This is a genomic window from Flavobacterium sp. GNP001, from assembly GCF_054343775.1.
The window spans coordinates 576,716-634,386 of the sequence record NZ_JBTGUX010000001.1 but is presented as its reverse complement, the minus strand read 5'-3'; the positions used below and the strand labels follow the sequence as shown (position 1 = coordinate 634,386).

Here is a 57,671-nt window from a genome sequence, read left to right as displayed (position 1 = left end):
CCATGATGAGCAAGATCAAGTAGTGCTCATTCACGAAGGAAAAAAAATAGCAACCTCTTGGAAAAACGCTACTTTTATCACCACAACTGGCCTCGGCCACAGCATGCACGATCACAATTTATACGAAAAAATTAGTCACTTCATTCAAAATTAGGGCGTGCCGCCGCGGCGACCAGGCTATTCGCTGCAATCTTTTTTGGGCGAAAAAGCCCTAAAAAAGGATTTCCGCTGCTATCCTTCACGCAAATCCGTCGCTAAATTGATAAGTTCGTTCTACAACCAATCTCAAAATCAATAGCTATTATAAATTGCAAATTCATTACTTTTGCAGCATGGAAGATCAATTAAAACGCCTCAATAAATTCATAGGAGAAACTGGTTATTGCAGCCGTCGCGAAGCAGATAAAATCATCGAAGAAGGTCGCGTAACCATTAATGGAGTTGTACCTGAATTAGGGACCAAAGTAGGCCCTCATGACGAAGTACGTATTGACGGAAAATTAATTCGTGAAAAAACAGAAAAACCTGTTTATCTAGCCTTCAACAAACCAGTAGGAATCGAGTGTACCACAAATCTTGATGTGCGCAATAACATTGTAGATTATATTAATTATCCAAAGCGCATCTTCCCAATTGGGCGTTTAGACAAAGCCAGTGAAGGATTGATTTTCATGACAAACGATGGCGACATTGTCAATAAAATATTGCGTGCGCGTAACAATCACGAAAAAGAGTACACCGTAACCGTAAACAAACCCATTACCGATCGTTTTATTGAAAGAATGGGAAATGGAGTCCCAATTTTAGACACTGTTACCAGAAAATGTAAGGTAGAACAAATAAGTAAATTTACTTTCAAAATTATTCTAACCCAGGGCTTAAACCGCCAAATCCGAAGAATGACCGAATATCTTGGTTATGACGTGACCGCCTTAAAACGAATCCGAATTATCAATATTTCGCTCGATGTTCCTGTGGGGCGCTACCGTGATTTGACTGATGCAGAAATAAAAGAACTCAACGCCCTTATCGAACCATCCAGCAAAACAGAAGAAGCTAGTTTACCAAAAGTAGAAACGCCGAGAAAACGTACAGAATTTATAAAAAGAGATGATCCTAGGTTTAAGAAACGTGGGGATTATTAAAAAACTTTTTTTCAAAAAACCTCAATTGATTACCCGTAACAAAAAATTGATTTTAAACATATCATTTTTTAAAACCAAAAAGCCAAATCCTGTTTGAACAAGATTTGGCTTTTTTTGTTACTTAGACTGCAATGTTTCGTAATACAACACTTTCGACAGAAATGACTGCCCTTGATATTCTTTAATTACATCTTCACGGTACATTTCAGGATGCTGACCATCTAGTTGATTTTCTAACAAATAGTCTCTCCTACTACAGTCATTAAACTCCAAACTACTTATAAAAACGGGATCTACTCCTTTATTTACGGCTAAATTATAGCTAGTTATCAATTGTCCCCAGTTCACAAAACTGCACAATAAAAGTACTCCATACATATACCACACCATGTGGTTAAATAAGTACGCATTGGTTTTTTGCAAGTTAATTTTCAACCACGTATATAACAAACTTATGAATACTAAAATAAGAAAGGCAAAAACGCCCAATCGCTTATAGGTTAAGCCAAACTGATGTACATATTCCATATTTTTTAAAGCGGCAGACAAAACAAGTACCGCATTCAATACTATCCAAATTTTAGCTAGAATTTTCAGTCTATTCGTTGTTTCATCAAAAGTAAACCTAGCTCGAAAGTACAGTAGAATAAGTCCCACAGCCATTAAAACTGAAACAATAACGGCGTTAACACGCTCGTGAGTTGCAGCACTTAATTGTGCACGATTTTGAATTTCAAAAAACTGTTCGTAATTGTAGGTTACTATAAAAAACAGCAATAAAGTATTCAACAACACAAAAGTAATTTCACCGCTTTTCCTTTGAAAGTCAAAATCAAGCCATGATAGCTTACTCTCATTTTCACCGTACGAGTTGCTTTCAAATTCATTTTCTAACTGCGAATTAAAACTGATGCAAAAATCAGGCACCCAAAAATTCCAAAAACTAAACGACACATAAAGCCCGAGCACAGCAATAACAATCAATTGAAATACATTCACATCAAGTGTATAGTCACTAAACACAGAAGAAAATAAATCACTACCAAAAGCATATACTCCAAAAAACAATCCTATAAAAAGAAGTGGAATTAAAACAAATGCAACCAATTTCTTTGCAGAATCACCTTGTACCTCCTGTTTAGGAAGCCATTGACTAAACATCAAAATACGTCCTAGCGATGCAAAACTATTGATAATAATAACTACAAAAACTTGAATGATTTTAAGTTTTGCATGTTGCGTTTTATACTGCAAAGACAATAATGAAAGTGAAAGTGCCAAAAAAGAAGGAAAATCACCGTACCAAGCAAATGCCAAACACGATAATATTGACGTAATTAGTAAAGCCTTAGTAGTCAATGAATTCAGAGACTCCCGATAATTATACACTAATAAAGAGATAAGCAAAAGCCCAAAAAGTGCCAAATTAAGACCCAAATTTTGGTCATAAAAAAGGATTGTAAAAATAGTAGCACTCGCAAAAATTAAATGGTGTTTTTTCATAGTATTAAATTATAAAGTACTTTGTATTTCAAAGTAATTGGTTAAAAAAAAGTTTATTTAGGATTCCATAATTTTTCTAAACTACTCAGGTGCGCCGCAAAAGCTGAACGCCCAATGTTGGTCACTCGGTATGAGGTTTTTGGTTTTTTGCCCACAAATTCTTTCTTGATTTCGATATAACCTACTTTTTCTAGTGCAGCCGAATGGCTGGCTAGATTGCCATCAGTAGTGTTTAGTAATGCTTTCATCTCAGTAAAATCGATCCAATCGTTTACCATCAATACAGACATTAACCCTAATCGGATTCTACTTTCGAAATTTTTATTCAATTGATCGATTATACCCATGATTAGTCGTACTTTTTAAACATAATCGTACCGTAAACTATATGCAAAATTCCAAAACCAAGAGTCCAAAAAATCAATCCATATCCTAGAAAAAATAAAGAAACACTGCCCAGAAAAAGTTGAAAGTAACCTAAATACTGAATATCTGAGTACGTATACTTACCCGCATTGACCAATGCTAATCCGTAAAAAAGTAATGTAGCTGGCGCTAAAAAGACAAAAAGATCATGATAGACTAATGCCAAACAAAACACGCCACCCACTACTAAAGGAATTGCTAATTGCAAAAGCATCATTTTTGTGGTAGAAGTCCAAATTGGTAAATTGTTTTTCTTACTCTTTTTATAAGTGAATAGAAATCCTGAAAAAAGAGCTAGTACTAAAACTACAATCGCCAATACAATAAGTTTGTAAATAAACTCATCATTATACACTTTCTCTAAACTATCAAAATAAGACATCCCATTTGACTCAAATAAAAAAGCAGCATAACCCGCACCAAGTAGCGCAAAAATTCCTGCAAAAACACCTGATAATCCGCTAAGGGAAATAAACCTTGACGAACGCTCCATCATGGAACGAATATGAACTAAATCTTCTTGTATTTTTTGACTCATGATAAAAGTACTTTGAATTACAAAGTTAAAAATAAAAATGACTAATTAAACATTTTATAAAAAATAATTTCTACGTTACTTTTTTCAACCTTGAAGATGAAAACAAATATCATATTAACCAATGAAGTTCTGAAGGAGAGTTATTAGCAGACGTAACTTTGATAAATCCGATTTTAGCTTTGCTTAAGACAAAAAAAAGCCTCAAAAATAAATTTGAGGCTTCTAATAATTAAAAAATATTTATTTATTTCTTTTCATCTCTCTCGCCAAAAGCGTGTTTTTTAACAACATGGCAATAGTCATAGGTCCTACTCCACCAGGAACTGGGGTGATGAATGAGGCTTTTTTACTTACTTGATCAAAATCGACATCACCAGTAATAACATAACCTTTTTCGTGGCTTTCATCAGGAACACGCGTAATACCTACATCAATAACTACAGCGCCCGGTTTTACCATATCCGCTTTTAAATAATTAGGAACCCCCAAGGCTGTGATTATGATATCTGCCTGAATGGTAATTTCCTCTATGTTTTTGGTGTAACTATGTGTAAGTGTCACTGTTGAGTTACCTGGAAAACCTTTGCGTCCCATCAAAATACTCATTGGTCTGCCTACAATATGGCTACGCCCAATCACTACCGTGTGTTTTCCTTTTGTTTCAACTCCGTAGCGATCTAGTAATTCAAGAATACCAAATGGAGTGGCAGGAATAAAAGTGGTCATATCCAATGCCATTTTCCCAAAATTCTCCGGATGAAAACCATCAACATCTTTACTTGGATCAACCGCCATTAAAACTTTTTGCTCGTCAATTTGTTTAGGAAGTGGCAATTGCACAATAAAACCGTCAATTTGCTCATTCTCATTTAATTCCTTAATCTTTTTAAGCAATTCAATTTCTGTAGTGGTGTTGGGCATTTTTACCAAAGTAGACTCAAATCCTACTCTTTCGCAGGCTTTTACCTTACTTCCTACGTAGGTTAAGCTTGCGCCATCGTTCCCTACGATAAGTGCTGCCAAATGAGGTACTTTCTCGCCATTGGCTCTCATTTTTTGTACTTCAACAGCAATTTCGCTTTTGATATCCTCTGCTGTTTTTTTTCCGTCTAGTAGTTGCATTGTTGTGTTGTTTAATATAGTAAAGACAAAAGTCTTAAAATCATTGCGACTTTAAGACTTTCTAAATTTTATTTCATTCCCGGCATTCCTGGCATTCCGCCTTTCATTCCGCCCATCATTTTCATTAGGTTTTTTCCGCCCGGACCTTGCATCATTTTCATCATTTTGCTCATTTGGTCGAACTGTTTCATCAACTGATTGACTTGCTCGATTTTAGTCCCAGATCCTTTTGCAATTCGCGCTTTTCTTTTTACGTCAATTACAGCCGGCTTACTTCTTTCTAATGGAGTCATCGAGTGGATGATGGCCTCAATATGTTTGAAGGCATCGTCTTCAATTTGAACATCTTTCATGGCTTTTGAGGCACCTGGTATCATTCCTACCAAATCCTTCATATTACCCATTTTCTTTACTTGCTGAATTTGAGATAAGAAATCATCAAAACCAAATTCATTTTTGGCAATTTTCTTTTGGATTTTACGCGCTTCTTCTTCGTCAAACTGCTCTTGTGCACGCTCAACAAGGGAAACTACGTCACCCATACCCAAGATTCTCTCGGCCATACGCACAGGATAGAAAACATCAATTGCTTCCATTTTTTCACCTGTACCTACAAATTTGATTGGCTTGTTTACAATTGTCTTGATAGAAAGCGCTGCTCCACCACGAGTATCACCATCTAATTTTGTTAAAATAACACCATCAAAATTCAATCTGTCGTTGAAGGCTTTCGCAGTATTTACGGCATCTTGACCCGTCATCGCATCAACAACAAACAAAGTTTCTTGTGGTTGAATGGCTTTGTGCACACGCTCAATTTCGTTCATCATTTCTTCATCCACAGCCAAACGACCAGCGGTATCGACAATGACAACATTAAACCCATTTGCTTTAGCATGTTTAATTGCGTTTTGAGCAATTTCAACTGGATTTTTATTTTCTGGTTCTGAATATACCTCAACGCCAATAGAATCTCCAACAACGTACAATTGCTGAATCGCCGCAGGACGGTAAATATCACAGGCAACCAAAAGAGGTTTTTTGTTCTTTTTGGTTAAAAGATAATTGGCTAATTTTCCAGAAAAAGTAGTTTTTCCAGATCCTTGCAAACCTGACATCAAAATAACAGACGGATTACCTGATAAATTAATACCGGCTACATCGCCACCCATTAATTCGGTTAATTCATCTTTAACCAATTTCACCAATAATTGACCTGGCTGAAGCGTAGTTAATACATCTTGACCAATAGCTTTTTCTTTTACTTTGGTGGTAAAATCCTTTGCAATTTTAAAATTGACATCGGCATCAAGTAACGCACGGCGCACTTCTTTCAAAGTGTCGGCTACGTTTACCTCGGTAATTTTTCCGTGACCTTTAAGTATATGAAAGGCTTTATCTAGTTTATCGCTTAAATTATCGAACATAGTATTGATTTATTTTGAAATGCAAAGATAAACTAATTAGGAAATTAGACAATTAGAACTTTACATAATTGGTAAGGCTTTTTACGCTTTTTGAAAACAAAAAAACGACCGCAAAAAGCAGTCGTTTTGGATTTTTATTTTACATTCTCTCAGGCACATTAATCCCGAGTAATTTAAAGGATGCCGCAATAGTATCGGCCACTTTTTTAGAGAGTTGTACTCTAAATTTTTTCTTTTCTAGATCCTCTTCACCTAAAATAGGTACTGCTTGGTAGAATGAATTGTACTCGCGAACTAAGTCATAAGTATAATTAGCTAACAATGCCGGACTGTGATGCTGAGCTGCATTTTGTATCACTTCTGGAAATAACTCCAATTGTTTTACCAATTCTTTTTCTTTTTCATGCATCTCGACTACGCTCGATGTCAAACTATAATCAAAAGTGGCTTTACGAATGATTGATTGAATACGAGCATAAGTATATTGAATAAACGGTCCTGTGTTTCCAGCAAAATCAACAGACTCTTCTGGATTAAAAAGAATTCGTTTCTTAGGATCTACTTTTAAAATATAGTATTTCAAGGCACCTAAACCAATGGTGCTATATAGTTTAGCTTTTTCCTCGTCAGAATACGCTTCTAATTTTCCTAAATCTTCAGCAATTTTTTGAGCGGTGTTTGTCATTTCTTGCATCAAATCATCAGCATCAACTACAGTTCCCTCACGAGATTTCATCTTTCCTGATGGTAAATCTACCATTCCGTATGACAAATGATATAAATTTTTAGCCCATTCAAAGCCTAATTTTTTCAAAATCAGGAACAGCACTTTAAAATGGTAATCTTGCTCATTTCCCACTGTGTAAACCATTCCGCCAACATCCGGCATGTCTTTCACACGTTGAATTGCCGTTCCAATATCTTGTGTCATGTACACTGCTGTACCGTCTGAACGCAATACAATTTTACGATCAAGACCTTCATCAGTTAAGTCAATCCAAACAGAGCCGTCAGGATCTTTTTCGAAAATTCCTTTTTCAAGTCCAATTTGAACTACATCTTTCCCTAATAAATAGGTATCACTCTCATAGTAATAACGATCAAAATCAACACCAAGATTTTTGTATGTAATAGCAAAACCATCATAAACCCATTGATTCATTTTAGCCCATAATGCTTTCACCTCAGCATCACCAGCTTCCCATTTTTGAAGCATTTCTTGAGCTTCGAGCATAATTGTCGCTTGCTTTTTAGCTTCTTCTTCGGTTTTACCCGCATTCATTAGTTGTGTAATTTCTTCTTTGTACGCTTTATCAAAAGCTACGTAATAATTTCCAACTAATTTATCTCCTTTTAAACCAGTTGATTCAGGAGTTTGATCATTACCAAATTTTTGCCAAGCAATCATCGACTTACAGATATGAATTCCTCGATCGTTAATGATTTGAGTTTTATAAACTTTTTTACCAGAAGCTTTGATAATTTCGGCAACAGAATATCCTAACAAATTGTTACGAACATGACCTAAATGCAATGGCTTGTTTGTGTTTGGCGATGAATATTCAACCATTACCGCAGTATCATCAGCAGCTGGAGTTACAAAACCATAAGATGAATTATCTTTGATACTACTGAAAAAATCGAGGTAGTATTTATCTGAAATTACAATATTTAAGAAGCCCGACACTACATTAAAACGACTTACTTCTGGCAAATTTTCTACAAGATAATCACCTATTTTGGTTCCTAGTTCTACCGGATTAGAAGCGCCTGGAGCACCTTTTAAAACTTTTAGCAACGGAAAAATAACCATTGTAATATCGCCTTCAAATTCTTTCCGAGTACTTTGAAATTCAACTTTTTCGATTGTAACTTCAAATAAAGCTTGGACAGCTTTTTGTATAGATGGCGTAAGAATTTGTTGTAATGACATTTTAAGTATTTATTTAAGTGTGCAAAGATAGGTATAATGCCGGAAACTCGAAATTGCTTAATGAGATATTTATAGGGATTATAAGTCTAAAAAGTAATTTATGAAAATCATTATTAGAATAAAACCCCTTCAGAAAAGGTTAAGTCAGCTAATTTGATTATTTTTGAGTAACAAATATAACAAACTCGGATATGAAAAAATTACTTATTTTCATTTCGCTCCTATCAACCTACCAATTTTATTGTCAATCTGTTAGCATTAACACCACGACCTATAATACTGAACAACTGGTCAACCAAGTGCTTATTAACTCTCCTTGTGTTTTTGGTACCAATATACAATTTCGAACGGGAACTTCATTTGGATCGAGCAATGGTATTGGTTATTTCGAAAACAGCAATCCAAATTTCCCATTTGCTAGAGGCATGGTTTTATCAACTGGAGATGTCAACAGAATTCCCGGTCCTAATAACACTATTTTGAGTGATGGTACGACCGCATGGACCGGTGATAATAGCCTTGAAGCAGTTCTGCTTTCACAATCAGGAGTAACCATTAATTCAATCAATGCGAGTTTTATTCAATTCGATTTTCAACCAAAAACCAGTAATTTCAACTTTTCATTTTTATTTGCCTCTGAAGAATATGGAACCTCGCAATGCAACTTCTCGGATGCATTTGCATTTTTGCTTGAGGATATAACTGCTGGTGGCGCTGCGCAAAACTTGGCCGTAATTCCAAATACCAGTATTCCTGTATCTGTAGAAACTATCAGAGACATGACATATAACTCCAATTGTTCTTCAGAAAACGCTAGCTATTTTGGTGCATTTAACGGTAGCGGTTTTGGAACTGCAATAAACTTTAACGGTCAAACCATCCCTATGCTTGCCTCTGCAACAGCACTGGATATTAATCACGTTTACCGTATTAAAATTGTCATTGCAGATGGCGGGGCCAATACGGGTTACGACTCGGCTATCTTTTTACAAGCCAATAGTTTTAATATTGGTCAAGATGTTTTAGGGTTAGATTACACAGTTGCCAACAATAGGGCATTTTGTCCAGGGAGTACTTTGCCTATTTTGTCTGCAGCAGGTTTGGCAGTTGGCACCACATTTTCGTGGAGCAAAGAAGGTATAACAATTTCACCTGCGCAAACGGGAGAGACACTAGACCTCAACAATTTAAATCCGCTTATCGGGCCAGGAATACATCGGTATACTGTAACCTACCAAGAGCCGGGCTGCGTGGCTGTCACCGATGATATTCTAGTAGAAATCTATCCACAAATTGGAATTTTGTCTGTTTTGCCAAATCTATATCGCTGTGATACTGCTGTAAGCAATTATATCTTTGACTTGACACAAATGACTAACATAATCCTAGCAGGAATTAATCAACAGAGTAGCGCAGCTGGCACTTTAGATGACTTACCAGCTTCAACCATAATCTCTTATCATTCTTCACAAACTGAAGCGGAGGCCAACACAGGAGGACTTACTACCAGTCAAACTATTTCAACCTCACAAAATGGAATAACACTTTATGTTCGTGTGCAAAACCCAACAACTTTGTGTTCTGAAGTGCGATCATTTCAACTTCAAATTGTAGATTCACCTCAAATTGCTACTCAACCTAGTACTATGACTTTATGTGCACGAAATAGCACTGAAACTCCTTTGAGAGCCAACTTTAATCTTTCAACTGCCATTGCTGAAATTATAGGTACGCAAAACACAACGTATAATCGAATCAGTTTTCATTCCTCATCAGTAGGAGCCAACAACAATTCAAATAGAATTACAATTGGCCCAGGTAATCAACTTTTGAGTGCATCAACTACTATTTGGGTTAGATTACAAAACATTTCCGAAAATAATTGCTTCGTGACAACCAGCTTTCAACTTGTTGTAGATCCTTTGCCACCAATTGACATTTTTCCTGATGTTTTTGTTTGTACTTCGTACATTTTACCCAACTTGAATAGTTTAGGCGCACAATATTGGACAGGACCCAACGGAACCGGTACTCAACTTTTTCCAGGAAACACTATTACCACCACAACGAGAAATTTATACGTTTACAATCAGTCAGCACTTTGCACAAATCAAGACCCTTTTAATGTTACAATAGCCAATTTGGATGATATTACTCCTCCTTCAGGCACTTATTGCACACAATACCAATTGCCTGAATTACCTTATGCTAGTTATTACACGCAAAGTGGAGGACCAACCACCGCTGGAAACGTAAATTTACCTGGAGGAACTATAATCAATACCGGAGGAAACAATACAATTTACGTTTGGTTCGAAGATACGATCAGTACCCCTAATTGCACTGTTGAACGACAATTCACAATAACAATTATTCCTTTTACACCACTGCCAACTTATGCCAATCAATTTGCCTGCTCAAGCTATACCATGCCTATTGATACTAATGGAGCCACTTATTATACCGGAAGCAACAAAACAGGTTTGGTAGTTTTGCCGGGTACAATTATCACAGGTACTACTCAGATATACGCATACAAAGAAAGTCTAACCCTACCTGTAAACTGCGTCTCAGAAGAATCGTTTGAAATTTTTATTGGCCTTCCGAGTATTAACCCTCCTGCAGATGTTGACTCGTGTTCTTCCTACCCTCTTCCAGCATTAACGGTAGGCGAATACAGAACAGCCGCCGCAGGAAATGGATCTGTAATCCCTGCAGGAACTCTAATTAATACAACAACTACTTTATGGTTCTATGTTCCTGGACAAAATTGTACCGATAACTTAAATTTCACTATCACAGTTAATATCGAACCATTACCAAATTTCCCTGATACCGCTCCACAATGCGATGTCTATTTTTTACCTGCCGTGCCACATGCAGGAAATTATTTCACTGGAACACAAGGGACTGGTCGCAGACTCGCTTTTGGAACACCAATTACATCATCACAACGAATTTATTTTTACGATAGAGCTCCAAGTGGAACTTGTTTTGTAGAAGAGGATTTTTTTGTTACAATAAACAGGTCGCCTCTTGTTGATGCTAAACCAACTGAAGTAATTCGATGTGGACAACCTTACATTCTAGACGATCTAACAAACGGGGAATACTATGCCTTTTCTGGCGGACCATCAAGCACTAATCCCGTGTTGCCAGCTGGTACAGTTATCGATTCTTCTCGTAAAATTTATGTTTATGCATCAGCAATCAGTCCTAATACTTGCGTTTCTGAATACACCATTGATATTTTAGTGACTTTTGTTAACGAAATTGACGATCAATTTGCATGTAACAGTTATAATTTGCCACCAATAGTAGGTATGGGAAGTTATTACACAGCACCCAACGGTCCGAATGGTACAGGCGTTCTACTGACACCTCCTTACAATCCTGTCACCACCACAAGTACATTTTATGTTTTTGTTGAAAATAACAATCGAGTAAATTGTACAGACGAAGATGCTTTTACAGTTACAATTTACAACACACCGGCAATTGCCCCGATTTCTCCAGTTACCCGCTGCGAATCGTATGCATTACCCGCGTATCCTGCTCAGGTGACGCGATATTTTCGCAATCCAGGTGGACCAAATACAACCAATACTGAATTTTTTCCAGGAGATGTAATTACTAACTCAACAACAATTTATACCTATGGCGAATCAGGCACCTTAGCCACTGTACTCTGCCCTGCTGAACAACCATTTGCAATTACAATAACCGATAGCCCGCGACCTAATTTAACAGTACCATCAATATGCATCGATACTGCAAACGGAACCACTACCAATGCCGTAATAGAAAGTGGCTTTTCGGCACCTCAATACGGCTTTGAATGGCGCGACGAAACTGGAACCCTAGTAGGTACAGCTTCCAGCTTTAGCACAAACCGCCCAGGAAATTACACTTTAAATGTATTCAATCTTGCTATTTTTGGGTGTTCGTCAGGACCTGTACCTTTTGAAGTTGTTACCTCTGCACTACCAACGGCTATCACCTACACAACTAGTGGTTGGTTTAATGATAATCAAACAATAACAATTATCGCAAGCTTATTTGTTGGAAGTGAAAGTGTTTTTTCATATTCGCTTGACGGCGGACCTTATCAAGATAGCCCTGTTTTTACAAATGTACCAAGTGGCCGACATGAAGTTACCATTTTAGAAAACAATTGTGGATTGGTCACTGCTCCTATTTTTATCCGATTAATTTCTAGTCCAAAGTTTTTTACGCCGAATAACGACGGTTACAATGACACTTGGAACATCAGCGGAATACCGCGGGAAGGAACTCTAAATCTTTATATTTTTGATCGCTACGGAAAACTTTTAAAAACACTCGACCCTAATGGCAACGGTTGGGACGGTACTTACCACGGAAATCCAATGCCAGCGGATGACTATTGGTTTACAATTTCTTATATCGAAGATAACGTCCAGAAAGAATACAAATCTCATTTTTCACTGAAAAGGTAGATTCTAATTTTAAAGAAGCGAAAAATAAAAATTGAAAAAAAATGAAATTCTGTGTAACAAACCCATCAACAAGTAGTCTTATTTATCATATGTAATTATAAAGTTACGTCTACATTATTAAATAAACTGGCTTTACAATTATAATAAATGCAGTTTCATAACAAATTAGCATTGATTTTAGTAGTTAATTATCAAAAGAAAACCCGGAGTTTGCCAACTTCGGGTTTTTGATTTTTGTAATATTATCATAAGAATCAAACGAATTTCGAGCTAACTCTCGTTGTACCTTTTTTGATTACTTTAAAAAATAAGGCGGATCGATCAAACGGTTTCCAGTAGCGTCATGCACTGCGTAATTAAAACCGCCTTGCAAACAATAACTACCAAATTCTCCTTTTTTATTTAGAGCAATAAAACCTACTTGAATATCTTTTAAATCCTTGTTGCGCTTTTTACTCAAATTTACAATGCGAGCTACTGCCTCTTCACAAGCTTTTTGCGGAGATTTCCCTTGACGCATCAACTCAACCACCAAGTGAGAACCTGTTATACGAATCACCTCTTCCCCATGACCTGTAGCTGTAGCCGCTCCAATTTCATTGTCAACATATAAACCAGCTCCAATAATTGGCGAATCTCCCAAACGACCGTGCATTTTAAAAGCCATTCCGCTAGTTGTGCAAGCACCGGACAAATCGCCATTTGCGTCAAGCGCTATCATCCCAATCGTATCGTGATTTTCAATATTGGCAATAGGTTTGTACTCGCTTGTTTTAAGCCATTCTTTCCATTCTCGCTCTGAATCGGCAACCAATAAATTTTCTTTTTTGAATCCTTGCGATAAGGCAAATTGAAGTGCGCCTTCGCCAACGAGCATCACATGAGGTGATTTTTCCATTACGGCACGTGCTACAGAAATTGGATGCTTGATGTGTTCGAGGCAACCAACAGCACCAATATTCGAATTCTCATCCATAATACAAGCATCAAGCGTCACACGACCATCACGATCGGGTCTTCCACCATAACCTACACTACGTTCGGTAGGATCGCCCTCTGGGATTTTTACACCTGCTTCAACCGCATCAAGCGCTTTGCCATTATTTTTTAGCACTTCCCAAGCAGCAACATTGGCTTGCAAACCGAAATTCCAGGTAGAAAGTACAATAGGTTTTGTTCCTTTTGTTGAAAACGACTCTTTTTGAGATACAATTTCATCTGCCAGAGAAGGTAATGCAGCTGCGGCAGTGGCCATAGCAGCCGTTTTCAAAAAGTCTCGACGATTAGCCATAAAATGCTTTTTTGATGTTAGATCTAAAAGTAAAGATATAGTATCGGATGGATATAAAAAAACCTACACAATAAAAGTGTAGGTTCCTTATTATTTTGCTTTTATCGGTAAGACCAAAAAGCTATTGAAAATCAAAATATTACCATTTAATAATAGCACTTGCCCAAGTAAAACCACTGCCAAATGCTGCTAAAACTACCGTATCACCTGATTTTATTTTTCCTTTTTCCCATGCTTCGGTTAAAGCAATCGGAATAGAAGCTGCAGTAGTATTTCCGTATTTTTGAATGTTGTTGTACACTTGATCATCCGTTAAGTTAAATTTCTTTTGGATAAATTGACTAATTCTCAAATTAGCTTGGTGTGGAATCAACATATCAATATCAGAAACTTGCAAATTATTTGCTTGCAATCCTTCATTAATCACTTCGCTAAAACGAACTACAGCATTTTTAAATACAAATTGTCCGTTCATGTATGGGAAATAACTTTCGTCATCTGCATCACTATCGGCTAGAATATCAGTTACCCAACGGCCACCCATACCTGGCGCTTTTACAATTAATTCTTCGGCGTGTTGCCCTTCTGAGTGTAAGTGGGTTGATAAAATTCCTTTGGTAACATCTTCCTCTCTGCTCAAAACAGCAGCTCCTGCTCCATCACCAAAAATTACCGAAACGCCACGTCCACGCGTAGTCATGTCTAAACCTGTAGAATGTACCTCTGAACCAATAACCAGAATGTTTTTGTACATACCCGTTTTGATGTATTGGTCAGCTACTGACAAAGCGTAAACAAAACCAGAACATTGGTTGCGCACATCTAATGCACCAACTGTTTTTAAACCTAAATCTCTTTGTACCAAAACTCCAGGTCCTGGAAAATAGTAATCAGGGCTTAGCGTAGCAAATACTACGAAGTCAATATCTTCTTTGGCAACACCCGCGCGTTCAATTGCAATTTCGGCTGCTTTTACACCCATTGAGGTTGTTGTATCTTCTCCTCTGATGATATGGCGGCGTTCTTGAATTCCAGTTCGCTCTTGAATCCACTCATCATTGGTATCCATGATCTTGGATAAATCGTCATTTGTTACTACATTTTCAGGAACGTAATAACCCAATCCTGCTATTTTTGAATGATACATATAATTGTTATTTTATTAAAATCAGTTTGCAAATTTAAAACATACCTTAAAATTAGGGCTACTAAATTACTACTTTTTTACCAAATTACCAGTTTCTAGCTATTTACGGGGCTTTACAAGTCCAAATTAAATAAAAAAAAGGGTGCTGTAATCCAATTTGGAGCTAAAATGGGTATCCTGAGTAGGTTGGCAAAAGTTAAAAGTATTTTATTTTTTTCAAATGTAACAAGTTTGCGGTATTTTAGACTTGTATTACAACAAGACTAACTCTAATTTAAAATGATTATCAAGTATGAAATTTAAAATTTCGCTATTTATTGCGCTTGGACTGAGCATTTCGGCTTTTGCGCAAGAAAATCTTAGCTATCAAAAACCATCGGCATCGATACTCGAATTGGCCGATTACGAACGCGCTCCATCCGTATCGATGGATACCAAAAAAGAATACCTACTTCTTTCGTACCGCAGCACCTACAAAACGCTAGATGATTTGAATCAAGATGAACTGCGTTTGGGTGGTTTGCGTATCAATCCGGTGACGAATATTTCGAGCTCGGTAACTTACGTGAACAACCTAAAACTACGAAAAGTAAAAGACAGCAATGAAATGCAAGTAACCGGTCTACCTGCAAATGCTAAAATCAGCAACATTGCTTGGTCGCCAAACGACAGTAAAATTTCGTTTTCAAATACTACCGCAACGGGTGTTGAACTTTGGGTTATTGATGTTGCTACGGCAAAAGCGACGCGACTAACTGAAGCTCGTGTTAATGCCAATTTAGGCAATCCGTTTAGCTGGTTGAAAGACAATGCCACTATTTTGGTTAAAATGTTACCTCAAAACAGACCGGCACTTTTGGATGCAAAGAAAGACTTGCCTGCTGGACCAATTATTTCGAATGCCGATGGATCGAAATCGCAAAACAGAACGTATCCTGACATGTTGAAAAACGCCAATGATGAGATCAATTTTGAGAACATCATGACCTCTGAATTATACAAAGTTAGTTTAGATGGAACAGCAACTTTGTTCAAAAAAGCAGCTATGTACGCCGGAGAAAGCTTTTCGCCTGATGGCAATTACTTAATGCTTACCACCATTCAAAAACCGTTTTCCTATATTGTTCCGTTAAGTCGTTTCCCATCTAAATCGGTGGTGTATGATAAAGACGGTAACGAGGTAAAAACAGTAAACGAAGTTCCGTTGACCGAAATTATTCCGAAAGGTTTTATGGCCGTGCGCAAAGGCAAACGCAACATGACTTGGAGAGCCGATCAACCTGCTACATTGATGTATGTTGAAGCCCTTGACGCTGGTGATCCTGCCAACAAAGTGGAATTTAGAGATGAGGTATTTACGTGGAGTGCACCTTTTACAGCTCCTGCAAAATCACTTGTGAAAACACCTCAACGTTTTAGCGGCATCATGTGGGGTAATGAAAATGTTGCTGTTTTGATGGACGAATGGTACGATACGCGTAATACAAAGACCTATCTTTTTAATCCATCGCAACCAGAACAAGCGCCAAAAGTAATTTTCGACCGTAATTCGCAAGACGTTTATGCTGATCCAGGAAATTTTGAAACGCGCAAGAATGAATTCAACAGGTATGTACTTGCTTTAGAAAACAACAAAGCGTTCTTAATTGGTGCTGGTTTTACGAAGAACGGACAATTTCCTTTTATCAGTGAGTTCGATTTAAAAACATTGCAAAGCAAGCGCTTGTACACATCGACTTACACGGATAAAAAAGAAGATGTTATCGAAATTGAAGATTTCAAGAAAGGAACCGTTTTGGTTCAAATTCAGTCTAAAAACGAGTATCCAAACTATTACTTGCGAAACATTTACCAAAAAAACAAACTGACACCGATTACATCATTCAAAAATCCGTTTGAAAGTATCAAAAACGTGAGTAAAGAAGTGATTAAATACAAACGCAAAGATGGTGTTGAATTATCAGGAACTTTGTACTTGCCAGTAGGTTATGACAAGTCTAAAAAAGAAAAAATGCCATTGTTGATTTGGGCATATCCAGCAGAATACAAAGACAAAAATTCAGCCGGACAAAGCACCCAAAACCCAAATGAATTCACTTTCCCAAGTTATGGTTCGTTTGTGTATTGGGTAACCAAAGGTTATGTGGTACTTGATGATGCGGCCTTCCCTATTATTGGTGAAGGAACTACAGAACCAAACGATAATTTTATCACCCAATTGGTTGACAATGCTGAGGCAGCTATCAATGCTGTTGATGCTTTAGGATACATTGACCGTAAAAAAGTAGGCGTTGGCGGACACTCGTACGGAGCGTTTATGACAGCCAATTTACTTACACATTCTAATTTATTTGCGTGTGGAATTGCCCGCAGTGGTGCTTACAACAGAACTTTAACTCCGTTTGGATTCCAAAGTGAGCAACGCAATTACTGGGAAAGTCCAGAAGTGTACACAGCGATGTCTCCGTTTATGAATGCAGGAAAAATGAAAACGCCTATGTTATTGGTACACGGTGAAGCAGATAACAATCCGGGAACGTTTACCTTACAAACAGAGCGTTACTTTCAAGCCTTAAAAGGATTAGGTGGCCCAGCTCGTATGGTGATTTTACCAAAAGAAAGTCATGGTTATGCAGCCAAAGAGAATATTTTGCACTTGCTTTGGGAACAAGATCAGTTTTTAGAGAAACATTTGAAAAACTAAAAGCTTTTCTGTTGTAGAGCTAACAACAATAAACCAGCCCGGAATCACTCTGATTTCGGGCTGGTTTTTTTTATGAAGACACAAGTAACGTCACTTCGAGTGATTTTAAATCGTAATGCGACAGCTTTACGATTTAAAATTGTGTCGAGAAATATTTGGTTTTAAAGAGTTCTCGATACTTCGCCGCAATTTTATAGCGAAAATCTAATCAAGGATTTACAAATAATTTCACAAAAGTAATATTATTGGGTACTTCAAAAACAAAAAACTATCAATAACAAGGACCGCCACAATCTGTTGCATTTTGAAAATCTTCAGGAGTAATGGTATAAACTTCAGTTTGTTCGTCGTTGTATTCTTTTCTGAAAATATTTCTCACATCGTCACAAGTAGCTAATTCTCCATTAATTTTAAAACCACATCTTCCGAAAATATATTTTTTTGAATTTGCAAAAACAAACTCAACTTTGGTCAAATATTCGTCTGTTGGTATTGCTCTAGCAATGTTTGGAGTACCTCCACCTGGAGTTGCATCAAAATCTTTTTTACTTAAGCTTTCACCATTTAACAAAATAACTTTTTTACCTAAAAGTAGTACTCCTTGTTGAGAGTAAGGTATAATTTCGACAGTTACACCTGAATTATTTGTGATCGTATAGTAGTAAGTTTTTCCGTCCTCAGTACATCCGTATATTACTAGAAGGATGAGAATTGATATAAGTTTTTTCATCATTTTGCGATTTAATCTTGCCAATTATTAAATAATTCATCTAAGAACATTGAACTGCAAAGTCCTTCTGCTACACAATAACTCAAATTGATTATAAGAGCTTTGATAAATGAGTATATAATTCATTTTTTATAAAAGTATCTATTTTTTTTACAAAATAAAAAATAAAAATAAGATTTTTACTAATTTAAGAAATGCCTAGATACTATTTATTATTTAATTAATGTGTTGAATTAAAACATATTATTAATCTAGTGAACACTTTGTTAGAATTGTGATGCAAACGTCACGTCGAGTGATTTTTAATCGTAATGCGATAGCTTTACGATTAAAAATTGTATCGAGAAGTTTTGGTTTAAAAGTGTTCTCGATACTTCGCAGCAATTTTCTAATGCAAATTGCTACTCAACACGAACAGATGAATATCATAACTTGACGATTCGAACTGAACCGTTTATTTGCTTGGTGTTGCAAACGTCACTTCGAATGATTTTGAATTGTAATGCGATAGCTTTACGTTTCAAAATTGTATCGAGAAGTTTTTGGTTGTCAAGTTCTGAAAACAAAACGCGCTCTCGAGCCCCGATGGAAGTGGCATCCTTGCTGGCTAATCCCGACACCTCGGGATTGCCAGCAAGATATAACGGACAGCGGGACCAGTCGTGTGCGAGGCAATAAACTACTGCTCCCTAAAAAAAGCAGTAACGAACATATTTCTTTCCTTCAAAGAATCCGTCTGGCTTTTCTACATAAAAAATGCCCCAAATAGCACTTGACTTTTTGGGGCATATTTTTTTATTTCTATTTTAATTTTTTAGGCTAACATCAAGCGGACTTCTTGATTAAAGTCTAACTCGGTGTCGTGCTCAAAGAAAATAGCTCTTCGATCAAAGGCTGCTTTTACTAAAAAATGGCCGCCTCGGTAATAACATTGTTTGACGATGGCTGTCATTTTTGAATTATCAACCACTTTTAATTGGTGCGGATAGAGCAGTAAGTACTCGTCGTCAGCGGGGTCAATATCGATAATTTGCGAGAGCATGAACTCATTGACTTCACCAAAAAGCGAAGCTACATATTTGGTTGGCGGCACTTCATAAACTGCTCTTGAAGGTCCTTTTACCACTACTTCGCCTTTTTGCAACACGATGGTTTCATCAGCAAATGACAAAGCATCTACGCTATCGTGCGTGGCAATGATACAGGTGATCTTTTTTTTCTTTAAGTAGGCAAACAAGTTACGGCGTAGTGCATTTTTCCTAAAATTATCAATGTGACTGAAGGGTTCGTCAAGCAATAAAATTTCAGGCTCGAGGGCCAACGCTTTGGCTAATGCCACACGTTGTTGCTGACCACCACTTAGGTCTTTGGCTTTTACTTTGGCAAATTCGGTCATTTCGACCATTTCGAGTAGTTCTTGAATACGAAGTCTTTTTAGGGGCAAAAAAGCGCTCGACAAAAACTTACCCACATTTTCCTCAACGGTGGTGTACGGCATTAAATCGAAATCTTGCGCCAAGTATTTAATGTAATCGACTCCCGGAATGAGGTTGTATTTGGGGCCAAGAATAGGTTTTTCATCATTGCTAATACTTCCTTCGTTGAGGTCAAGTAAGCCGTAAATGAGTTTTAGCAACGTACTTTTTCCGCAACCGCTTTCGCCAATAATGGCTATATTTTGTCCCTTCTCTACCGTGAAACTGATGTCCTTAATCACCGGAGTGTCACTATAGGAAAAGTGTATGTTTTTTATTTCTAGCATCATCAAAAATTAAAGCGCAAATTTACAATCTTTAAAACAATTTTAAACACAAAAAAAGCTGCTTCTAAAAAGAAACAGCTCTTGTTATTACCGTAGTTTTAGCTTATTGCTTAACTTCAGCTTCAGCGTCTTTAATCATTTTTTCGTTGGCTGTGATTGCAAACTCAACACGACGGTTTTGGCTTCTGCCCTCTGCTGTTTCGTTAGAAGCAATTGGATCAGCAATACCCAAACCAGTTACTTGAAAACGAGAAGAAGATACTCCTTTGCTTACCAAATAATTACGCACAGCCGCTGCTCTATCCCCTGAAAGTTTCAAGTTATAATCTGCTGGACCTGTACTGTCTGTGTAACCATAAATTGTAATGTTAGTGTCTGGATATTCTCCAAAAACAGGAACTAATTTGTTAAGGTTTGCTTTTGCAGCAGCAGTCAAAGTAGATTTGTTGGTATCAAAACGTACTGCATTTTCATTCAATACTAATTTGATTCCTTCTCCTACACGCACAACCTCAGCACCCGGAAGCACAGCATCAATTTCGCGGGCTTGTTTGTCCATTTTGTTACCAATAGCACCACCGGCAACTCCACCAATAACACCACCTAAAACAGCACCCATTGCACCTTTACCACCTTTACCAAGATTGTTCCCAAGAACACCACCTAGAACGGCTCCTGCTACGGCACCAATACCAGCTCCACGTTGTTTTTGATTAGTGTTTTTTACAGCCTCACAGCTTGTAAATATTGAACCTATAACCATTATTGTTGCCATTGCAACTACTGAAATCTTTTTCATATTTTTATTTTTTTAGTTCGCTTTTTGAAATTGGTACACAACATCGGTCATTTTTCCGGCTACATCAATTCGGTCTACCAATTGAAATGAAGTTTCTGTTTGGTTAGCAAGCTTTAAAACATAACCGTCTCTAACTTTTTTTGCTTTAATACCTGCGTCTAAAACTTTTAAAACAAACTGACCTTCGTTATTTACAAACCAAGTAATTGGGGAGCTAAACGAAACACAATTCGCTTTAGTCAACGCCATAGATCCTTTGTTATTATTTGAAACAAATTTCCAAGTACTGCCTACAAAACAATCTGAGTCAGCTAACTGAAAACTATTTACTTTTACATATTGAGATCCTGGATATGTTACTGCACTGATTACCCAGTCACCCTTAATGGCTACTTGTGATTTTCTATCGGTCTTGGTACTTGTAGCTGATGATGATTTGCAAGCAAACATCAAAACAGCCAATGCGCACACTAAAATAATTTTTTTCATATTCAAAAGTTTTAATGAATTAATACTTACACAAAGATATTGCGAAATGTGACAAATTTGTTTCAGAATTTCAATTTTTTATATCATAATTCCCAAGTCCGACATTTTGTCACTCTCTTTACAATTGGTATTCTATTTGAAAGCTACGTTGATACCAATTTAATTTTAAACTTTAAAAAATATGACAACAGGTAAAATTAATGTTTCAGTAGAAAACATCTTTCCCTTAATCAAGAAATTTTTATACAGCGACCACGAGATTTTCTTGAGAGAATTAATTTCGAACGGTACCGATGCCACTTTAAAATTAAAGCATCTGATCAGTATTGGCGAGGCCAAAGTAGAATATGGCAACCCAATGATCGAGGTAAAAATTGACAAAGAAGGAAAGAAAATACACATCATCGATCAAGGTTTAGGAATGACTGCTGATGAGGTTGAAAAATACATCAATCAAGTGGCTTTTTCAGGAGCCGAAGAGTTCTTAGACAAATACAAAGATTCTGCTAAAGATTCTGGAATTATAGGACATTTTGGTCTTGGTTTTTACTCTGCTTTTATGGTAGCTGAGAAAGTAGAAATCATTACCAAATCATTCAAAGACGAGCCAGCTGCACATTGGACTTGTGATGGTAGCCCAGAATTTACTTTGGAACCAGCTGATAAAACTACACGTGGTACTGAAATTATTTTGCACGTTGCTGAGGATTCTTTAGAATTTTTAGAAGACGCCAAAATAAGAGAATTGTTGAATAAATACAACAAATTCATGCCTATTCCAATTAAATTTGGAACCAAAACACAAACTCTTCCAAAAGCAGAAGACGCTCCAGAAGATGCCGTTGCCGAAACCATCACTGTAGACAACATCATCAACAACCCAAATCCAGCTTGGACCAAACAACCAACAGAATTGGCTGCTGAGGATTACAAAACTTTCTACCACGAGTTGTACCCAATGCAGTTTGACGAACCGTTATTCCACATTCATTTAAATGTAGATTATCCGTTCAACTTAACTGGTATTTTGTATTTCCCAAAATTAGGATCTGATTTGCAAATCCAAAAAGACAAAATTCAGTTGTACCAAAACCAAGTGTATGTTACCGATAACGTAGAAGGAATTGTACCTGAATTTTTAATGATGTTAAAAGGTGTGGTAGACTCGCCAGACATTCCGTTGAACGTGTCTCGTTCAGGATTGCAAGCTGATGCTGCCGTTAAAAAAATCTCTAATTACATCACGCGTAAAGTTGCCGATAAATTAAAATCATTGTTCACAGAAAACCGTGAAGATTTTGAGCAAAAATGGAACGACATTAAAATTGTCTTGGAATACGGAATGTTATCCGAAGACAAGTTTTATGAAAAAGCAGGTGCCTTTGTACTTTACCCAACCGTAGATGGCAAATTCCACACGCTCGAAGAATTAAAAGAAAAACTAGCTGCCACACAAACCGATAAAGATGGTAAACTAGTAATCTTGTACGCAGGAAACAAGGATGCGCAGCACTCTTACATTGCAACAGCCAAAGACAAAGGATACGAAGTATTGTTGCTAGACTCTCCAATTATCTCGCACTTAATCCAGAAAATTGAAGGCGACAACAGCAACCTGACTTTTGTACGTGTAGACTCGGATCATATTGACAATTTGATCAAGAAAGACGAAACTACCATTTCAAAACTTTCAGATGAAGAACAAACCAGCCTAAAAACCATTCTAGAAACCATTGTGCCAAAACAAACGTACAGCGTACAACTAGAAGCGCTAGACAGCAACTCGGCACCATTTATCATCACACAGCCAGAATTCATGCGCCGTATGAAAGAAATGAGCCAAACCGGTGGCGGCGGAATGTTTGGTATGGGCAACATGCCAGAAATGTACAATTTAGTAGTAAACACCAACTCTGAATTGGCCACCAGCATCCTAAACAACAAAGACAAAGACGCTCAAGAAAACCTAGTAAAACAAGCGCTAGACTTAGCCAAACTATCTCAAAACTTGTTAAAAGGCGAAGCCTTAACCGCATTCGTAAAAAGAAGTTTCGAGTTGATTAAATAAGCAGCCAACCCATTTTATATCCTAAAATGACGTGAATCGCTTAGTCCGAACTTACTTCGGAATCTTACCAGATAAAAGCTGTCCCAATTGGGGCGGCTTTTTTTTGGAGCAGATCAACCGTTTTCAGCAGCCGTGTACTCCCGCTATACGCTGTAATCTTTGCTTTTGGCTGTCGCCACCGCAAAGGATTTTCGCTGCTATCGGGGCTATTTGAGACGGATAATATTTACAAAGACGTTTTTGAAAACACAATTTGTAAGATAATTTTAATATATTTGAGGAGTGAATCTTCAATTATCTGGGTGCGAAGTCAGAGACATTCGCACAGCGGTTTGGGAGGATTTCGTTGCGACAATAAATAAATTATGACTTTACGAAAAATATTCATTCTAATTTTCACATTTTTCATTTCGATTTGCTACGGTCAAATGCGTGAAAGACAAAACATGAATGATTTAAAAAAATACAAGTTAAAAGGAAACGTAAAAGACTTAAAGTATGTCGAATATGAGCCTTATTACTTTAATGATTCAACCTACATCCTCAAAATAGATGATTTCTTGGGTATGACCAATTATATTTCAACTTTTAATAAACTTGGATATTTAGAAAAGAAAATCGAATTAAGAGCTGATTTTGGTGACTCACTATCTACTTCTGCAATTTGGACTTATAATTATGATAAGGAAAATAAAATCATTAGAGAGTTTCGAGAGTCTAAAGAAAATAGTGATACTATTTCTTGGAATTATACATACCCACAAAAAAACACCACATTGATTAAGCAGTATGATAAAACGTATCATGTTTTGTATTACAAATATGCTCAAGAAAACAATGTTGAATTACTTACAACCGCAAATTCTGATAGTTCATATCAAAGAAAAATGAAGTTTATTTATGATGATGATAACAGATTAATTCAATACGAAAACTATGAGGATACGGACTCAATAGTAAACTTAAGAGTTCTAAATTATAAAGATAAATCCAGAAATTTTAGTGATGAGAGCACGCAAGACAAAAAGTATAAATTCAAAAACAAACAATCGTATGAATACGATGATAATGGAAATATGATAAGAGTTTTTGATGAAGAGTCAAAACTCAGTAGATTTTTTGAATATGTTTATGATAATAGAAAAAACTGGATTGAGTTAAAAAGTTATAACTCAAATGGAAAACTTTACAGCGTTTACAAAAGAGAAATAAGTTATTATTAGCCCCAGCTGCTCGAAATGTTTAAGAAAACGTTCTTAAATTTTTTTTTGCTGCTTTGCGAATGCACTTAGATATAAGACCATAATGATAAAACATCTGCAAAACAGATAAACGAAGTATAATATTTTAAAATGACAAAAATTAATTATTTAGTACGTCGAGCTAGTGCGGCTGCAGTGGATTTGCTTGTATTTGCTATTTGCTGCAAACTTTTAGAGCCAATTTTCGGAGAAAAGAATTTAGATGGCACCTATTCTTTTAACAGTGGTTTGGTACTTATTTTATTTTATTCTTTTTACTTCATTCAAGATATTTTTTTCAAAAAAACAATTGGTAAGTATTTACTAAAACTAGAATTAAACTTTGAAAAACCATCCGATTTAAATGGGTATCGCAAGTATTTAAAAATAGTGTTAACAAGGCTTTTTGATTTGGTAGAGTTAGTTTGTCCTTTAATTTATATTTTATTCATAGTTTGCACAAAAAACAATCAAAAGTTAGGAGATTTAATTTCTAAAATTACTGTAAGGCCAGTAAGCACAGCTCCTCGAAGTATTATTTAATAAAAAAGTTCATAAAAGCTTTTGGGTTGTTATCCACGTTTACAAGAGCGTTTGCTTAACTAAAACAAAAAAACTCATGAAATTAGTATTCAAATTATTTAATCTTCATAAATACATTGATAAAGATTTTAGTTTGTTTTTAAAAAATGAAAAAATTAAAAAATTTATAATTAAGGTTGAAAACATAGCAATTGAATTCAGTTCAATAGATTTTTTTAAATTACATAATATTAAAGAAGAACAAATAGGTTATAGATTTAATCAAAGTGGAAAATCATTAATTGGAACTAAAAAAGGTGATTGGAAAAAAAGTTGGGTAGTAATTGGTAATGATGAACTTGGAGACCCGATATGCATAGATTTTGAAAACCCAAATCTACCAGTTTTTACTGCTGAACACGGAGAGAACGGATGGATTGAATCATTTATCTCAATTTCCCTGGACAATTTTTGTATAATTTTAAATGATCTGAGGAAATTAAAAATAAACAATAAAGAAGGAATTTCTAAAACTGAAATAGATTTATTTTTAGATAAAACTAAAATTGACAATAAATATATGGAAGTCAATTATTGGCAAATGTTCCTAGAAAATGACTAAAAAAGGTGATGTGTGAATCTTTTCAGCTTTATGCTATGAATTAAAATGCGAAGTCAAGGACATTTTAACAGCTCAGCTGCTAGAAGTATTATTAAAAAAAAACGTTTTAACAAAAAATGTGCTTAATGCAACGCCCTGCAATGCGAAGTTAGAGACATTCGCACAGCAAGTTCTAAATATGTCTTTTTCTAAAAATGAAGACTTCAAGGAGCGGGCACAAACCGATAAAAAAGCGTAAATCTAAAAACTATGACTAAAAAATTTTTTTTAAGTTTTCTATTAACAACAGCTCTTTCTTGTTACGGGCAGAAGAAAACAAACACTTATTTAGATTTTAATATGAATATTATAGATAAAGATTCTTTTTCCGTAATGGATAAAAATCCCAAATATATTTCTTTAAGATATGATGCTGACTCGACTTACTTCAACGTAATATTTAAAAGGAAAACATCAAATAAACTATCTAAAGAAAAATTAAATGATTTAAAGGAATATTTACAGAATATTACAGCAACCAAAATCGACGAAAATGCCATAATTTTAATAAACTATCTTTCTAAAAATCCAAAGATAAAGGATACAGTTAATATCACCGAATGGAATATATTTCATAGACATTATCTTAAAAAAATAAAGAAAAAAAATAATATATTCCAAGTTTGGATAAACCACCCTGATCAGAAAAACCTAGTATATTACCAAGGAAATAAAGTTAATTGGATCGTGGATAAAACAAAGTTTATTGAGAATCTTTTTTTTCCATATGATTTTTTACACGGGAGTTTTGTAGTTGTAAATTTCGACGGTCATTTTATTTCTTATTTTGGTGAGTACGGTAAGCAAGAGGTTATTGATTTATTAGATGAACTAAAAAAATAAGCACATTTGTTATTACCGTAAATAAAATTTATGGTGTTTGGCTTGAACAAATACAGTTGCTTGTTTTGTTTCGTATGATTTTATTTGGGAAATCTCTCCAATACAGTAAACACTTTGCTCGTGCTTTCGCTATTTGAAGTATTAAAAAAACACTCTTAAAATTTTGGCCATTGTGCGAATGTTTCTGGCTGTAAACTATAAATTTCGATGCGAAGTCAGAGACATTCACACATCAGGGTAATCTCGATAAACTATAAAAATTGCAGAAACCCGAAAAAATAGCTACATTTATTTGCTTATCCAGCACTTAATTTACTTTCAACAACAATGAAAACACATAACACCATAATATTGATGCTGTTTTTTAATTCGATAGCTTTCGGTCAAGTTTCTAATGAAACAAACAAAAAACAGATTGAAAAACTAGTACTCGAATCATTTGATGAAATTTGGTCCAAATTAGATCCTAAAAACATTGAGAAATACTACACCAAAGATTTCCTGCTTTTGGAACACGGCGAAGTATGGAATAACGATACCATTGCAACACATTTGAACAAAGCCAAACTCAATTTACCCATCCCAAAACGAGTAAACACAATTGAAATTATTGGCATTAAAGTTACCAACAAAACGGCTTGGGTGGCCTACCACAACTATGCAACCTTTTCTGTTGATGATAAAATTATTAGAAAAGCCCACTGGCTAGAAAGCGCTACGGCCATTTTAACCTATAAAGGCTGGAAGTTTGATATGTTGCATTCAACTAGAGTGAAAAGTGAATAAAAATGCTATTCGAAACCATGCCTGTAATTGATATAAAAGTACAATAGTGCAGTTTTAAAGCTGTGCAAGCTGGATAAAATATCTTGTCTAAACGATTTATTTATGTTCTGAATAAAAATTTTCTATCAAAGTTTTTTCAACCTTGATCTAAAAACGGAATCCTTTTATGCATTATTTTAAAATGAAAGAAAAATTTGCTAAATTTGTTTAGCATACAACGTATCAATACTACTTAAAAATTGGTTTCGACAAAAAATTCATTCAATGATGCAGCAACGAAAAAAATCAGTTTCGTAAAGAAAAGTAGCCCAAATGACCAATAAAACTAAAACAACCACAGCCGTAATCCTTGTTTTAATAGCTTTTTGCTGCTTCGTGTTTGTGAATAACCAGAGAAAATTTCAGGCAAAGTTTTATAACAAAACTGGTAGCGATATTGAATCTTTAAAAATTGGACAAAATTCACTAGAAACATTAAAAAAAGATAGTGCAACAACGTTTATTGAATTTGACACCTTTCAATTTGATGGCAGTTTACCTATTGAGGAAGTTACGGGGCTAATCAAGTTAAAAAAATTAGACAATTATTATTGGAGCTTTTGTGGCATCGACCACAATACTAAATCAAGCGGTACCCATTCATTTGACATAAAAAAAACACTTAACGAAAACGGGCAAGAAGTATTATTTCTTTCAATTCACAATCAAAAAATGTTTTGGGAATAACCACAACAGATAAAGGATCTTAAAATTTGAAAACAGAACTCTTTTTAAGCCAATTTAGGCATGAGATATCAACTTAATTTGTAAAATCTAGCGCTAAAGGATAAATCTAAAATCTGAACTTGATGGTATCAAAAATAAATATAGATGAATTTAGGAATCGGTTAAAGGCGAATACAAAAATTGGCTCGCCTAAAATCAAGATTCCGATGGGGTTTTTAGCAATTTTTAATACTAATCAGAAATGCTTTTATGGCAATTTCGACAACTCTAATTTCGAACTTACAACCAATTCTAATTTCGCACCAGTTTTATATTTTTTAAAAGGAAATTATAAATCTACTGAAAACAAATTACTTGTTAATTACAGTGTGGAACCTGTTGGGAAATTTAGAATTGCATGGGTAAAATATTTCCCGCTAATGATGTTAATTATGTGTAATTACTTTTTTTATCATGTCGTTATTCCACCTAGAGAAGTACACATTACCTTCAACATAATCATTGTTTTGATTGCAATACTTTCAGCATGGCTCTTACAAAGACAAAAAAAAAGATTACGAATAAAATTTAATACCATATTTGAAATAATATAAGAACATTTCATCGACTCCAACTGCTCGAAGTAATATTAAAAAAAACATTCTTAAAACTTGGAGCTGCTGTGCGAATGTCTCCGACTTCGCACCCACCCCAATAGGCAACAAAACCCTACTGTAAAAAAATAAAGCCGTTTTTTCTAGTTGAGAAAAAACGGCTTTTTATTTAGTTCAATATATTAAAAAAGGCCTAATCGTACGCTAGGAGCACGCACTCCTATTTGTGTTCGTACCGAAGTATTACTTGGTCTATGATAATTCCTTTGATCGTATTCATAATAATAAAATCCTGCGTGTCCATAAAAGGCATCGCTATGATGGCAATGCGAATCACAATGCGAATGATGCGTTGTATAAACATCTTGCTTGCTAGCAATATAGGCCTTGTAGGCTTTTCTGTTTTTTTTCTTTAACTCCTTTTCATACTCTTTTTGCTCTTTCCAAAAAGCCTTTTCTTCGGCTTTGGTTTTAGCAGTAAATGTCAACTCATAATTGGCATCTTCTCTGCCCCTTTGCTGATAATAAGTAATTTTATCCGCATTGAAATTTATGTTTGTTTCACTTTTTACATTAGCTTCTTGTGCAAGTGTTGTTGCTATTGTTCCCAAAAAAAGTAGGATCAGTAAAGATTTAATTGTTCTCATGATTATAATTTTTTGTTACAGTTACTATTTATTTTATTTCTAATTTCAATAGTAAGACAACTAGAAAGTAATTTACCCTACCTCAAAATGGTATTATTTTAAAAAAATATTAAAGAACTACACGGTAAACCTTCTCTTTTAAGCATATCCTCCTTTACAAAACTGACCAATAAATAAGACTTGAACATAAAAAAGGTCTTCTTCATTTTAGCTTTTCAAATCTCAAAAAATAAAGCAAATCTGTAACAAAACAGTATTTTAAGCTACTAAATAAAGAACTAAACTCTAATAAACTATGAACTTAAAATCTTCATTATACTGTGGCTTGTTGTTGGTAGCAACCTCAGTATCATTCGCACAAGATGCACTATGGTTACGACACCCCTCGCTTTCTCCTGATGGCAAAAACATTGCTTTTGGCTACAAAGGCGATATTTATGTAGTAAATGCCCAAGGTGGTACTGCAGTTCCTATTACCATTCATGAAGGACACGATATGATGCCTGTTTGGAGCAAAGACGGAAAGCAAATTGCTTTTGCTAGTGACCGCTACGGAAATTTTGATGTGTTTACGCTACCCGTAACTGGAGGAACTCCTACCCGACTAACCTTTAACTCAGCGGCTGATTATCCATATGATTTTTCACCTGATAATAAAAAGGTTTTATTTGGTTCTAGCCGTCAAACAAGCAGCAATAACATCCATTTTTATTCGCCTCGTTTGTTTCAAAACCTATACACAGTTGCAGCAACTGGCGGAAAACCTGTGTTGGTTACTGAGGGCGGAATAGAATATGCTCGCTACAATGCAGCAGGAAATCAAATTGTTTTTCAAGACCGCAAAGGATATGAAGACCCATTACGCAAACACCACACTAGCTCTGTCACCCGTGATATTTGGGTATTTGATATCAACAAAAAAACGTACACTCAGCTAAGCACTTACGAAGGCGAAGACCGCGAGCCGGTATACAGCAACGACAATCAAAATATTTTCTTTTTGAGCGAAGCAGACGGCAGCAATCAAAATATTTTCAAACAAAACCTATCTGCTAAAACAGCAACGGCCTTAACTACTTTCAAAAACAATCCGGTACGTCATTTAAGCGTAGCACAAGACAATACTTTGTGCTTTTCGCAAGACGGTGAGATTTATACTTTGAAAGAAGGTCAAAGCCCGCAAAAAGTAAAAATTACAATCCAAAATGATGGTAAAGGCAATGTGGAGAAAAACGTGCCTATTGCAGGTTCTATTTCAGAGTTTGTACCAAGCCCGAACGGAAAAGAAATTGCAATTGTTTCTAGAGGTGAAATTTTTGTGACCAATGCCGACGGTGGAAGTACCAAAAGAATTACCAACACACCGGAGCAAGAGCGCCATGTGCAATGGTCACCAGACAGCAAAACGCTTATTTACGCCTCAGAGCGTGGTGACAGTTGGGATTTATTTACGGCAAAAGTAGAACGAAAAGAAGAAGCTTATTTTTACGCTGCCACTTTAATCAAGGAAGAAAAATTGATTACGTCTGACAAAGAAGAGTTCTTACCTAAATTTAGCCCAGACGGAAAAGAAATTGCTTTTGCTGAAGAACGCAACATTGTTCGTGTGAATAATTTAGCCAGCAAAACTACAAGAACCATTTTACCAGAAGGTAGAAATCACAGTTATTCTGATGGCGATTTTGGTTTCAACTGGAGCGATGATAGCAAATGGCTTTTTGTAGATGATAGCATGGGTAATTTTAATGCAACGCATACCGCGATGATCAAAGCCGATGGTTCCGAAACTAAATACCCAATTATGAGTGGTTTTGGCGAAGACGCCGCCAAACAACAAATGAAAGGCAAGGCATTAGCGTGGCTAAGCAGCAAAGAAGGTCGGAAATCATTGGCCAATCAAGGAAGCAGAGAGCTTGACGTGTATGCCGTATTTTTCGATAAAAAAGACTTTGAAAATTTTAAATTATCCAAAGAAGAAGCTGCTCTTGCAAAAGAAATAAAAGATAAAGAAAAAGAAGCCGAAGACAAAAAAACTGCTGCTAGTACTGATAAAAACAAGAAAGAGACTCCTAAAAAAGAGGAAGTTGTAGTTTGGAATCCTGATTTGACTGATCTAGAAACTAGAAAAGTTCGTGTTACAATCAACAGCTCATCTATCGCTGATTTTGTATTTAATGACGAAGGAAGTAAATTGTTCTATTTAGCTTCTTTTGAAAAAGGATTCGACCTTTGGGTAACCGATACCAAAACCAAAGAAACTAAGATTTTAGCCAAACTAGGATCATCGCCAAGTACTTTATTTTTGAGCAAAGACAATAAAACATTGTTTGTTCGAAACGACGGAAGTTTGTCTAAAATTGATACCGAAAGCGGAAAAATCACAGGCGTTAACGTTTCAGCAGAAATGGTTTTAAATACCGAAGCAGAGCGCAACTACATTTTCAATCACATGTGGAGACAAACCGCTAAGAAGTTTTACGACCCAAAATTACATGGCGTAGATTGGAAAATGTATAAAAATACTTATGCTAAATTTTTACCACACATCAATAACAACTATGATTTCCAAGAATTATTGAGCGAAATTTTAGGAGAACTCAACGCTTCACACACAGGAGGTCGCTATAGTTTTACACCTCCAAACATGGATGCTACAGCTTGCCTAGGTTTATTGTACGATGAAAAAAATGCCGCAGACGGTTTAAAAGTGACTGAAGTTATTGTAGGAGGACCTTTTGACAAAACGAATTCAAAGCTGAAAGCAGGCGCTACTATCAATAAAATTGACAACGAAGCAATTACTGCCAATACAGATTGGGCTAAATTTTTGAACAGAAAAACAGGAAAATTAATCCTAATTTCAGGTGTAGATGCTAATGGTGTAGCGTTTCAAGAATCTGTAAAACCAATTTCATTTGGTGAAGAATCGGGTTTAATGTACAACCGTTGGATTCGCAAGATGAATCAAATTACTGAAAAATTGAGTAATGGTAAAGTAGGCTACGTTCACGTACAAGGTATGAATGACGGCAGTTTTAGAGAAGTTTTTGACCAAGTAATGGGTAAAAATTTCGAAAAAGAAGCTTTGATTGTCGACACACGTTTTAATGGCGGTGGTTGGTTACATGATGATTTGAATACTTTATTGAGTGGCAAACGCTACCTTGAATTTGCACCGCAAGGCAATCGCTTGAAAGATGCAGAACCATTAGGAAGATGGACCAAACCTAGTTGTGTTTTAATGAGCGAAGGTAATTATTCAGATGCATTCATTTTTCCGTACGTGTACAAGCAAAACGGAATCGGAAAATTAATAGGAATGGGCGTTCCAGGAACAGGAACAGCTGTTTGGTGGGAAACTCAAATTGATCCTACTTTAGTTTTCGGAATTCCAATGGTAGCTACTATCGGAAAAGAAAACAGACCTACTGAAAACTTGCAGGTCAATCCAGATATTCCCGTTGCGATGAAATACGAAGATTATCTGAACGGACAAGACAAGCAATTAGAAAGAGCTGTTGAAGAAATGCTGAAAACGATTAAATAATTATTCTATTCTTAGAAGATTAATTTTCATTGAAAAGAGGTAGCTTTTTTGAGCTACCTCTTTTTTTTAGTAATAATCTGTCCATTCCTGAAAAGTGATACAGGATTAATAAAAATAAAAGTACAATTTTTAAACAATAATAAGCCCGGGTTTATTACTGTTTTTTGCTTTATCAGTTCTCATTTTAATTTTATTTTTTCGTGCATTTTATTAGCTTGTATACTGACGCAAATAGTGCAAGGCTTGCTGCTGCGCCATAGCAATTACCTCATTTTGAGGAATAAACTCATTTTCGTAAAAAGATAGTATTCCTGCACGATCGATTGAAGCAATTTGTCGTTTTGCTTTATTCTTAAAATGAAGTAACTCATTTTCAATGGTGACTAATTTTTCTTTAGAAATTTTTAAAGCTCCCGTTTGGTAATTTTCTAAATTATAAAGAGTACTCAATTCCATTTCCTCTACTTGTTGTATTAAAACCTTTAAATGAAAAGGATTTTCAACCAAAGGAATTATGGATCGAATAGCTCTCAGAATTCTTTTTACAACCGTTGGATCTTCTTTTCCCCATTGAAAAATTTGATCAAAACAAAAGTCGATGAATTCTTCAAAGTCAAACTCATTGACCTGAATTTTAGCTGTACTCAAAGCTCTTGCATCCGTTGAAGGAAAAGATTTCAAAGCCAATTCCTTAGCAATTTCTCCTATTTGATCAATACAATTCAAGCAAGTTGTAGGATCATTTACCGCTGGAGATATCGCTTTGATGGCAATATCAACTAGTTTACGTACCCCAAAATTGATGTCTTGTGTATGACTCCTAAACTGCTCGACTTTAAAGGCACTTTTAACCACAGCGCTAACCTTACGTTGCACTGCTTGCGCTTGGGTTTCCGTTAAAGGTTGATTAAAAACCAAAGTCACCAAAGTAGTAGTTTCTTTCATGATGAACTCGCCAATAATGGGTTTTTGGTAGGCATTTTCAAAACATTCTCCAAGATCGGAATCCTTGAGTACATCAACAATAGTCTTGAGTTTTACATAATTGACGCTATCTAAATAACCGGAATCAAACGGACTTAAAATTTGTATTTTGTATTTATTAGAATTGATCCAAGCCCTTTTGTACAACAAACTACTCCCCTTTTTCCAATTTTCTTGGTAGAGTAAGTTAATCTCAGCCATCATATCTACCTTGATACTGTTGGTAATACTTGACACATTCATATTGATGCTCAAATAGGTAATCATGTTGGGATACGACCACGATAAACCGTAAAAAGCTAACAATGTGCCTAAAGATAAAGTAACTAAAAAGGGAGTTTCAGGAAAGAAGACCGTTACTAATTGCGGCAATATGCATAATGAAATACTGCCTACAATAAGACCGATGAATTTCTGCATTTTAAAGTCGGTTATCAAAAAATGCCTCAAAATTCGCGGAGAAAACTGTGACGAAGCCAACTGCATCACCACAAAAATAACCGAAAAAGTAGTCAACGAAATACCTATCAAAATAGAAACTAAAATATTGGTTACCGAAAGTAAACTCTCATAAGTAGCGCGAATATCTAAATGAAGGATTTGTCCAAAATCAACATTTTTTTCGAGCAACATCACCGCCGAGCCAATCACTACAACGTATAAAACACCCAAAAAGGTACCTACATCTTTTAACTGATGAATAAAAATGTTCTTTAAGCGGTATTTCATACTGTGGTACATCATTTCGGTTTTGGTATTTAAATACTGTTATTTAGTCTTGTTTTGTAAAAAATGGGATTCGCATTGGTACAACTTTGTTTTGTAACAACAGTCTTTGTTCAATGCCAAGTCTTTATTACCATTGAACTTATGAAACTTCGTAAATCGAAAAAATCTTTTTGTAACAAGATTGGCAATTCAAAAATAATCAAATTGAAAGATGAAAGTTGCAAATGCAGCATTTTAATTTTAAGTGAGCGAGCCGCATTCGCGAAAGCGCAATTTTGTTTTAGTACCTTTGCTTGACGCCGATGAGCAGCTACAATTTACATCGGCTACAGCCAAACCATAAAGATTGAACCTACTTTATAAAACAGCAAACATGAATTTACAAATTGAAACTCCTGCCCTACTTTTTGGCGCTACTTCGTTAATTTTATTGGCGTACACCAATCGATTTTTGACCATTGCTACCATTGTTCGTGGCTTAAAAAAAACATACAAGGAAAAAGAAAGCGCGCTCATATTACTAGAAATTAAAAATATTAATTTACGTCTTACACTCATTCGCAATATGCAAATGGCAGGTGTTTTGAGCTTGTTTTTGAGTGTTTTTGCTATGTTATTACTTTTTTTAGAACAAGTAACGGCAGGCATCTATTTGTTTGGAGGAAGTTTGTTTTTCCTGTTGCTCTCCCTAGGATTATCGTTTTGGGAAATATCGATATCTGTTAATGCTTTGCGCTTGCACCTAAGCGATTTGGTACAAAATGAAAAATAAATAAAAATGCTCCTAAACAGATTTGTTAGGAGCATTTTTAGTTTAGCAGTTGATGACAATTATTGGTTTAGCAAACCACCTTCTTCTTTTTTATCGGTGTTTAACAAACTCGGACTTTCTTTAGCCAATTTGTTACGAGTTGGAATTTTATAATTCAAACTAAAACCAAAACGTCTAGTATCTTGCTTGTTGCTGATGAAAATAGGTGTTTCGAAAGCATTGAACGCATTTCGGTTTTTATCTAAAACATCATCTACGTACACTGACAATGTCAATTGATCTTTTAAAAACTTTTTCGAAAAAGTCAAATCAAGCGAATTGCGGATGGGAGCCACCGCGATAAAATAGAAATAATTCCCCTTTGGTACGATATAATTGTAATTGGCAACAAACTTTATTTTTTGTGGCAACACCAACTGCGACATGAAGTTTAAAACCCAAAAACCTTTGGTGTCAACTCTAGGAATATCGTGCAATTGGTATCCAGCGTACACATATAAAAAATTCATCGTATCTGGATTTACGTTCATTTTCATAGTCTCGGCTAATCCTTTCGTAAAAAGCATGTACGGAATTGGCATCCCGATATTGAAGTTGTGAATTTTTACTTCTGGAATATTTTCGTTGGTATTGGCAACAACAGTACCATCAACCATTACTCTTTGAATGACTTGATTTTTAGCCGAACTCAAATTATAACTGATAAAAGCATAATCAAAAGCACTCAGTTTTACTTCGTAATTATCAAAAATTGTAGGCTGTAGGTTCGGGTTTCCTGAGTATTCGATATTTGGGTTTTGATAATTAGTATTGTTTGGGTTTAATGCTGATGTACTCGGCAAGGTAATTTTCTTGTTGTAATTCACATTAAAGTTGATGGCGTTGGTAAAATTGTACTGCGCACTTGCATTAGGAAAAAATCTAAATTGTTTAAAAGTGCTCAAAGCGGCCACATCCGTATTACCCGTGATATTGTAATCTTCGGCACGACCTCCAACAATGAAATTCAGTTTGTCAAATTTTGTTTGCACTTCAAAGTAACTGGCGGCTGTTCTTCGTTTGTACTCTAAATTGGTAATACCTCTGTTGGAAGTATCAAAAAGTAATTCTTCGTACAAAGCTCCAATACTCAATTTACCTTCGTCAGAAAAATCAAAAGGCTGCGAAAAATCTACTTTTCCGTTGTAGACTTTCTGATGCGAAGTGTTATCCAATGTTGGTGTTGTATTGGCAGTTGGACGCAATAGGAAATCGTTGGTATTAGAATTATAATTGAATTTGAATTCTAATTTCTTAGCGGCATTATCAAATTTCTTCTGGTACGTAACAACAGCATCCTGACGCAAACCATCACTTACCGAAGTATCATCAGTATTAAATCCGGGACCTGAACCCAAGGTATTACTGTTGTTATCGTTTTTTGTAAAGTCATAATTCAACAGCAATCGATCCTTACCGATATCGAATGTCAAAGCCGATTTCACAAAATTAGTACGCCCTAATCTGTCCGCATCGGTTTGTGACAATACCGTCGTCATTCCATTTTCTTTGCGCTCCAAAGCCGTCCAAACTGCAGACTCGCGGTAGTTTTGACCGAAATTAAGCTGCCATCCAAAATATTTGTTTTTAGCACTCAATAACAAACTATTGTTCATTCGCAAACGAACATCATCATAATCTGTAATGCTGGTACTGTTGGTATACGTTGCACTCAAATAGTTTTTCGCATTCCTGTTGGTGATAATGTTAAGGATTGCACCTCCGGAAGTAGCAGGAAACTCGGCTCCTGGTTGGGTAATAATTTCGATTTTTTCGATAGCGTTAGCCGGCATTCCTTCCAGAAAAGCATTCAATTCATTGGTAGAAATATTCAACGGACGGCCGTCCATAAAAACATCCAATTGCTTGCCTTGAAACATCATTCCGGCAATATCTGAAGCGATTAAACCGGGTAATTTTTTGATTCCTTCTAAAACAGAACCGGTATTGAGATTAGCCTGTTCCGAAAAGTTAAAAATAGTACGATCGGCTTTTTGCTCGATGGCCTTTTTGTTTTTAACGATTGTTACTTCTTTTAATTCGTTCGTTTTTTCAGTCTCGACTTCTGTTTTTTGTTCTGGGGCCGTTTGTGCAGAGGCTGGGTAAAAATGAAACATACTTACTACTGCTAGGCCAATGATTTTTTTCATGATTGATGTGATTGATGCCCATAAGTAGCAATTGTAGAGAATATGTTACAGTGGCACGGTTCATGAAATTGATTTTTTGATGGTAAATGTTAAGAATTATTCTCACACATAAACCTTTCACAAATCAAGTCGTCAAATAATAAAGCAATTACCGATATGAAATCATCTGTATTATGGTCGTTACGACTCGGATTTTCGGCCAAGCAAGCCGATTTTATTGAAAAAAATGGCGTGAATGATTTTCTAGAAAAATCTTTTGCTACAACAATTGATGACCAATTGCCCGATTATTTGGCTACAAGCCCAAAAACATTAGCTGAATTTAAAGAGCTGAGACAAACACTCAAAGATACAAACTCAAATCAAGCCAAAGCCATCCGAAAGCAAGAAGCGCAAACGGCATTGGAAATGAAAATGGCTTGGATTAAAAAAATGCAGCAAGATGCTTTTCCGCTTCGTGAAAAAATGACCTGCTTTTGGCACAACCATTTTGTGTCGACCATTCAAAAAGTAAAAGTTAATTATTGGGTTTACCAACACAACCAAATTTTAAGAACACACGCATTTGGGAATTTCAAAACGCTTACCAAATTAATCGTTCAAAGTAATGCCATGGTGCGCTATCTCGATAATGTTGACAATCGAAAAGGAAAATGGAACGAAAACCTAAGTCGAGAACTGTTAGAACTTTTTACTTTAGGCATTGGGAATTACACCGAAATGGATATCAAAAACGGAGCAAAAGGACTCGCGGGTTTGGGTATTGGCGAGGAGAAAGCGCAGTACAGAAAGTTTCTTGAAGATAATGAACCTTTTACTTATTTGGGCAAAAAAGGGAATTTAAAAGCCGATCAACTCATTGACGCTATTTTTGAACAAAAGGCTATACCTTATTTGATTACTCGAAAAATACTTCAATGGTTTATTTATGATAATCCTTCCGAAGATTTGGTGCGATACTACGGTGATTATTTCCGAAAGGTAAACTTTGAAATACAACCGCTTTTGGTAAAAATGATCACCGAAGAATATGATAAAAAAACGGCTGGTTCGAAGATTAAAAATCCACTTGAATTCAGTCTACAACTATTAGATGAATTGCAAATAAAAAACCCAAATACGCGCGGTTTGGTACTTTTTATGAGAGAACAAGGCATGGATTTATTCAATCAACCCAATGTAAAAGGTTGGGATGGCGGCAACTCGTGGCTGAGTTCTCAAATGTACTTGCAACGCAACAATGTAGCCGATTTGCTTTGTAACGGAAGAGGAAATTTCAGGAACCAAAATGCGAACAAAATGATGAACGACAAACCAATGCGCCAAATTTCGGTACAACTTAATTGGGATAAAAACGCATCCCACAAAAAAATAATTGCCCAATTGGCTGACCGTTTGCTGTTTCAAGTAGAAGCTAGCACACAAGCCGATTTTGAAAAAATAATAAAATACGATTTTGACAGTCATGCCATTGGCGCTGATTATGCCGTTTTGCGATTGTTTAATTATATGGTAAAATCGCCAGAGTTTCAACTCATTTAAATCCTACAGTTATGAACAGAAGACACTTTTTAACACTAACAGGAACGCTAACTGGTGGCGCATTACTGCTTCCTGACTTTCTTTATTCCTATGGTTCACAAAGTAATTTGGTAGTTGGTGAACAATGTGTTGTATTTGTACAACTCAACGGCGGCAATGATGGTTTGAATACTTTTATTCCGGTTTCAGATCCTTTGTATTACCAACTGCGTCCAAAAATCGCAATCAACAAAAGTGATGTTGCTTCGGCTTCAAATGGTATGGCCTTTCATCCGGCTTTGAGTGGCTTTGCGCAAATGCAACAAAACGGTGATTTAAGTGTTTTGCAAAATGTAGGTTACCCAAATCCGGTTCGCTCCCATTTTCGCAGTCAAGAAATTTGGCAAACAGCTCCCAAAGAACTAGAGTATTTGAATGATGGTTGGCTTGGTCGTTATTTAGATTTACAATGCAAAGAACACCAACCAACTGCCGGAGTAAATATTGACAGCATTGATAATTTGGCATTGAAAGGCGAATCACCCAACTCTATTACAGTAAAAGATCCGAGTAGATTTGTGGTGAAAAGAAATTCCGAAACTCCCGTTCAGCTTTCAACCAATCCGCAATTGGATTTTGTTCGAAAAATTGCCAGCTCAGTAGTGGAAGGCGCAGACGATATCCAAAATGCCATTAGTAAAGCAGCAGTCTCAGAGATTACTTATCCAAAAACAGGATTAGCCAAAAATTTAGAGTGGATTGCCAAACTTATCAAAGGAAACTTGAACTCAAAAGTATATTACACATCGCTAAACGGTTTTGATACCCATGACAATCAACTGGCCATTCATAAAAACAAACTTACTGAATTGAATGATGCTGTCTATAGTTTTTACCAGGATTTAAAAAAATCACAACAACTGTCGAAGGTAACAATCGTCGTTTTTTCTGAATTTGGCCGCCGTGTGAAAGACAATGGTAGCGGTACCGATCATGGCACTGCAGCTCCGATGTTTATCATTGGCGGAAGCAACAAAGGAAAAGTAATTGGATCCAATCCGAATTTAGCAGATTTGGATCAAGGCGATTTAAAACACCAATTGGATTTTAGGAGTGTGTACGCGTCCTTGCTACAAAACAAACTGCAATTTGACCCTAAAAAAATCGGACTTATGAATGATCCCGTGAAAGGGCTTTTTTAATCACTTTAAAAAACTATCTTTGCCCGCTTTTAAAATTTGAAACAAAGATGATAAATAATAGTGTACTTAAAGGAGTTTTTTTAGTTGGATTAGGCGCTACAAGCTACGGAATGCTGGCAACTTTTGTAAGAATGGCTTATGATGAAAATTATACAACTGCAGAAGTAACTGTTTCACAATTTGTTTTTGGAATTATTGGAATTTTATTAATCAATGCATTTCAAAGAAACCGTAACAACAATACAGCGGTTAAAGCATCTAAAAAAAACAAAACACAATTAATGCTTGCTGGAACTTCAACTGGGCTAACGAGTGTTTTTTATTATTTAGCGGTAAAATTCGATATTCCTGTTTCAATTGCTATTGTTCTTTTAATGCAAACAGTTTGGATTGGCGTTCTTTTAGAATGGTTTTTAGAGAAAAAAGCACCTTCTAAAGTTAAAATTATATCTGTAATTATTGTTTTAATTGGTACTGTTTTAGCAACTAACTTACTAAATTCAGATGTAAAATTAAATCCATTAGGAATCTTTTTTGGATTATTAGCAGCAACTTCATTTACCACAACCATGTTTACTGCAAACAGAATTGCAACCGAAATTTCATCGGCGCAAAGAAGTCTTTACATGCTTTTTGGTGGCGGAATAATGGTTTTAATTTTCGCACTAATTACACAAATAATTCCAAATCAATTTCCAGCAATAGCTGATGCATTAGGAGTTTTTTCTACGGCAAAAGATTTTAATTTTAGTATTTTCTTCAAATGGGGAATTATACTTTCTCTATTTGGAACAATTATCCCGCCAATGCTTTTAAACGCAGGATTTCCTTTAACAGGAATTGGTTTGGGGAGTATTGTTTCGGCTCTGGAACTTCCCGTATCAGTATTGATGGCGTATTTTCTTTTGAACGAAAAAGTAATTCTGCTTCAATGGATTGGAATTGTTTTAATCATCTTGGCAATTGTGATTATGAATGTGAATTTTAAGAAAAAAGCTTAATTTCTATTTAAAACATTTATGCTAATTTCATTTAAATTTTTATAAATTCGTGACAAATCTATTTATCATGAATTTACCTTGGCATTTGTACGGAATGGCTTTTATTTATTTCATTGCGGGAATCAATCATTTTCGAAATCCTAGATTGTATTTAAAAATCATTCCGCCTTACATCCCAAACCACAAGCTCATGAATTATGCAAGTGGTGCTGCCGAAACTATTCTAGGAATCGCATTGTGTGTACCTGTACTCTCCGCCTATGCTGCTTGGGGCGTGATTGCTTTGTTGATCGCTATTTTTCCAACGCATTTGTACATGTATTTTGACCCAAAAGCACATATGGGTTTGCCTAAATGGTTATTGCTTTTGCGAATGCCCTTGCAGTTCGCTTTAATGTTTTGGGCGTACCAATACACCTAAGAGCCATGAACACTTTATTTGACAATTCTGCGGAATCGTTTTTACTTCAGCTTCCTGATGCAGACATTCAATACTTTCCTCAGTTTTTTTCAAAAGAAGAAGCCGACCGTATTTTTAATGATTTGCTACAAAATATCCCGTGGCAACAAGACGATATTCGTGTTTTTGGCAAAATATATCCGCAGCCACGCCTTACCGCTTTGTTTGGCAACGAGGGCAAATCCTATTCGTATTCTAATATCACAATGCAACCGCACCCTTGGTCGCCACTTTTAGTTCAGCTAAAAGAGAAAGTAGAAGCTGTAGCCCAAACGCATTTTAGCACTGTGCTACTCAATCAATACCGCGACGGAAGAGACAGCAACGGTTGGCATGCCGATAACGAAAAAGAATTAGGTATTAATCCGGTAATTGCATCACTTAGTTTTGGCGCTGAAAGACAATTTCAACTCAAGCACAACGAGATTACCGATTTAAAGAAAAGCATAACCCTGGAGCACGGGAGTTTTTTACTCATGCAAGGAACCACGCAACATTGCTGGAAACATCAAATTCCGAAAACCGCAAAACCAGTTGGCAACCGAATCAATTTAACATTTAGAATCATAAAATAACTCTTCCAAAAACGATATCCTATATTCCAATTTTAAAAAACACCACTCATAGAAGTGCTCTAAAAAGAAAAAATTGGAAAGAGCGTAAAAAAAAACAGTATTTGATGAAAACTAATTACTTTTTTTATTAATATTGATATCAAATACAATTGTAATTTATTAATCATTAACAACTTATTTGAATTAATTTTCACGTGATGAAAAAGAGTAACCGAAAAGAATTAAACTGGGAGCAAACAGAAAAACTTGTTGCTATGGCTTTAGAAGAAAAAAATCCTTTTGAAATCATAAAAAAAGAATTTGGTCTGGCAGAAAAAGAGATTCTCGAAATCATGAAAAAGAAAATGCCGGTTGAAAAATTCGAGATGTGGAAAAAGAAAGCAATTGCAAATAAACCGAAACCAAAACCTGTCAAAATTGATGATTTTGATGAAGACTTAGACGGTAAATATTACATAAAAAATAAATTAGACTAATACAGAAAACTCCTGAAATTATCAGGAGTTTTTTTGTTTTAAACCACCAAAAAACATGGTTCACGTTACTAAAAAAGATGATTATTTACTTTTTGAAATTAAAGGATGGCACAAACTATGGGCTTTTCAAAATCAAATTAAGGTTAGTAAAGATCAAATTACCAAAGCTTATCAGGATGAAACTGCAATTAAATTCTGGAAAGGTTTTAGATGTCCTGGTACCGAAATTCCCGGAATTATTGCAGCAGGAACCTATTACCAAAACGGTAAAAACTTTTGGGATGTGTGCAACAAATCGAATAGTATTATTGTAGAATTACAAAATCATACTTTCAAAAAATTATTCATTGAAGTCCCAAATCTTGAAGAAACATTGGCTTTACTCCAAGAGTTCCACTATCAAACATAATATTCCAATTGCAAAACGATAAAAGCCAAACTCTTTTACTTTTTTAAAAACTACAATTGTAACAAATGGGGCTTTACACCGACCAATTAGCAAAATAAAATCTATACAATGAAAAGAATACTTTATTCCTTAGCACTTGCAAGCGTACTATGGAGTTGTAAAACAACAAATGCAGTAACATTGGCAAAAGCCAAAGAACAAATTAATGTAAACATTAACCTAACCGATGTAAAAGATGACAAGGTTAGGGTTACTGTTGCTGCGCCAAAAATAAATGCTGATGAAACTACATACAGTGTTCCAAAAATAATTCCAGGAACATATTCCATCGATGATTATGGCAAATACATCGAAGACTTTAAAGCATTTGACAGTAAGGGAAATTTACTAAGCACTAGCAAAGCAGATGAAAATACTTGGGTGATCAAAAATGCAAAAACATTAGCGAAAATTACTTATTTGGTAAATGATACTTTTGACACCGAAAAAGGTAATGGTTTTGGCAATAACGATGTGTTTTCACCAGCAGGAACTAATATTGATGCAGGAACTAATTTCATGTTGAACATGCATGGTTTTGTAGGTTTTTTTAAAGACAAAAACGACTTACCATACACCGTAAACATTGCCCATCCTGCAAACTTATGGGGAGCTACCTCAATGACTGATCAAGATGCAAGTCAAACCAATGACGTATTTAGCATGCCTCGTTATGCTGAATTGATCGAAAATCCAGTGATGTATGCCAAACCTGACTATACTACCTTTACGGTTGATGGAATGGAGATTTTGATTGGAGTATTTTCACCCGGAGGTAAAATAACTGCAGAGAGCATCACTCCTGAAATGAAAACAATGATGATTGCTCAAAAAACATTTTTGGGCAAAATCAATGCAACTAAAAAATACACCGTATTATTGTATTTATCAAGCATGAAACCAAATGATGCTAAGGGTTTTGGCGCTTTAGAACACCCTACAGCCACAACGGTTGTAATGCCTGAAGTACTGCCAAAAGACGAATTAGTAAAAAATATGAAAGATGTTGTTTCGCATGAGTTTTTTCATATTGTAACTCCATTAACCATTCACTCGAAAGAGATTCATTACTTTGATTACAATACACCAAAAATGTCAAAACACTTATGGATGTACGAAGGGGTAACTGAGTATTTTGCAAATTTATTTCAAATTAATCAAGGCCTAATCACCGAAGAAGATTTTTACACGCGAATGGCTCAAAAGATCGAACACGCATCTAAAATGAATGACACTATGCCATTTACAACCATGAGCGCCAATGTTCTGACAGAGCCGTACAAAGCACAATACCTAAACGTTTACGAAAAAGGAGCTCTGATAGGAATGTGTTTGGATATAATTATTCGCGAAAAAAGTAATGGCGAAAGAGGTATTTTAGACTTAATGCAAAAATTATCTGTTGAATACGGCGCTTCAAAACCATTTAATGACGAAGAGTTGTTTGCCAAAATTACTTCATTTACTTATCCAGAAGTTGGTGATTTCTTGAACACCTATGTTGCAGGACCTACTCCAATACCTTATGCTGATTTATTAGCAAAAGTGGGCGTTTCTAAAACAACTACAAAATCTCCTGGAAATGTATTTTTAAAAGGACAAACACCTTACATCACAGTGAACCAAGCTACAAAAGAAATTTTGGTTTTACCTAAAAATGAATTGAACATCTTTTATACTTCATTAGGTTTGAAAGGTGATGATGTACTACTTTCTTTTAATAACAAAGCTTACAGCTTGGAAAACATTTACGACTTGATTACCGATAGTCAAAAATGGAAAGAAGACGAAACAATTGCTATAATAATAAAACGCAATGGCAAGGAACAAGTGATTACAGGTAAAGTAAAACTACCTTACGAAGAAGTAGAAAGCCTTAACGCTTCAGATTCGACTAAAAAAACACTCAAAGATGCTTGGTTGAAAGGCTAATAAATGAGTGCGAAGTATAAAAAATCCTAATTTAGAAATGAATTAGGATTTTTTTTGTCAAAATATGAAACTAGCATCCGTTCATTCCAACAATTTTCTTTATTTTGCGCGAAAATAACAAATTCAAACTTGTGGTCATTTCTAGGCAAAAATTCCAGTAATTACGCAAAAATGAATTATCAAAAACAATCAAACTCAAATGAAAAAATCAATTTTGGCAGTGCTTAGCGTGCTTGTTTTAGCAGCTTGTTCTAAAACCGAATCAAAAGGCAATGTACATATCACCGGAAACATCAAAGGATTAAAAAACGGAACTTTATACCTACAGCGCATCGTTGACACTTCATTAGTAATTCTTGATTCTATTAAAATTGATGGTAAATCTACTTTTGAAAGTCACTTCACACTTGAATCACCTGAAATGTTGTATCTGTCATTAGACCGTGGAGTAACCAATTCATTAGATAATAACTTATCGTTTTTTGCAGAACCAGGAAATCTAACCATCGAAACCTCATTAGATAATTACTTAGCGGATGCTGTTGTAACAGGATCAAAAAACAATGATGTATTTGAAGAGTATAAAAAAATAAAAAGCCGTTTCACAGATGAGAATTTAACCTTGGTTGAAAAAAAATTCAAAGCGATCAAAAGACAAAACAATGCTGTAGTTGATAGTTTATCAGCCAAACAAGACTCTAACCTTAAACGCAGATATTTGTTCGCAACTAATTTTGCTTTGAACAACAGAGATCTTGAAGTAGCACCCTATATTGCATTATCTGAGATTTACGACATCAACATAAAATATTTAGACACCATTCAAAAAGCGATGTCTCCAAAAGTAGCACAATCGCTGTATGGTAAAAAACTAACCAAATTTGTAACTGCCGCAAAACAGTAATCAATTGCAAAAATTTGCCCCATCATCAAAAAACCATTTCCTTCAAAGGAAGTGGTTTTTTTTTGCTTGCTGCGCAACTAAAATTAAAAAACACAACTGTAGTTTAAAAAATATTTTAATCGCTCAGCAGTCATTACAAACAACTACGTAATATTTAGACATAATTAAAAGGAATTACACTTAATGAACTATAAAGCTAATCAAACAATAAACTAGTACAATTGAAAGCGCACATAGTTCCTTGGATATAGTTCAAAAAAAAACCACCTAACAAAAGTTAGATGGTTTATCGAAGAGCCGGCGGAGGGACTCGAACCCACGACCTGCTGATTACAAATCAGCTGCTCTAGCCAACTGAGCTACGCTGGCGACTCATTACAGGTGCAAATATACAGCGGTTTTTGAATAATACAAATGTTTTTTTAAATAAATTTTCATTAATATTCAAAGCCATTGCAACTGAACGACTTAAATATAAAACAAAAAAAAACCACCTAAAAAGGTGGTTTTTACAATGAGCCGGCGGAGGGACTCGAACCCACGACCTGCTGATTACAAATCAGCTGCTCTAGCCAACTGAGCTACGCTGGCGTCTCATTTCCGGTGCAAATATAAGGATGAATTTGACTTCTCCAAAATAATTTTACACTTTTTTATCGGTTTTTTCGACTACAATTCGTTGATTTTAGCAATCAATTGATTTGCAGTTTGTTCCAACTCAACATTGATTTGCTTGAAGTGTGCTTTTTTATTTTCAACGTTTTTAGCGTTTACTTTTGTAATCAAAACATCAAAAGCAGCAATAGCCTCGTCAATTAAGTTGTTAGTTTCAGTAGTTGGTTTTCCTGTAGTTGAAATCTCGAACAAGTAAACTGCCTCAATAATATCTCCTAAAACGTAGTTGATGTCTTTCTTTAAATTTTTAACGTTTGCCATTTCTATTTATTTAAAATTTGAATTTTAATTTGCGTTTGCAAAAGTACACATAATCTTTCTATTAGCTGCTATGATTTGTAAATTTCTAAAATAGAAGCTTTTCCGTTAAGTATGAACTACTTTAGGACCTAAAACTGTTGCTTGCTTAAAAATAATCTTCGCAACCGCTTCTCTATTTTTTTATGTTCGCTGCAAAATGGTTCGTGTAAATGAAAACGCAATCTATTTAGAGGTTAACTTTTGAATGGCTTGTAAAGCTTTTGGAATGTGTTTAGTCGCCATCATACTATCAAAAATCATTTGAACCACTCCATTTTTATCAGTCACATAGGTCACTCTTCCCGGCATTAATCCAAACAAACCGGTTGGTACTCCAAAAAGTTTTCGAATGGCTTTGTTACTATCTGATAACAAAATAAAAGGCAACTTAAATTGCTTTGCAAACTTTTGATGTGAACTTGTGCTATCGCCACTTATTCCAATTACTTCAGCACCCAATTCCTTAAAATCCTCGTATTGATCTCTGAAACTACATGCCTGTGCTGTACAACCCGGTGTATTATCTTTTGGATAAAAATAAATCACCAGTGGCTTTTGCCCCAAAACAGTCTTACTGTCAAACAAATTTCCTTCGGTATCGGTTGCGGTGAAATGCGGAATTACATCACCTAATTTTAGCTCTTTCATTCTCCTCGATAGGTTACAAAGTTACGCGGCGTTTCGTATAAAACTACTTCTAAATCAAACTCAGGCTTGATTCTTTTTCTAATTTTATCCCAAATAACAACCACAATATTTTCGGCAGTAGGATTCAAATCTTTAAACTCTGGCACATCCAAATTCAAGTTTTTGTGATCAAATTGATTTTCAACCTCCTCTTTTATAATGTCGCTCAAAAATTTTACATCCATAACATAACCTGTCTCAGGATCAATAGCTCCCGTTACGCTAACAGTCATGTCGTAATTATGACCGTGAAAATTAGGATTATTGCATTTGCCAAAAACAGCATCGTTTTGTTCAAAGGTCCAATCCTTTCGGTACAGACGGTGCGCCGCATTAAAGTGGGCTTTTCTCGAAATAGTAACTCTCATATTGATAGTATTAAGGTAAGCGCTTATGGCGCTAATGGACTTTTATGTTCTTCTAAATAATGGTAAAACTCATCAAAGATAATTTTAAACCACACCGTATATAAATCAGGATGTTGAAGCATATCGGTCTTAACATCTTCAATTTTCATCCATTTCCACGCTTCAACTTCTTCGGGATTAATATTCGGTTCGTCATTAGAGTAACCAATCATCACATGATCAAGCTCATGCTCTGTTAATCCATTATCAAAAGGGGCTTTGTAAATAAAATGAAAAAGTTCTTTTAACGGTGTCTTGAAACCCATTTCCTCAAAAAGTCGGCGACTTCCTGCCTCAATGTTAGTCTCGCCCTCCCGTTGGTGGCTGCAACACGTATTGGTCCATAACAAAGGAGAATGGTATTTATGATGTGCCCGTTGCTGCAACATAATTTCGTTGTTGCTGTTTAAAACAAAAACGGAAAAAGCACGATGCAATACTGCTTTTTGATGTGCTTCTAATTTGGGCATTAAGCCTATTTGCTCATCGTTTTCATTTACTAAAATTACATTTTCTTCTACCATTTTACTTTATTATGCTTCCAAAAGTACAAAAAAATAATTTGCTCATGAGTCTTTAACATTCCGTTTTGAATCGTTTATGATGATTCAAAATTATACTTTATACCTCAAGCAAAAATCAACTATTTCTATTGCAAAATAGTATTGTTTTTACAAAAATTATCAGCTGTAAATCTGAGAGAAAATCTTTTAAAAAACTAAAATTGTGTTTTTTTATACCTCTCAAACATCACAGAAAGAATTTTACACGACACAAAACTGACTCACAAGATAAAATCTCTCTTAAAATTAAAAAAAATCTGAAAATTCAAGCTCCATTATTTGAATCGTTGAATCAGCATCAATCCAAAGACAATTTTTAACCGTAAATGTTATTGTAAAACTCGCTTAAACAAGTATTAATTTGTCCTTTAGGCGACACTTTAATTGTAAAAAGCGATTTACATTTGTACTGAAATTAAAAAAATAAAATCATGAAAACAGCTCAACGAATTCTCTGTCAATTGTTTATTGCACCGCTATTCATGCTTACTGCGTGTGCACAAACTTCAAAAAAACAAGCCGCGCCTGTCGTTGTAAGCGCTGCAAACACCATCTCGAAACCAGGAAATCCATATTACTCTAATACTGACCAAACCAAGTTAAAGGTTAGCGATGCAGAATGGAAAAAAGTTTTACCCGAAGATGTTTACGAAGTATCTCGAAATGCCGATACTGAAAGACCCTTTACAGGTAAATATTGGAATACCGACGAAAAAGGAACCTATTATTGTGCTGCTTGTGGAAACAAACTTTTCCGATCAGGCGCCAAGTTTGCAAGTAATTGCGGATGGCCAAGCTTTTTTGAACAAGACAATAAAAACAGTGTTTTTTATAAAAATGATAACTCTTTAGGAATGGAGCGCATCGAAGCCCTTTGCGGAAGATGTGACGGACATCTTGGCCACTTATTTGATGACGGTCCGGAGCCTACTGGAAAAAGATACTGTATGAACTCCATTGCTTTAGATTTTATACCTGATACCAAATAATATGAAAAAAATACTTTTTACCCTCCTACTTTTAACAACGGGATTATTTGCTCAAAACAAATCAAAACCAAATTTAGAAACCATCACATTAGCTGGCGGTTGTTACTGGTGTGTTGAGGCAGTTTATGAAAATTTGGTTGGTGTTCAAAGTGCCGTATCTGGATATGCAGGCGGAAAAACGAGCAACCCTACTTACGAGGATGTTTCTACAGGTCAGTCGGGCTATGCAGAAGTAGTGCAGCTTACTTACGATAAAAATGTCACTAATTTAGATGAGATTTTTAAAGTGTTTTTTACCGTTCACGATCCAACCACACTCAACAGACAAGGTGCTGATGTTGGTACGCAATACCGCTCCGCTATCTTTTACAAGAACGAGAATGAGAAAAAAATTGCACAAGCTTTGATCAAAGATTTAAGCAAAGCCAAGGTATATGATAGTCCAATAGTGACAACGTTAGAGCCTTTGACTGCATTTTACAAAGCCGAGTCGTACCATCAAAATTATTACAAAAACAACAGTTCACAGCCGTATTGTAAGATGGTCATTCAACCGAAACTAGAAAAATTTGAAAAATTATTCAAAAATAGATTGAAAAAAAAGTAATACCACAACAACGCCTTGTCCCTGAGAACAAGGCGTTTTTTTTTATGCAATGGTTGAAGTTCGAGTACTAGCTTCTGAACAATTATAAATTCCATATATTTGTTTGATTACCTTTCCTTTGAAAAACTAAAACTAAAATCACAGGAAATTTTAACTTGTACCAAATAACCAAAAACCATGAAAAAATATTTTCCTTTATTAGGATTGCTCGCCGTGAGCAGCATAAGCTCTGGGCAAACTGGATCCTTAAAAACAAAAATCGACCAAAAAGCCATTGCTTTAGAATCTCAAGTTATTTCTTGGAGAAGGGATTTTCATCAAAATCCTGAATTAGGCAACCGAGAATTTAAAACAGCCGAAAAAATAGCGACTCATTTACGAAGTTTAGGATTAGAAGTACAAACGGGCGTAGCAAAAACAGGCGTTGTAGGTATTTTAAAAGGAGGTAAACCAGGGCCTGTAGTTGCATTGAGAGCGGATATTGATGCACTGCCCGTAAAAGAAAGAGTTGCTATCCCGTTTGCATCTAAAGCAGAAGGCGAATACAACGGGAAAGCAGTTTCAGTAATGCACGCTTGCGGACACGATACACACATAGCTATATTGATGGGAACTGCTGAAATCCTTGCCTCAATGAAAAATGATTTAAAAGGAACCGTGAAATTCATTTTTCAACCCGCTGAAGAAGGTCCACCAGAAGGTGAAGAAGGTGGTGCCAAATTAATGGTACAAGAAGGCGTTTTACAAAATCCGAAGGTTGATGTTATTTTTGGACTTCACATTAATGCGCAAACTGAAGTAGGACAAATTAAATACCGTTCGAAAGGTACAATGGCAGCTTCAGACTGGTTCACCATAAAGTTAAAGGGCAAACAAACGCACGGAGCCTATCCTTGGTTGGGCGTAGATCCTATAGCTACAGCAGCGCAGATGATTATGGGCATTCAAACTATTGTGAGCCGTAATGTTAACCTTTCAGAATCGGCTGCAGTAATTAGCGTAGGCCAAATCAATGCAGGTGTTCGCTCTAATGTCATTCCAGAAGAATTAGTCATGACAGGAACCATCAGATCACTTGACAAAGAGGTACAAAAACTGCTACACAATCGATTAAATCAAGTAGTAAAAGGAATCGCAGAAAGCGCAGGTGTAACAGCTGATGTAAAAATCACCAATCAAACGCTAATTACATACAACGATCCTGAACTAACTGAAAAAATGGTTCCCACACTTGAAGCCACAGCTGGGAAAAATAAAGTTTCAATAACTCCTGCTGTAACAGGCGCCGAAGATTTCTCGTATTTTCAAGAAAAAGTTCCTGGTTTGTATTTCTTTCTTGGTGGTGCGCCAAAAGGAAAACCAATTGCTGAAACAGCACCGCATCACACCCCAGATTTTTATATCGACGAAAGTGGATTTGTATTGGGCATGAAAGCATTATCAAATTTAACCATTGATTATATGGAAATGAACTCCAAAAAATAAAAAGTAATGCCGTTGTTCGTGCTTCAAAAAGCAAAAAACAACGGCATTTTATTTTAAAACTTGACCGTAATTTAAAACCTTACGACATTCTTGATTTTGGTTGAGATAAAAACTAGTTATTTTTTTAATAGGGTTGCAATCATCTGAGCACATTTCTCACCATCAATTGCAGCCGAAATGATTCCGCCAGCATAACCTGCACCTTCTCCACAAGGATACAAACCTTTAATTTGAACATGCTCATAAGTATACACGTCTCTAGGTATACGAACCGGTGATGAAGTTCTAGATTCTGGCGCGTGAAGAATTGCATCATTAGTGAGGTATCCGCGCATTGATTTTCCAAATTCTTTAAAACCTTCTCTTAAAATTTGTGTTAAGAAACCAGGAAAAACTTGTCCCATCTCTACCGAGGTTGTTCCAGGCACATAAGATGTTTTTGGAATATCAGATGAAACTTTACTTTGTGTAAAATCAATCATTCGCTGTGCAGGAGCCTTTTGGGTTTCTCCCGCAAGATGCCAAGCACGTTGCTCAATACTTTTTTGAAATTCCATTCCAGCTAGCGCACCATTTTTTTCAAATGGCTTAAAATCTGCCAATTGCAACTCAATTACAATTCCAGAATTGGCGGTAGCTTGATCTCTCTTTGAAGGCGACCAACCGTTGGTTACCACCTCGCCAAGACTTGTTGCACAAGGAGCAATAACACCTCCTGGACACATGCAAAAAGAGTACATTCCTCTACCTCCTACTTGCTTTACGATGCTGTAAGGCGCTGGCGGCAAATGTTCGCCTCTATAATCACAACTGTACTGAATACTATCAATCAATGTTTGCGGATGCTCAGCACGTACGCCTAAAGCAAAAGGCTTAGCTTCTATAAAAATCTTTTTTCTATCTAATAATTCAAAAATATCTCGAGCAGAATGACCGGTTGCTAAAATAATTTTTTGAGCTAAAATGGTATCGCCATTTTGGGTTACAATTCCTTCAACCTCATTGTTTTTCACTAAAATATCTGTCACCCGAGTTTCAAATAAAACCTGACCGCCACATTCGATAATTTTTTCGCGCATATCTTGAATAATCTGTGGCAACTTATTGGTACCAATATGCGGATGCGCATTGACCAAAATATCTGGCGATGCCCCAAATGCCACAAACAATTCTAAAACTCGGGTAACATCGCCTCGTTTTTTAGAGCGAGTATATAATTTACCGTCAGAGTATGTCCCTGCCCCACCTTCTCCAAAGCAATAATTAGAATCTTCATCAACAATATGGTCTCGATTTATCGCTTTTAAATCTCTGCGTCGTCCGCGAACGTCCTTGCCTCTTTCAATTACAATTGGCTTTAAACCCAATTCAATCAATTGCAAAGCAGCAAAAAGGCCTGCTGGACCTGCACCAACCACAATAACCTCTTGAGCAGAAGTTACATTGGGATAGTCTGGAAGTTGCACCTTTTGCTCTTGAAACAGCTCACCTTTTAAAAAAATTGACAGTTTAAGGTTTATTTTGATGGCCTTTTGGCGCGCATCAATTGACCTCTTTAAAACTATAACATGATCAATATCTTGAATAGCAACTTTGATTTGTTTAGACAAATGAGTTTTTAAGAGCGACTCACTTGCTGCGGTTTCGGGAGAGACTTGTAATAAGAGTTCTTGCGGCATTTTTTTTAACGTATTGGATTCTTTAAATTCCTAAATAGTATTTTTCAACACAGAATTAATGTGCAAAAGTACTATTTTGAACCGACATCTAGTAGCGCTCCAATAAAGGCTTTTGAAAATAGGGAAAGACTCCCTTTTTAAAATAGTCTTTGTACCTTTGGCACTCGAAAAATATCAAGCACCAAAACGATCCAAAATGTCAAGAAAAATAAAATTAATTTGGGATTTCCGCGGACCGGCAGCAGCCAAAACAGCTGAACACCACGAAATCCATTTAAAAGAATACATTCAAATCGAAAAACTACCCTTATCTATAACCGGATTCACGGTACAAGGCGAAATGCAAGCCATTGCTTTTATGGTTGTTACCGATGAACACATGATTGCCGTTCGCGATGCACTAAAACCTCATCGTGGCGAGTTGTACCAAGAATAAATTAGGACAAACTGTTGATCACTTCTACAAATAATTGGCTTAATTTTTCATCGGCTTTGCCAGCTATTGCAATGATTTCAGCTATATCAACAGGTTTTAAATTATCTGGATCGCATTCATCAGTTATTACACTTACGGCAGCGCAAGGCAGTTTTAACTGATTAGCTACTATTACCTCTGGCGTTGTGCTCATCCCTACCATGTCAGCACCAATGCGACCTAAATAGCGGTATTCCGCACGGGTTTCAAGTTGCGGTCCGTAGACAGAAGCATATACTCCCTTTTTTAATTCAAGAGATGATTTTTCAGCTATTTGTTGAAACCTCTCATTCAAAAAGCTATCATAAGGCGCACTCATATCTGGAAAAATCCCTCCGTATTCAAAACTATTTAATCCCGAAAGGGGGCTACCTCCTTGCAAATTGATATGGTCGTCTAGTAAAATTAAATCGCCTTTTTTAAAAGCACTATTTATTCCGCCGGCAGCATTGCTCAATAACAAATGCTTTACTCCCAATTGATGCAATACTCGGATAGGAAAAGTCACTTGCTGCAAAGAATACCCCTCGTAAAGATGAAAACGGCCTTGCATGGCAATTACTTTTTTTTCGCCAATTGTTCCAATTACTAGTTTGCCTTTGTGAAATTCAACGGTCGAAACAGGAAAATGCGGAATATCAGCATAATCAATGGTCTGCTCAACTACCAGATGGTCTAAAAATTTTCCTAAACCTGTTCCTAAAACCACTGCTATTGAAGGACTTGTAATTCCTTTTGAAACTAAAAATTCTGTTGATTCTAAAATCTTTTGTAAATATGTCATATTATAAAACTATTATTGGTAAATCTCGTAAATAATAATAAATTTACGAAAACAATGCTATGAAAAATATAATATTTGTCCTTTGTTTTGTTCAAGTCGCATTGGCGCAGCCGAAAAATTATGTGAAAATTTCGCAAGATTTTATTGAAGCTGCTAAATATGGCGACACTACTACAGTTGCTTTGATCGAGTCTATTGCAAAAGCAGATGAAAAAGAATTACTTGCTCAATTGAGTACAGATGATCTTAAGAAAGCCTTCTTCATCAACCTTTATAACGGGTTTACTAATTATGCTTTAAAAAAAGATCCTGAAAAATATAAAAGTCGCAACTCCTTTTTTAAATCGAAGCAATTTGTAGTTGCTGGAAACAAATTGAGTTTAGACATGATTGAACACGGTTTTTTAAGAAAATCAAGTATCAAATTGAGTTATGGAAAACTTTCGAAGTTGTTTCCGACCCAATTAGAGAAAAAATACCGTGTAGAAAAGGTGGATTATAGAATTCATTTCAGCCTAAATTGTGGCGCAAAAAGTTGTCCACCAATTTTCTCCTACGATCCTGCCAAAATAAACGAGCAACTTGACGTAGCTACTAAAAGTTATTTGAGTAACGATGCGCGTTTTGACAAGGATAAAAATACGTTGCATCTACCTATATTGATGAGTTGGTTTCGGGGAGATTTTGGAAACAAAAAAGGCATTTTAAAAATTTGTGAAGATTTAAAAATCATTCCCAAAGGCACAAAACCAAAATTAAAATACAACGATTACGATTGGAGTTTATTTCTAGAAAATTTTAAATACTAAAAACTGAGATGGATAAAAATTATTACAACGCAGATGACCTCAAAAAATTTGGCAATATCGTTGAATTTCAAAAAGAAATGGGCGAAAAATTCTTTGGTTATTACGGAGAAGTGTTTAAAGAAGGTGCTCTTACAGCACGAGAAAAATCATTAATTGCGCTTGCAGTTGCGCATGCCGTGCAATGCCCATATTGCATTGATGCTTACAGCTCTGATGCCTATGAAAAAGGATACAGCGAAAGCCAAATGATGGAAGCCGTACATGTTGCCGCAGCCATTCGTGGCGGAGCTAGTTTGGTTCATGGTGTTCAAATGATGAATAAAGTCAAGAAAATAAGTTTATGAGCGAATTTGTAAAAATTAAATTAAAATCACTTAAAGCTACAGCTAATTCCTTATCAAAAGCAGAGCATCAACTGGCAGTTTTGGAACAAAATCCAACACGATTTACACCATTTCATACCCAACTAAATACAATTGGTTTGCGTCCTCTTCGTCCTACTGCTCTTGAAGTTTTTCAAATCAATTTGGGCAAAATGTGCAATCAAGTTTGTACGCATTGCCATGTCGATGCAGGTCCGGATCGAAAGGAAATTATGACCAAGGAAACAATGGAAACGATCATTGAAGTGCTCAAAGCCAATCCTACTTTTAAAATTGTAGACATGACTGGTGGCGCTCCTGAAATGAATCCACAATTTAGATGGTTTGTCGAAGAAGTAAGTAAACTTGGAATTCAAATGTACGTGCGCTGCAATTTGACTATCATTACGGCCAACAAAAAATACAACGACTTACCTGAGTTTTTCAAAAAACACAAAATTGAAGTCATTTCATCTTTGCCGTTTTATTCGAAAAATAGAACTGACAAACAACGCGGTGATGGTGTTTTTGAAAGTTCTATCAAAGCTTTGCAAATGCTAAACGAGGTAGGCTATGGTAAAGAAGACTCCGAATTAAAATTAAATTTGGTTTACAATCCTGCGGGAGCCTTTTTACCGCCAGATCAAAATGCTCTAGAAAAAGAATACAAAACGGCACTTGCTAATGATTTTGGAATTAGTTTTAACAACCTATTTGCCATTACCAATTTGCCTGTAAGTCGCTATCTTGATTATTTGATCACATCTGAAAATTACGAAGATTATATGACCAAATTAATCGATGCCTTTAATCCAACGGCCGCAGAAAATGTAATGTGTAGAAACACAATTTCAATAGGTTGGGACGGCTTTATTTACGACTGTGATTTTAATCAAATGTTAGAACTAAAAGTGAGTAACCCAACAACACAACACATCAGTACTTTTAATGCAAATGCGTTGCAAGATCGCTCTATAATTGTAAACAACCACTGTTACGGTTGTACAGCTGGTTCTGGAAGTAGTTGCGGAGGAGCTGTTGCATAGCGCAACGTTTCTTAAAAGGATTCTTTGAAACGAAATTTAAAACTTAAAATTAATAATAAGAAGAAATACAATCGAATGGAAAATTATTTAGACGCTACCGTCAACCTTTACCGCGATGCCGCCTTAACACCTGACGTAGGATTGTGCTGCACGACTACACCTATTTGGAAATTCCCTGGTTTGGAGATTCCAAAAATCATGCAAGAAATGAACTATGGCTGCGGAAGTACTATCTCTGCCCAAGACTTAATTAACAATCCAAAAATTCTTTATGTTGGAGTTGGTGGTGGAATGGAATTACTACAATTTGCTTATTTTTCTCGCCAAAAAGCTGGTGTAATTGGTGTAGATGTAGTCGATGAAATGCTTGAAGCTTCTCGCCAGAATTTTATTGTTGCCGAACAAGAAAATGATTGGTTTAAAAGCGAGTTTGTTGAACTAAAAAAAGGAGATGCTTTAAACTTGCCTATCGAAGATGAAAG

General features: G+C 35.8%; 51 protein-coding genes and 2 tRNA genes (2 of these 53 running past the window's edge). 30 read left to right on the top strand and 23 right to left on the bottom strand.

Annotated features, from left to right (window positions below; translation table 11 throughout):
* Positions 1 to 154 carry the 3' portion of an alpha/beta fold hydrolase gene (locus ACXX8U_RS02660; RefSeq protein WP_458564487.1) on the top strand. It extends 692 nt beyond the left edge of the window, so 154 of the gene's 846 nt are visible here — the last part of the coding sequence; its start codon lies beyond the left edge, outside the window; it ends in the stop codon at positions 152 to 154.
* A gap of 178 nt (positions 155 to 332) precedes the next feature.
* On the top strand, positions 333 to 1,145 hold the full coding sequence (rluF, locus tag ACXX8U_RS02655; RefSeq protein ID WP_458564486.1) for a 23S rRNA pseudouridine(2604) synthase RluF: 813 nt from the start codon (positions 333 to 335) through the stop codon (positions 1,143 to 1,145).
* Between the two features lie 117 nt (positions 1,146 to 1,262).
* Here the strand turns inward: rluF and ACXX8U_RS02650 are convergent, their stop codons facing one another.
* From ACXX8U_RS02650 to argS, 6 genes are all read right to left on the bottom strand, one after another.
* Positions 1,263 to 2,648: a DUF4153 domain-containing protein gene (locus ACXX8U_RS02650; protein WP_458564485.1), complete on the bottom strand. Its 1,386-nt coding sequence runs from the start codon at positions 2,646 to 2,648 to the stop codon at positions 1,263 to 1,265.
* Between the two features lie 53 nt (positions 2,649 to 2,701).
* Positions 2,702 to 2,995, bottom strand: a complete 294-nt coding sequence (locus tag ACXX8U_RS02645; RefSeq protein ID WP_458564484.1) for a winged helix-turn-helix domain-containing protein — start codon at positions 2,993 to 2,995, stop codon at positions 2,702 to 2,704.
* Between the two features lie 2 nt (positions 2,996 to 2,997).
* Positions 2,998 to 3,612, bottom strand: a complete 615-nt coding sequence (locus tag ACXX8U_RS02640) for a hypothetical protein (RefSeq protein WP_458564483.1) — start codon at positions 3,610 to 3,612, stop codon at positions 2,998 to 3,000.
* Positions 3,613 to 3,852: 240 nt separating this feature from the next.
* Positions 3,853 to 4,734, bottom strand: a complete 882-nt coding sequence (locus tag ACXX8U_RS02635) for a bifunctional 5,10-methylenetetrahydrofolate dehydrogenase/5,10-methenyltetrahydrofolate cyclohydrolase (RefSeq protein WP_458564482.1) — start codon at positions 4,732 to 4,734, stop codon at positions 3,853 to 3,855.
* Between the two features lie 68 nt (positions 4,735 to 4,802).
* Positions 4,803 to 6,161 carry a signal recognition particle protein gene (gene ffh / locus ACXX8U_RS02630; RefSeq protein ID WP_166136533.1) on the bottom strand — a complete coding sequence of 453 codons (1,359 nt, stop codon included), beginning with the start codon at positions 6,159 to 6,161 and terminating at the stop codon, positions 4,803 to 4,805.
* Positions 6,162 to 6,300: 139 nt separating this feature from the next.
* Positions 6,301 to 8,094: an arginine--tRNA ligase gene (argS, locus tag ACXX8U_RS02625; protein ID WP_458564481.1), complete on the bottom strand. Its 1,794-nt coding sequence runs from the start codon at positions 8,092 to 8,094 to the stop codon at positions 6,301 to 6,303.
* Between the two features lie 191 nt (positions 8,095 to 8,285).
* Here argS and ACXX8U_RS02620 point away from each other — a divergent pair, with 191 nt between their 5' ends.
* Entirely contained in the window at positions 8,286 to 12,572 is a 4,287-nt protein-coding gene (locus tag ACXX8U_RS02620) for a T9SS type B sorting domain-containing protein (RefSeq protein WP_458564480.1), read from the top strand.
* A 295-nt stretch (positions 12,573 to 12,867) separates the two neighbouring features.
* Here the strand turns inward: ACXX8U_RS02620 and ACXX8U_RS02615 are convergent, their stop codons facing one another.
* Positions 12,868 to 13,863 carry an isoaspartyl peptidase/L-asparaginase family protein gene (locus tag ACXX8U_RS02615; protein ID WP_458564479.1) on the bottom strand — a complete coding sequence of 332 codons (996 nt, stop codon included), beginning with the start codon at positions 13,861 to 13,863 and terminating at the stop codon, positions 12,868 to 12,870.
* A 139-nt stretch (positions 13,864 to 14,002) separates the two neighbouring features.
* Positions 14,003 to 15,010 (bottom strand): 3-oxoacyl-ACP synthase III family protein, encoded by a 1,008-nt coding sequence (locus ACXX8U_RS02610; protein ID WP_210788827.1) that lies wholly within the window; start codon positions 15,008 to 15,010, stop codon positions 14,003 to 14,005.
* 292 nt (positions 15,011 to 15,302) lie between these two features.
* Between ACXX8U_RS02610 and ACXX8U_RS02605 the strand changes: the two genes are divergently transcribed.
* Positions 15,303 to 17,714 (top strand): S9 family peptidase, encoded by a 2,412-nt coding sequence (locus ACXX8U_RS02605; protein ID WP_458564478.1) that lies wholly within the window; start codon positions 15,303 to 15,305, stop codon positions 17,712 to 17,714.
* A 271-nt stretch (positions 17,715 to 17,985) separates the two neighbouring features.
* On the opposite strand, the gene ACXX8U_RS02600 is transcribed toward ACXX8U_RS02605, so the two are convergent.
* The 4 genes from ACXX8U_RS02600 to ACXX8U_RS02585 all read right to left on the bottom strand — a co-directional run bounded on the left by ACXX8U_RS02600 (position 17,986) and on the right by ACXX8U_RS02585 (position 21,494).
* On the bottom strand, positions 17,986 to 18,444 hold the full coding sequence (locus ACXX8U_RS02600; protein WP_458564477.1) for a hypothetical protein: 459 nt from the start codon (positions 18,442 to 18,444) through the stop codon (positions 17,986 to 17,988).
* Positions 18,445 to 19,258: 814 nt separating this feature from the next.
* Positions 19,259 to 20,206, bottom strand: coding sequence for an ABC transporter ATP-binding protein (locus tag ACXX8U_RS02595; protein ID WP_306264676.1), 948 nt, complete (start codon positions 20,204 to 20,206; stop codon positions 19,259 to 19,261).
* 103 nt (positions 20,207 to 20,309) lie between these two features.
* Positions 20,310 to 21,005 carry a YiaD family glycine zipper/OmpA-like lipoprotein gene (locus tag ACXX8U_RS02590; protein ID WP_458564476.1) on the bottom strand — a complete coding sequence of 232 codons (696 nt, stop codon included), beginning with the start codon at positions 21,003 to 21,005 and terminating at the stop codon, positions 20,310 to 20,312.
* A 12-nt stretch (positions 21,006 to 21,017) separates the two neighbouring features.
* Positions 21,018 to 21,494, bottom strand: a complete 477-nt coding sequence (locus ACXX8U_RS02585; protein WP_458564475.1) for a lipocalin family protein — start codon at positions 21,492 to 21,494, stop codon at positions 21,018 to 21,020.
* A 181-nt stretch (positions 21,495 to 21,675) separates the two neighbouring features.
* Between ACXX8U_RS02585 and htpG the strand changes: the two genes are divergently transcribed.
* From htpG to ACXX8U_RS02550, 7 genes are all read left to right on the top strand, one after another.
* Positions 21,676 to 23,562, top strand: coding sequence for a molecular chaperone HtpG (gene htpG, locus ACXX8U_RS02580; RefSeq protein WP_458564474.1), 1,887 nt, complete (start codon positions 21,676 to 21,678; stop codon positions 23,560 to 23,562).
* A 446-nt stretch (positions 23,563 to 24,008) separates the two neighbouring features.
* Positions 24,009 to 24,785, top strand: coding sequence for a hypothetical protein (locus tag ACXX8U_RS02575; RefSeq protein ID WP_458564473.1), 777 nt, complete (start codon positions 24,009 to 24,011; stop codon positions 24,783 to 24,785).
* Between the two features lie 129 nt (positions 24,786 to 24,914).
* Positions 24,915 to 25,346, top strand: a complete 432-nt coding sequence (locus ACXX8U_RS02570) for an RDD family protein (RefSeq protein WP_458564472.1) — start codon at positions 24,915 to 24,917, stop codon at positions 25,344 to 25,346.
* Positions 25,347 to 25,422: 76 nt separating this feature from the next.
* Positions 25,423 to 25,947 carry an SMI1/KNR4 family protein gene (locus tag ACXX8U_RS02565; protein ID WP_458564471.1) on the top strand — a complete coding sequence of 175 codons (525 nt, stop codon included), beginning with the start codon at positions 25,423 to 25,425 and terminating at the stop codon, positions 25,945 to 25,947.
* Between the two features lie 249 nt (positions 25,948 to 26,196).
* Entirely contained in the window at positions 26,197 to 26,829 is a 633-nt protein-coding gene (locus ACXX8U_RS02560) for a hypothetical protein (protein WP_458564470.1), read from the top strand.
* 327 nt (positions 26,830 to 27,156) lie between these two features.
* Complete coding sequence (locus ACXX8U_RS02555; protein ID WP_458564469.1) at positions 27,157 to 27,615, top strand: DUF4440 domain-containing protein; 459 nt, start codon at positions 27,157 to 27,159, stop codon at positions 27,613 to 27,615.
* Between the two features lie 312 nt (positions 27,616 to 27,927).
* Positions 27,928 to 28,341, top strand: a complete 414-nt coding sequence (locus ACXX8U_RS02550; RefSeq protein ID WP_458564468.1) for a hypothetical protein — start codon at positions 27,928 to 27,930, stop codon at positions 28,339 to 28,341.
* A 775-nt stretch (positions 28,342 to 29,116) separates the two neighbouring features.
* Here the strand turns inward: ACXX8U_RS02550 and ACXX8U_RS02545 are convergent.
* Positions 29,117 to 29,581, bottom strand: coding sequence for a hypothetical protein (locus tag ACXX8U_RS02545; protein ID WP_458564467.1), 465 nt, complete (start codon positions 29,579 to 29,581; stop codon positions 29,117 to 29,119).
* A gap of 295 nt (positions 29,582 to 29,876) precedes the next feature.
* Here ACXX8U_RS02545 and ACXX8U_RS02540 point away from each other — a divergent pair, with 295 nt between their 5' ends.
* Positions 29,877 to 33,128, top strand: a complete 3,252-nt coding sequence (locus tag ACXX8U_RS02540; protein WP_458564466.1) for a S41 family peptidase — start codon at positions 29,877 to 29,879, stop codon at positions 33,126 to 33,128.
* A 210-nt stretch (positions 33,129 to 33,338) separates the two neighbouring features.
* Here ACXX8U_RS02540 and ACXX8U_RS02535 read toward each other — a convergent pair whose 3' ends face one another.
* Positions 33,339 to 34,856 (bottom strand): DUF2254 family protein, encoded by a 1,518-nt coding sequence (locus tag ACXX8U_RS02535; protein ID WP_458564465.1) that lies wholly within the window; start codon positions 34,854 to 34,856, stop codon positions 33,339 to 33,341.
* Between the two features lie 358 nt (positions 34,857 to 35,214).
* On the opposite strand from ACXX8U_RS02535, the gene ACXX8U_RS02530 reads away from it, so the two are divergent.
* Positions 35,215 to 35,613, top strand: coding sequence for a DUF2721 domain-containing protein (locus ACXX8U_RS02530; protein ID WP_458564464.1), 399 nt, complete (start codon positions 35,215 to 35,217; stop codon positions 35,611 to 35,613).
* A 59-nt stretch (positions 35,614 to 35,672) separates the two neighbouring features.
* Here the strand turns inward: ACXX8U_RS02530 and ACXX8U_RS02525 are convergent, their stop codons facing one another.
* Positions 35,673 to 37,802, bottom strand: coding sequence for a TonB-dependent receptor domain-containing protein (locus ACXX8U_RS02525; protein WP_458564463.1), 2,130 nt, complete (start codon positions 37,800 to 37,802; stop codon positions 35,673 to 35,675).
* Between the two features lie 156 nt (positions 37,803 to 37,958).
* On the opposite strand from ACXX8U_RS02525, the gene ACXX8U_RS02520 reads away from it, so the two are divergent.
* The 9 genes from ACXX8U_RS02520 to ACXX8U_RS02480 all read left to right on the top strand — a co-directional run bounded on the left by ACXX8U_RS02520 (position 37,959) and on the right by ACXX8U_RS02480 (position 46,321).
* Entirely contained in the window at positions 37,959 to 39,344 is a 1,386-nt protein-coding gene (locus tag ACXX8U_RS02520; protein WP_458564462.1) for a DUF1800 domain-containing protein, read from the top strand.
* Between the two features lie 11 nt (positions 39,345 to 39,355).
* Positions 39,356 to 40,525 (top strand): DUF1501 domain-containing protein, encoded by a 1,170-nt coding sequence (locus ACXX8U_RS02515; RefSeq protein ID WP_458564461.1) that lies wholly within the window; start codon positions 39,356 to 39,358, stop codon positions 40,523 to 40,525.
* Between the two features lie 47 nt (positions 40,526 to 40,572).
* A complete protein-coding gene (locus ACXX8U_RS02510) occupies positions 40,573 to 41,526 on the top strand; it encodes a DMT family transporter (RefSeq protein ID WP_458564460.1) in 954 nt (317 codons plus the stop codon).
* Positions 41,527 to 41,593: 67 nt separating this feature from the next.
* Positions 41,594 to 41,947 carry a DoxX family protein gene (locus tag ACXX8U_RS02505; protein ID WP_458564459.1) on the top strand — a complete coding sequence of 118 codons (354 nt, stop codon included), beginning with the start codon at positions 41,594 to 41,596 and terminating at the stop codon, positions 41,945 to 41,947.
* Between the two features lie 5 nt (positions 41,948 to 41,952).
* A complete protein-coding gene (locus ACXX8U_RS02500) occupies positions 41,953 to 42,561 on the top strand; it encodes an alpha-ketoglutarate-dependent dioxygenase AlkB family protein (protein WP_458564458.1) in 609 nt (202 codons plus the stop codon).
* 197 nt (positions 42,562 to 42,758) lie between these two features.
* A complete protein-coding gene (locus tag ACXX8U_RS02495) occupies positions 42,759 to 43,037 on the top strand; it encodes a DUF2805 domain-containing protein (protein WP_458564457.1) in 279 nt (92 codons plus the stop codon).
* 55 nt (positions 43,038 to 43,092) lie between these two features.
* Positions 43,093 to 43,446 (top strand): hypothetical protein, encoded by a 354-nt coding sequence (locus ACXX8U_RS02490; protein ID WP_458564456.1) that lies wholly within the window; start codon positions 43,093 to 43,095, stop codon positions 43,444 to 43,446.
* A 108-nt stretch (positions 43,447 to 43,554) separates the two neighbouring features.
* The gene (locus ACXX8U_RS02485) at positions 43,555 to 45,417 is read left to right on the top strand and encodes a M61 family metallopeptidase (RefSeq protein ID WP_458564455.1); all 1,863 of its coding nucleotides are present in this window, start codon (positions 43,555 to 43,557) and stop codon (positions 45,415 to 45,417) included.
* Positions 45,418 to 45,616: 199 nt separating this feature from the next.
* Positions 45,617 to 46,321 (top strand): DUF4369 domain-containing protein, encoded by a 705-nt coding sequence (locus tag ACXX8U_RS02480; RefSeq protein WP_458564454.1) that lies wholly within the window; start codon positions 45,617 to 45,619, stop codon positions 46,319 to 46,321.
* A gap of 295 nt (positions 46,322 to 46,616) precedes the next feature.
* On the opposite strand, the gene ACXX8U_RS02475 is transcribed toward ACXX8U_RS02480, so the two are convergent.
* The 6 genes from ACXX8U_RS02475 to idi all read right to left on the bottom strand — a co-directional run bounded on the left by ACXX8U_RS02475 (position 46,617) and on the right by idi (position 48,914).
* A tRNA-Thr gene (locus ACXX8U_RS02475) sits at positions 46,617 to 46,690 on the bottom strand.
* A 148-nt stretch (positions 46,691 to 46,838) separates the two neighbouring features.
* Positions 46,839 to 46,912: transfer RNA gene (locus tag ACXX8U_RS02470), tRNA-Thr, on the bottom strand.
* Between the two features lie 78 nt (positions 46,913 to 46,990).
* On the bottom strand, positions 46,991 to 47,257 hold the full coding sequence (locus ACXX8U_RS02465) for a hypothetical protein (RefSeq protein WP_166136440.1): 267 nt from the start codon (positions 47,255 to 47,257) through the stop codon (positions 46,991 to 46,993).
* 222 nt (positions 47,258 to 47,479) lie between these two features.
* Positions 47,480 to 47,944, bottom strand: a complete 465-nt coding sequence (locus ACXX8U_RS02460; protein ID WP_458564453.1) for a peroxiredoxin — start codon at positions 47,942 to 47,944, stop codon at positions 47,480 to 47,482.
* Entirely contained in the window at positions 47,941 to 48,351 is a 411-nt protein-coding gene (locus ACXX8U_RS02455) for a 6-pyruvoyl trahydropterin synthase family protein (protein ID WP_458564452.1), read from the bottom strand. Before ACXX8U_RS02455 ends, ACXX8U_RS02460 begins: the two co-directional genes overlap by 4 nt.
* A gap of 23 nt (positions 48,352 to 48,374) precedes the next feature.
* Complete coding sequence (gene idi / locus ACXX8U_RS02450) at positions 48,375 to 48,914, bottom strand: isopentenyl-diphosphate Delta-isomerase (RefSeq protein ID WP_458564451.1); 540 nt, start codon at positions 48,912 to 48,914, stop codon at positions 48,375 to 48,377.
* Between the two features lie 470 nt (positions 48,915 to 49,384).
* Between idi and msrB the strand changes: the two genes are divergently transcribed.
* The 3 genes from msrB to ACXX8U_RS02435 all read left to right on the top strand — a co-directional run bounded on the left by msrB (position 49,385) and on the right by ACXX8U_RS02435 (position 52,034).
* Positions 49,385 to 49,942 (top strand): peptide-methionine (R)-S-oxide reductase MsrB, encoded by a 558-nt coding sequence (gene msrB / locus ACXX8U_RS02445; protein ID WP_458564450.1) that lies wholly within the window; start codon positions 49,385 to 49,387, stop codon positions 49,940 to 49,942.
* Between the two features lies 1 nt (position 49,943).
* On the top strand, positions 49,944 to 50,549 hold the full coding sequence (msrA, locus tag ACXX8U_RS02440; protein WP_236363761.1) for a peptide-methionine (S)-S-oxide reductase MsrA: 606 nt from the start codon (positions 49,944 to 49,946) through the stop codon (positions 50,547 to 50,549).
* A gap of 177 nt (positions 50,550 to 50,726) precedes the next feature.
* Positions 50,727 to 52,034 (top strand): amidohydrolase, encoded by a 1,308-nt coding sequence (locus ACXX8U_RS02435; RefSeq protein WP_458564449.1) that lies wholly within the window; start codon positions 50,727 to 50,729, stop codon positions 52,032 to 52,034.
* Positions 52,035 to 52,150: 116 nt separating this feature from the next.
* Here ACXX8U_RS02435 and ACXX8U_RS02430 read toward each other — a convergent pair whose 3' ends face one another.
* Entirely contained in the window at positions 52,151 to 53,713 is a 1,563-nt protein-coding gene (locus tag ACXX8U_RS02430; RefSeq protein WP_458564448.1) for an NAD(P)/FAD-dependent oxidoreductase, read from the bottom strand.
* A 196-nt stretch (positions 53,714 to 53,909) separates the two neighbouring features.
* Here ACXX8U_RS02430 and ACXX8U_RS02425 point away from each other — a divergent pair, with 196 nt between their 5' ends.
* Positions 53,910 to 54,149 carry a hypothetical protein gene (locus ACXX8U_RS02425; protein WP_458564447.1) on the top strand — a complete coding sequence of 80 codons (240 nt, stop codon included), beginning with the start codon at positions 53,910 to 53,912 and terminating at the stop codon, positions 54,147 to 54,149.
* A gap of 1 nt (position 54,150) precedes the next feature.
* On the opposite strand, the gene ACXX8U_RS02420 is transcribed toward ACXX8U_RS02425, so the two are convergent.
* Positions 54,151 to 54,972, bottom strand: coding sequence for a purine-nucleoside phosphorylase (locus tag ACXX8U_RS02420; protein WP_458564446.1), 822 nt, complete (start codon positions 54,970 to 54,972; stop codon positions 54,151 to 54,153).
* Positions 54,973 to 55,031: 59 nt separating this feature from the next.
* Between ACXX8U_RS02420 and ACXX8U_RS02415 the strand changes: the two genes are divergently transcribed.
* The 4 genes from ACXX8U_RS02415 to arsM all read left to right on the top strand — a co-directional run.
* Positions 55,032 to 55,781 carry a DUF547 domain-containing protein gene (locus ACXX8U_RS02415; protein WP_458564445.1) on the top strand — a complete coding sequence of 250 codons (750 nt, stop codon included), beginning with the start codon at positions 55,032 to 55,034 and terminating at the stop codon, positions 55,779 to 55,781.
* Between the two features lie 8 nt (positions 55,782 to 55,789).
* A complete protein-coding gene (locus ACXX8U_RS02410) occupies positions 55,790 to 56,125 on the top strand; it encodes an arsenosugar biosynthesis-associated peroxidase-like protein (protein WP_114753010.1) in 336 nt (111 codons plus the stop codon).
* Complete coding sequence (arsS, locus tag ACXX8U_RS02405; protein ID WP_458564444.1) at positions 56,122 to 57,189, top strand: arsenosugar biosynthesis radical SAM (seleno)protein ArsS; 1,068 nt, start codon at positions 56,122 to 56,124, stop codon at positions 57,187 to 57,189. The genes ACXX8U_RS02410 and arsS overlap by 4 nt, the downstream gene beginning before the upstream one ends.
* A 75-nt stretch (positions 57,190 to 57,264) precedes the next feature.
* Positions 57,265 to 57,671, top strand: partial view of an arsenosugar biosynthesis arsenite methyltransferase ArsM gene (gene arsM / locus ACXX8U_RS02400; RefSeq protein ID WP_458564443.1) — the start only. Its footprint extends 565 nt past the window's final position; the window shows 407 of its 972 coding nt (coding positions 1-407); the start codon lies at positions 57,265 to 57,267; its stop codon lies beyond the right edge, outside the window.

Excerpts from the sequence above, each read along its gene's own strand:
- rluF (WP_458564486.1), top strand. The coding sequence starts at position 333 with ATGGAAGATCAATTAAAACGCCTCAATAAATTCATAGGAGAAACTGGT.
- ACXX8U_RS02650 (WP_458564485.1), bottom strand. The coding sequence starts at position 2,648 with ATGAAAAAACACCATTTAATTTTTGCGAGTGCTACTATTTTTACAATC.
- ACXX8U_RS02645 (WP_458564484.1), bottom strand. The coding sequence starts at position 2,995 with ATGGGTATAATCGATCAATTGAATAAAAATTTCGAAAGTAGAATCCGA.
- ACXX8U_RS02640 (WP_458564483.1), bottom strand. The coding sequence starts at position 3,612 with ATGAGTCAAAAAATACAAGAAGATTTAGTTCATATTCGTTCCATGATG.
- ACXX8U_RS02635 (WP_458564482.1), bottom strand. The coding sequence starts at position 4,734 with ATGCAACTACTAGACGGAAAAAAAACAGCAGAGGATATCAAAAGCGAA.
- ffh (WP_166136533.1), bottom strand. The coding sequence starts at position 6,161 with ATGTTCGATAATTTAAGCGATAAACTAGATAAAGCCTTTCATATACTT.
- argS (WP_458564481.1), bottom strand. The coding sequence starts at position 8,094 with ATGTCATTACAACAAATTCTTACGCCATCTATACAAAAAGCTGTCCAA.
- ACXX8U_RS02620 (WP_458564480.1), top strand. The coding sequence starts at position 8,286 with ATGAAAAAATTACTTATTTTCATTTCGCTCCTATCAACCTACCAATTT.
- ACXX8U_RS02615 (WP_458564479.1), bottom strand. The coding sequence starts at position 13,863 with ATGGCTAATCGTCGAGACTTTTTGAAAACGGCTGCTATGGCCACTGCC.
- ACXX8U_RS02610 (WP_210788827.1), bottom strand. The coding sequence starts at position 15,010 with ATGTATCATTCAAAAATAGCAGGATTGGGTTATTACGTTCCTGAAAAT.
- ACXX8U_RS02605 (WP_458564478.1), top strand. The coding sequence starts at position 15,303 with ATGAAATTTAAAATTTCGCTATTTATTGCGCTTGGACTGAGCATTTCG.
- ACXX8U_RS02600 (WP_458564477.1), bottom strand. The coding sequence starts at position 18,444 with ATGAAAAAACTTATATCAATTCTCATCCTTCTAGTAATATACGGATGT.
- ACXX8U_RS02595 (WP_306264676.1), bottom strand. The coding sequence starts at position 20,206 with ATGCTAGAAATAAAAAACATACACTTTTCCTATAGTGACACTCCGGTG.
- ACXX8U_RS02590 (WP_458564476.1), bottom strand. The coding sequence starts at position 21,005 with ATGAAAAAGATTTCAGTAGTTGCAATGGCAACAATAATGGTTATAGGT.
- ACXX8U_RS02585 (WP_458564475.1), bottom strand. The coding sequence starts at position 21,494 with ATGAAAAAAATTATTTTAGTGTGCGCATTGGCTGTTTTGATGTTTGCT.
- htpG (WP_458564474.1), top strand. The coding sequence starts at position 21,676 with ATGACAACAGGTAAAATTAATGTTTCAGTAGAAAACATCTTTCCCTTA.
- ACXX8U_RS02575 (WP_458564473.1), top strand. The coding sequence starts at position 24,009 with ATGAATGATTTAAAAAAATACAAGTTAAAAGGAAACGTAAAAGACTTA.
- ACXX8U_RS02570 (WP_458564472.1), top strand. The coding sequence starts at position 24,915 with ATGACAAAAATTAATTATTTAGTACGTCGAGCTAGTGCGGCTGCAGTG.
- ACXX8U_RS02565 (WP_458564471.1), top strand. The coding sequence starts at position 25,423 with ATGAAATTAGTATTCAAATTATTTAATCTTCATAAATACATTGATAAA.
- ACXX8U_RS02560 (WP_458564470.1), top strand. The coding sequence starts at position 26,197 with ATGACTAAAAAATTTTTTTTAAGTTTTCTATTAACAACAGCTCTTTCT.
- ACXX8U_RS02555 (WP_458564469.1), top strand. The coding sequence starts at position 27,157 with ATGAAAACACATAACACCATAATATTGATGCTGTTTTTTAATTCGATA.
- ACXX8U_RS02550 (WP_458564468.1), top strand. The coding sequence starts at position 27,928 with ATGACCAATAAAACTAAAACAACCACAGCCGTAATCCTTGTTTTAATA.
- ACXX8U_RS02545 (WP_458564467.1), bottom strand. The coding sequence starts at position 29,581 with ATGAGAACAATTAAATCTTTACTGATCCTACTTTTTTTGGGAACAATA.
- ACXX8U_RS02540 (WP_458564466.1), top strand. The coding sequence starts at position 29,877 with ATGAACTTAAAATCTTCATTATACTGTGGCTTGTTGTTGGTAGCAACC.
- ACXX8U_RS02535 (WP_458564465.1), bottom strand. The coding sequence starts at position 34,856 with ATGATGTACCACAGTATGAAATACCGCTTAAAGAACATTTTTATTCAT.
- ACXX8U_RS02530 (WP_458564464.1), top strand. The coding sequence starts at position 35,215 with ATGAATTTACAAATTGAAACTCCTGCCCTACTTTTTGGCGCTACTTCG.
- ACXX8U_RS02525 (WP_458564463.1), bottom strand. The coding sequence starts at position 37,802 with ATGAAAAAAATCATTGGCCTAGCAGTAGTAAGTATGTTTCATTTTTAC.
- ACXX8U_RS02520 (WP_458564462.1), top strand. The coding sequence starts at position 37,959 with ATGAAATCATCTGTATTATGGTCGTTACGACTCGGATTTTCGGCCAAG.
- ACXX8U_RS02515 (WP_458564461.1), top strand. The coding sequence starts at position 39,356 with ATGAACAGAAGACACTTTTTAACACTAACAGGAACGCTAACTGGTGGC.
- ACXX8U_RS02510 (WP_458564460.1), top strand. The coding sequence starts at position 40,573 with ATGATAAATAATAGTGTACTTAAAGGAGTTTTTTTAGTTGGATTAGGC.
- ACXX8U_RS02505 (WP_458564459.1), top strand. The coding sequence starts at position 41,594 with ATGAATTTACCTTGGCATTTGTACGGAATGGCTTTTATTTATTTCATT.
- ACXX8U_RS02500 (WP_458564458.1), top strand. The coding sequence starts at position 41,953 with ATGAACACTTTATTTGACAATTCTGCGGAATCGTTTTTACTTCAGCTT.
- ACXX8U_RS02495 (WP_458564457.1), top strand. The coding sequence starts at position 42,759 with ATGAAAAAGAGTAACCGAAAAGAATTAAACTGGGAGCAAACAGAAAAA.
- ACXX8U_RS02490 (WP_458564456.1), top strand. The coding sequence starts at position 43,093 with ATGGTTCACGTTACTAAAAAAGATGATTATTTACTTTTTGAAATTAAA.
- ACXX8U_RS02485 (WP_458564455.1), top strand. The coding sequence starts at position 43,555 with ATGAAAAGAATACTTTATTCCTTAGCACTTGCAAGCGTACTATGGAGT.
- ACXX8U_RS02480 (WP_458564454.1), top strand. The coding sequence starts at position 45,617 with ATGAAAAAATCAATTTTGGCAGTGCTTAGCGTGCTTGTTTTAGCAGCT.
- ACXX8U_RS02465 (WP_166136440.1), bottom strand. The coding sequence starts at position 47,257 with ATGGCAAACGTTAAAAATTTAAAGAAAGACATCAACTACGTTTTAGGA.
- ACXX8U_RS02460 (WP_458564453.1), bottom strand. The coding sequence starts at position 47,944 with ATGAAAGAGCTAAAATTAGGTGATGTAATTCCGCATTTCACCGCAACC.
- ACXX8U_RS02455 (WP_458564452.1), bottom strand. The coding sequence starts at position 48,351 with ATGAGAGTTACTATTTCGAGAAAAGCCCACTTTAATGCGGCGCACCGT.
- idi (WP_458564451.1), bottom strand. The coding sequence starts at position 48,914 with ATGGTAGAAGAAAATGTAATTTTAGTAAATGAAAACGATGAGCAAATA.
- msrB (WP_458564450.1), top strand. The coding sequence starts at position 49,385 with ATGAAAACAGCTCAACGAATTCTCTGTCAATTGTTTATTGCACCGCTA.
- msrA (WP_236363761.1), top strand. The coding sequence starts at position 49,944 with ATGAAAAAAATACTTTTTACCCTCCTACTTTTAACAACGGGATTATTT.
- ACXX8U_RS02435 (WP_458564449.1), top strand. The coding sequence starts at position 50,727 with ATGAAAAAATATTTTCCTTTATTAGGATTGCTCGCCGTGAGCAGCATA.
- ACXX8U_RS02430 (WP_458564448.1), bottom strand. The coding sequence starts at position 53,713 with ATGCCGCAAGAACTCTTATTACAAGTCTCTCCCGAAACCGCAGCAAGT.
- ACXX8U_RS02425 (WP_458564447.1), top strand. The coding sequence starts at position 53,910 with ATGTCAAGAAAAATAAAATTAATTTGGGATTTCCGCGGACCGGCAGCA.
- ACXX8U_RS02420 (WP_458564446.1), bottom strand. The coding sequence starts at position 54,972 with ATGACATATTTACAAAAGATTTTAGAATCAACAGAATTTTTAGTTTCA.
- ACXX8U_RS02415 (WP_458564445.1), top strand. The coding sequence starts at position 55,032 with ATGAAAAATATAATATTTGTCCTTTGTTTTGTTCAAGTCGCATTGGCG.
- ACXX8U_RS02410 (WP_114753010.1), top strand. The coding sequence starts at position 55,790 with ATGGATAAAAATTATTACAACGCAGATGACCTCAAAAAATTTGGCAAT.
- arsS (WP_458564444.1), top strand. The coding sequence starts at position 56,122 with ATGAGCGAATTTGTAAAAATTAAATTAAAATCACTTAAAGCTACAGCT.